Consider the following 57,378-nt stretch of genomic DNA (forward strand, 5'->3'; position numbering starts at 1 on the left):
CCATCAGCGCGAAGGAAGCAGGAGGGAAAGTATCAGGAAGGAATGACTTGGCGGAGCCAAGGCAGGAGGGACATGAAGGGAAAGGGTACCGGGCCGGCGCTTTCTGGCGCAGTGCGGCTGTCCCCAAGGGGCCTTGGTAGAGCGCTGATAGGGCCTTCACAGAGCCCCACAACAAAGCCCCCTAACGAATCCTCCAACGACGCCCGTTAACCCTTCAACGCCTTCAACATCTCATCCACCATCTTGTCCAGGTCAAACGCCAGCTCCCATCCCCAATCGCGCTGAGCGACCGAGTCATCGATCGCCTGCGGCCAGCTCGCCGCGATCTGCTGCCGGAAGTCTGGCGCGTAGTCGATGGTGAAATCCGGGATGTGCCGCCGAATCGACGCCGCAATCTGTTCCGGCGTGAAGCTGACGCCCGCGAGGTTGTAGCTCCCCCACTCCGTGATCCGCTCAGCTGGCGCCTCCATCAACTCCAGCGTGGCCCGCAGCGCATCGGGCATGTACATCATCGGCAGGGCCTGGTCTTCCCGCAGGAAGCAGGTGTAGCGGCCATGCTTGAGTGCCTCGTGGAAGATCTCCACCGCGTAGTCGGTCGTTCCGCCGCCGGGCGGGGTCTTCCAGCTGATCAGCCCCGGATACCGCACGCTGCGCACATCCACGCCATGGTTGGCGTGGTACCACCGGCACCACCCCTCACCGGCCAGCTTCGACACCCCGTACACCGTCGTCGGGTCCATCACCGTCGTCTGTGGGGTACCCACCTTCGGTGTCTGCGGACCAAACGCCGCGATCGAACTGGGCCAGAACACACGTTCCAGCTTCACCGTGCGCGCCAGCTCCAGCACGTTCAGGAGACCCTTCATGTTCAGGTCCCACGCCCACATCGGATGCTTCTCACCTGTGGCCGACAAGGCGGCGGCCAGATGGTAGATCTGGGTGATGCCGTGGCGCTTCACCACGCCAGCCAGCGCGGCCCCATCCGTCACGTCCAGCATCTCGTGCGTCAGGTAAGGCACGCGCCCCTGCGGCGCCACGTCGCTCGTGATCACGCTGGCGTTGCCATGGCGATGCGCCAGCTCCACCGCCAGTTCGGAACCGATCTGGCCATTGGCCCCGATCAACAAAATCTTGGTCATTGCTGCTCTGTACTGCTCGGGCCGACGCGCTCGGCCCTGCGATGGACGGCCGATGCGCTCGGCCCTGCGACTCAAGGCCGACACGCTCGACCCTGCCACGGAAGGCCTTCGCCCCCCGCCTTGATTACTTCACCAAGCCCAGTTCACGGCCCGCCTGCGCAAACGCAGCCACAGCACGCTCCAGATGTTCCCGCTCATGCACGGCGGAAATCTGCACCCGCACCCGCGCCTGCTCCTTCGGCACCACCGGATAGAAGAAGCCCACGGCATATACACCTAGCTCCAGCAGGCGCGCGCTGAGCTGCTGCGCCTTCACTGCGTCGAACACCATGATCGGCACGATCGGATGGGTGCCCGGCTTGATCTGGAAACCGGCCTGCTGGATGGCTTCCCGGAAATACGTGGTGTTGAGTTCCAGCTTATCCCGCAGGGCCGTGCTGGCTTCCAGCAGGTCCAGCACCGCCAGCGACGCCCCCACGATGCTGGGCGCCACCGTGTTGGAGAACAGATAGGGCCGTGAACGCTGGCGCAGCAGCTCGATCACTTCCTTGCGCCCAGTGGTGAAGCCACCGGAGGCGCCGCCAAGGGCCTTGCCCAGCGTGCCCGTGATGATGTCGACCTTGCCATACACCCCGCGGTGCTCATGCGTGCCCCGGCCGGTCTTGCCCATGAAGCCACTGGCATGGCATTCATCAATGCCCAGCAGCGCGCCATGCCGGTCCGTGATCTCACGAATCTGGTCCAGTTGTGCAATGGTGCCGTCCATGGAGAACACACCGTCGGTGAACACCAGCACATGGCGAGCACCCGCATGGCGGGCCTCGGTCAGCTGACGGTCCAGGTCCGCCATGTCGTTGTGCTTGTAGCGGTAGCGCTTGGCCTTGCACAGGCGGATGCCGTCGATGATGGAAGCGTGGTTCAGCTCATCGCTCACGATGGCGTCCTGCTCCCCCAGCAGCGGCTCGAACAGGCCGCCATTGGCGTCGAACGCGGCGGCGTAGAGGATGGTGTCCTCGGTGCCCAGGAAGCGGGCCAGCCGTTGCTCCAGTTCCTTGTGGATGTCCTGCGTGCCACAGATGAACCGCACGGACGACAAGCCATAGCCATGGGTGCGCAGCGCCTCGTGGGCCGCCTCCAGCACCTGCGGATGGGCGGACAGGCCCAGGTAGTTGTTGGCGCACAGGTTGATGACTTCACGGCCATCCTGCGTCTTCACCAGCGCGCCTTGCGGGCTGGTAATGATGCGCTCGCTCTTGAACAGGCCAGCCTCACGGATGCCTTGCAGCTCGGTCTGCAGATGGCGATAGAAGTGCTCGGTGGTCGCTTCAGGGGACTTGGTCGAGCGGGTCTGAGGGGCCTGGGTGGTCATGCGGGGAGCTCCTGCGGCACAATCCGTTAAATCGAACGCGTTCGTTATATCGAACAGCCGTGCAGTATCAAGGATTCATTTCGGCGGGTCAAGACGGTGGTGGCAGGCTCGGGCCGTGCGCCACGTTGCTGTTGTAAGCCGTCCTGCTGCTTCAGTTTCAGCTTCTGTTGGTCATCATGTCCGCCATTCCCTCCGAAAAACTGGAACCACCCCGCGTAGGCGCCACCTTGCAGGCCCTGCGGCAGGCCCAGGGCCTGTCCCTGGACGAACTGTCTCGCCGTGCGGGGGTGTCCAAGTCCATGCTCTCGCAAATCGAGAGAAACCAGGCCAATCCCACGGTGGCAGTAGTGTGGCGGCTGGCCAATGCCTTGCGGGTGGAGTTGTCCGAACTGCTGGGCGGCGAGCGGCCGGCCGCACCGCCGATCGAGCTGGTGGCGGCCCACGGCACGCCTGGGCTCGCCAGTCCGGACGGCCTGTGCCGGCTGCGCATCCTGGGGCCGATCGAGCTGGCTGGGCAGTTTGAGTGGTATGAGTTGACGGTGCAGCCGGGCGGCGCGCTGGAGTCCGAAGCGCATGAGCCGGGTTCCCGGGAACACCTGAGCGTGCTAAGTGGCGAGCTGGAAGTCTCTGCGGGCGGGAGCCGACAGATGGTCAAGCCTGGCGAGACCGCCCGCTACGCCGTGGACGGCGCGCATGCCATCCGCAACCTGGGCAAGAAGGCGGCGACGGCGATGCTGGTGGTGCTGCACGCGTGAAGCCATCTTGGCGCAGCCGACAGGTTGAGGCGAATAGGCCCGCCAATCGACTCAGAATTTGAGGCGATTAGGCTTGTCGAGCAGCGGTGAGGCGAATAGACTTCATAATCGACTCAAAATATGAGGCGATTCCGTCTACTATTCGCCTCAAAGATGTCATGGATGCTGAATTGCGCTACGTCTGGCAGCAAGCCGGATGGCCCCAACTTCACTACGACCGGGAAAAGGTCGGGGACAGCCTGAGCAAGGCGCGGCGGGCCCAAGGCATGGTGGAAGGGCAGTTGGCGGTCCTTGGATTCGAGCAACGTCTCGAACTCGCGGCGGAAGCGTGGAGCCAAGAGGCCTTGGCCACTGCTGCCATCGAGGGTGAGCGGCTCGACCTTGCGGCTGTTCGCAGCTCGGTGGCGAGGCGGCTCGGCGTCGGCCAGCAGGACGGCCCCAATGCGCCACGCAACGTGGAAGGCCTGCTCGACATCATGGACGACGCAGTCACTCATTGCCGGAGCGCCCTTACCCACGAGCGGCTCCACGGCTGGCAGGCGGCACTCTTTCCTACCGGCTACTCCGGCATGGTCAAGATCCGGGTCGGGGGATATCGGGAACACGCAGAACCAATGCAAATCGTCAGTGGCCGACAGGGACGCGAGCTGGTGCATTACGAGGCGCCAGCATCGGCGCAAGTGCCGGCGGAAATGACGCAGTTGCTGAACTGGTTCAACACTGCGGCAGAGCCCGACGCTTTGGTGTGCGCCGCACTACTGCATTTGTGGTTTGAAACCATCCATCCCTTTGAAGATGGCAACGGCCGCGTCGGACGCGCACTGGTGGACCTGGTTCTCGCCCGGGACAGCGGCGAAACGAGCCGGCTCTTTCAAACATCCCAGCGGCTGCTGGACCGCCGGAATGACTACTACCACCAGCTTGAACGGGCTCAGCATGGCGGGCTGGATGTCACCGACTGGGTGTGCTGGTTTGTTGATCAGATGCAGGCAGCGTGCAATGCCGCGTCCAAGATCATCGACGACACCTTGGTCAAGGCCCGCTTTTGGCTGGAGCACCGAGACACCGTCCTGAACGAGCGTCAGCGCAAGGTGATGAATCTGCTGCTCAATGCAGGGCCCGGTGGATTTGAGGGCGGCATGAGCACCAAAAAGTACGAGAGCATCGCTGGCACTTCACGGGCCACCGCCTCGCGTGAGTTGATCGAACTGGAGCAGCTGGGGATGGTGGAGCAGATGGGGGCGGGACGATCAACCCGCTACTACGTCAGGTTGCCTGGGTGGCAACCTTGAAGCACCGCTTCCATGACCTCAATGATCCGCGTCGAACCCGACACCGCTCGAAGGATTTGCTCAGTCGCTAAACCGTTCTGTCGCTGGACGTCTTGTTGCTGTGCCATGTTCTGCACGCTGCTGCAAAGCGACCTTGGTGGACAAAGGTCACTGACCGGGGGCCGCTTCCCAGCGGCCCCGCAGCACCTCAAGGCGACACAAATCCCGTCTTGCCCGCCTTGCTGTCTTCCTCGGCCATCTTGACGTCGGTGTCGTCCACCACGCCATCCTGGTTGCGGTCATGCAGCTTGAACATGCGCAGGCCGGCGGCCTGGAACTCCTCCAGGGTGATGCGACCATCCTTGTCGGTATCGAGCACGCCGAAACGGACCTTGGCCTGACGCATCTGCCGCTGCAACTCCTCGCGGCGCTTCTCCGGATCCGCGATCTTGCCGATGCGCAGCATCAGCCGCCCCTCGAATTCACCGAGGTACTCGGCTTCGCTCAACACGCCATCCGCATCAAAGTCGATGCGCATAAACTCGACCTGACGGCCAAGCTTGAATTCCGACAGCAACACCTTGCCATCCCCATTGAGATCCTGCTCGGCGATGAAGGTCGTGCTCGAGTGCGAGGCGGCCAACACGGGCAGTGAGGACAGACCCAGCAGGGTCGCGAACAGGGTGTGCCTGAGAGTTTGAACGGTCTTCATGGCTGGGGCTGGACTTCGATGGTGAGGGTCGCGGTGTTGCTGAGCCACAGCGCGGGATTGTCGGGCGCGGCGCGGCGCACACGCACCTGCAGCAGGTAGAGTCCGGCGGTCTTGGGCTTGAAGCTCACTTCGCCCGCAGCATTGGTGCGGTAGTCCTGCTCCGCCTGCTTCTGGCTCACATAGTTCTGGCCATCGGCGATGACGGTCAGCGTCTCGCCGGCCAGCGGCTTGCGGTTCTCGCGCACACGGACGGTGACCATCTCGCCTGCGTAGAGGTCATAGGGCTGCGTCACCGGGTGAATTTCCACGCCTTCGGTCTCGAAGTCCACCGGCGTGGGGCGACCGCGACTGACGTAGACATCGGCGCGGGTCATGCTCTGCACCTCGATCGGCGTGTCGCCAGCCTGCTTGTCTTCGGGTCGCTCGGCAAACACCACCTTGCCCTGGCGGAGGAAGCCCTTGGCCAGGCGCCCCTTGCGCACGCCAGATGACACAAGATACGTGCCGCTCCCGGCGCCCAGCGGCACCTCCAGGTAGCTCGCGTCCTTCAGCACGGCGGCGGGTGTCAGCGGTGTCCTCTTGCCATCAGGGCCGATCACGAGGAAGCCGTCGGACTTCATCGCCACATCGGGCCGCAGGTCGCCTTCGGCGAACGAGGCCTCGACGGTCACATGCTTGCGCTGCTCGTCAGCGGAGAACGTATTGGGTTTGAGATAGGGGGAATGAGCCTGGGCACCCGCGCTCAACAGCAGCGGGGTCAGCCACAAGCCCAGACGTTGGAGCCTGGTTGGGGTCATCGCGGTGGGTCGAAGTGGAGACGAACGGCGATCCGGGCGGCGGCTGGGTATCTGCGAACGGCACTATAGATGAGAATTGGTCGCAAATGAGCGAGGCTCTCAAAGTGGCTTGGCGTGAGGCGTCATGTTGACGCTCAGTGATGAATGCTCAGTGAAGCTTGCGTCGACGCCAGAGCTTGCGACTGACCCCTATCACCAGCCCGATAACAAGCGCCCAGGGAAGCAGGTAGGCCAAGCCGGTGATCGTCGAAGAAATGCCCTGCGAAAGGCTGCCGCCAAAATTCGACATGGCGAGCGCGATGGGCCGCCAGAACGACTTGCTGCGGTCGGACTGGATGGAGATGTTGAGGATCTCTGTCTCCACCCGCTGCACCCGTTGGGCTTGTTTGCCATTCGCCTCTTCCAGCTCGCTTTGAACGGCTGCAAGCTCATGGGTCACCTTGATCAAGGCATCAACATCATTCCCGGGACGCTTGCGTAACGCCTCTAGTTCTGCGCGATAGGCCGTCAGCATGGCGAGCTTCTTCTCACCTTCGCGGATGGGGCCCGCCAGATCTTCCGCCTGCGTGGACCGACTGGTGGCTGCTGTCGTTGATCGGAGCCGTGGCACGACACCCACCTTGCGAAGCCGCTCCAACTAAAAATCGTCCCGGATGCGACCCGTTACCGTTTTCCCCTCGGCAACCAGTCACAATCGTCACCAAGAGAGAGGGAGCGTTTCAGGTAGTTCTATTGTGCACCAACGCTCACCCCAGCAAGTCAAAGATCCCCAGGCCCCGTCCGGGTCCCCGATGAACATCCGGCCCGCTCCGGAAGACCAGTTGCAACGCCTGTCGATGCTTGAAGGCTCCGCGCGCCTGCGCGTGGCGGAGCAGCGCGTGCGGGATGGCCTTGATGTTCCTTACATCGACGTGCAGCGGCCGTCCGAGACCTCGCCTTTGCGTGCACACGGAAAGCCACGTGGCGTCGCGCGTATCAGCTCTGGCGCTCCCACCAGTTCGTTCCGCGTCCGGTGGGTCCGGATGATGCTGGTGCTGGTGGCGCTGGCCCTGCTGGGCAGCGCCCTGGCGCTGAAGCTGTTCAAGTGATGGCTGCTGCATGGCGCGTCTAACTGGTGGCCGTCTGCACGACGCGTCTGACGGCGTCATGCGGGCCCATCAACGCAGGCCCTGATCACTGCTGAAGACGTTATCGCTTGCGAAGGCGCTCATCCCTGGGTCGGGCCATCTCACTTCACCATCACGGCGCGCAACATCAACCGGTCCCACCCTGCCCCGGCCCACAACGCCCCCAGGCTCTCGTTGTGAGGCAACAGCAGCGTGCGCACCAACGGCTCGGCACGTGTGGCCGACGGGTCGCACAGCAGTACCAGCCGCTGGGCCCCGTCCTCCTCCAGCCGCCCCAGCCAGTCCAGGTCCTGCAACTGGTCGACGACCGGCTCCAGCTGCAACGGGTCCACACATAAGCGCTGGGACAAGGCGAGCATGGTCAGCCCAGGTTCACCCGCTGCCCGCGCACCATCCAGCTCCCGCAGGATGTCCAGAGCAAGCTCCAACTGCATGCCGGGCGTCGGGCGTCGCACGCTGACCCCACCTGCCAACGCCGGTGCATTGGCCGCCAGGATGGCGCCCAGCAGCACGATGGACCAGCCCACATAGATCCAGATCAGGAAGATGGGCACGGTCGCAAAGGCGCCATACAGCGTGGAATAGGTCGGCACCTGCTTCACATACCAGGCCAGTGCCTGCTTGGCCAGGTGGAAGGCGATCGCCACAAAACCTGCCCCCATCAAGGCATGGCGCCAACGCACATCGGTGTTGGGCACGTAATGGAACAGCGCCGCAATGGCCGCCCACAGCACCAGCAGGTCCAGGCTGGATAACAGCACCACAAACCCGCGTGGCATGGCATTGACCAGGTCCTTGCCGCTGGTGATGAGGTAGCTGGTCAAGGTCAGGCTGCCGCCCAGCAGCAACGGACCGAGCGTCAGGGCCGCCCAGTACACCAGCACCCGCTGTGCAATGGGCCGGGGCCGCTGCACCCGCCAGATCTGGTTGAGCGTGCGGTCGATGGTCAGCATCAGGGACAGCGCCGTGACCGCCAGCACCACCAGACCCACCGCGCCGAGCCGGTTGGCCTTGGCTGCAAACTGGGTCAGCGAGCCCAACACCGGCCGCGCAATATTGTCAGGCACCAGTGACTTGAGGAAATATTTCTCCAGCGCCCCCTGAAAGGCCGAGAACATGGGGAAGGCAGTGAACAGCGCCAGCGCCACCGTCAGCAGCGGCACCAGCGAGATCAGCGTGGTGAAGGTCAGGCTGCCAGCGGTCACGCCCAGACGCTCCTCCCGGTAGCGCTGGAAAAACACCCGCACCGTATCCAGCCAGGGCCAGCGCAGCAAACCCTGCCACACCTCCCGAAGCCCCTCTCGCCACCCCTGGTCCGCCACACGCATCCTGATGTTCATGCTGGCTATGATGCCAGCCATGTCAAGTTTGGAAGCGCCTCAGGTCACCAGCGGTTCGCTGCGCACCCAACCCACGGCGGCGGAACGCACCAGCCGATCCCTCGCATGGGCCAGCACCGTGGCCCTGGCACTGCTGTGTGCCGCCTGGGAACTGTGGCTGGTGCCGGTGGGCCGCGGCACGCTGGCCATCAAGGCCCTGCCGCTGCTGCTGGCGCTGCCCGGCCTGTGGCGGTATCGGCTCTACACCTTCCGGGCGCTCAGCCTGTTCGTGTGGCTGTATGCCACCGAAGGATTGGTGAGAGCCACGTCCGAGCCAGGCCTGGGGGCCGCACTGGCCTCGGCCGAGGTGCTGCTGTCCGTGGTCATCTTCGTGGCCTGCGCCCTGCACGTCCGGCAGCGCCTGGGCGACGCCAGAAGGAGTCTTCCTTGAGCAGCACCGTCATCGATTCCCTGCGTGAACTACTCGGCAGCGAGCATGTGCTGCTGCCCGGTGCCCTGCCGCCCCAGGACCTGGCCGGCTACCATCAGGACTGGCGCAAGCGCTACAACGGCCGGGCCCTGGCCATCCTGCGGCCCGCCGACACCGCCCAGGTGGCCGCCGTGGTGCGCCTGGCGCGTGAGCACCGCATTTCATTGGTACCCCAGGGCGGCAATACCGGACTGGTGGGCGGTGGGGTGCCGGACCCCTCCGGTACCCAGTTGCTGCTGAGCCTGCGGCGCCTGCAGCAAGTGCGCCGGCTGGACGCCGCCAACCACACCATCACGGTGGAGGCGGGCTGCATCCTGCAGCAGGTGCAGGAGGCGGCGCAGCAAGCCGGCCTGCTGTTTCCGCTGAGCCTGGCCGCCGAAGGCAGTTGCACCATCGGCGGCAACCTCTCGACCAATGCCGGCGGCACCCAGGTCCTGCGTTACGGCAACGCCCGCGAGTTGTGCCTGGGCCTGGAGGTGGTCACGGCCGAAGGCGAGATCTGGGACGGCCTTTCCGGCCTGCGCAAGGACAACACCGGCTACGACCTGCGCGACCTGTTCATCGGCGCCGAAGGCACGCTGGGCGTGATCACGGCAGCCACGCTGAAACTCTATCCGCAGCCGCGCGCCCGCATGACCGCACTAGCGGCCTGTGATTCGCTGCAGGACGCCGTGGATCTGCTCAACCTCACCCAGTCACGCTGCGGCGCGGCCCTGACCGGTTTCGAGGTGATGAATGCACTCTCGCTGGCACTGGTGGCGCGGCACTTCCCGCAGTTGCCCCAGCCACTGGGCCCGCGCCCCTGGACCGTTCTGCTGGAGCTGTCGGACAGCGAGGGCGAGGCCCATGCGCGTGAGCAGTTCGAAAGCGTCCTGGAACAGGCGCTGGAACGCGGCCTGATCAACGACGCGGCGGTAGCCGAGACGCTGGCCCAAAGCCAGGCGATGTGGCACCTGCGGGAGTCCATTCCACTGGCACAGAGCGAGCAAGGGCTGAACATCAAGCACGACATCGCCTTGCCGGTGTCGCGCATCCCCGGCTTCGTGGCCAGTTGCGACGCCTTGCTGGCCCGGCAGTTCCCGGGCGCCGGCCTGGTGAACTTCGGCCACCTGGGCGACGGCAACCTGCATTACAACCTGCAGGCGCCACCGGGCGTGGCGCCGGCGGAATTCCTGCGTGAGCACGAACATGCCGTCAATGCGCTGGTCTATGACCAGGTGGGCACCCATGGCGGCTCCATATCCGCGGAGCACGGCATCGGCCAGCTCAAGCGAGATGAACTGGCACAGCGCAAGAGCCCGGTGGCCTTGCAGCTGATGCGCCAGATCAAGCAGGCGCTGGACCCGCTGGGCCTGCTGAACCCGAACCGGGTGGTCTGAGGCGCCAAGGCCTCAGGGCCTCCCGCTCATTCAATCGTCGCCAGCGCCCGGCCGAGGCTGCCCCAGCGAGGCGGGGCCATCCTGCAAGACAGCGTCCGCCTTCGGGGCCCGCACCTTGCGCACCCGCCGGCCGGACTCGTCGAAGAACAGCTCGATGCTGTCGTAGAAGCAAGGCACCATCAGCAGCGTCAGGAAGGTGGACGTGATGGTTCCGCCAATGATGGCCACGGCCATCGGCCGATAGAACTCACCGCCCTCCCCCACGCCGATGGCCACCGGCAACATGCCGGCGATCAGCGCCAGGGTGGTCATCAGGATGGGGCGGAAGCGCTTGCGGCCCGCATGCATCAGCGCCTCCTCGCGCGGTACGCCCTGGGATTCCTCGTGGCGCGCAGCATCCAGCAGCAAAATGGCATTCTTGGCCACCAGGCCCGCCAGCATGATGATGCCAATGATGCTCATCAGGTTGAGCCCTCCCCCGGTCATCAGCAAGGCCACCACCACACCGATCAGTGACAGCGGCAGGGACAGCATCACGCCCAGCGGCGCCGTGAAACTGCCAAACTGCATCACCAGGATCAGATACATCAGGCCGATGCCGGAGAACAGCGCCACCACCATGGCCCCGAACACCTCCTGCTGGCTCTTGGCATCACCCGCAAGGGCGATGCCGTAACCCGGCGGGAAGTTGATCGACTTGGCCAGCTTGAGGGCGTCCGCGGTCACTTCGCCGGGGGAGCGGCCATGTGCATTGGCCGAGACCGCGATCATCCGCTTGCTGTCCGCATGCTGGATCTTGGACGGCCCCTTGCCCATGGTGACCTTGGCGATCTGCTCCAGCGGCACCATCACCCCGGTGCCTGTCACCGAGATCGGCAGACGTTCGATGTTGGAGGCATCCACGCGGTCTTCCGGTGCCAGGCGCACCGCCACGTCCCGCGTCTCCCCGCTGGGGTCGATCCAGTCGCCCACTTCCACGCCGGCAAAAGCCACCCGCAGCGCACTGGCCGCATCACCCACCGAGATACCCAGCGAATTGGCCAGGCCACGGTTGAGTTCGATCTGCAGTTCGTCCTGCGGGTCCTGCTCGGAGAGGCCAACATCCACCGCGCCCGGTACCTTGCGCAGTTTTTCCATGAAGTCGGTGGTCAGCTCCATCAGCTTGCGTGAATCCGCACCCGAGAAACGGATCTGCACTGGTTTCTGGGCCCCGTTGTTCAGGTCGTCCAGCACCACATACTCGGCCCCCACCAGCCGCGCGACCCGCGAGCGCAGGTCCGACGCGATCTCGGCCGCCGAGCGGTGACGCTCCGTGCTTTTGCCCAGATCGACATAGATGCGGCCACCACTGACATTCACCGTCTCATTGGTCGCCTTGGTCTCGGGAAGCTCCCGGGCCAGCGCGGCCGCCGCCGCCAGCTTGAGCCGCGAATACTCCAGGCTGGAACTGGCGGGGGTGCGCACGTCCACGGCAATGGTGCCGGAGTCGGTCTTGGGCAGGAAGCTGCTGCCGCCAAAGAACACCTGCAGCGCAATGGCCAGCACAAAGCTCAGCACCGCAAAGAAGGCCATCCAGCGACGGTGGTGCAAGGCCCAGGCGATGACATGGCCGTAGCGGTCCGCCTGCAGGTCAAACCAATGGTTGAAACGCTCCAGTTTCAGCGAGATGCCTGTCTTGGGCTTGTCGTGATAGCCGGGTGGGTCGCCCCAGAACGCCGACAGCATGGGGTCCAGCGTGAAGGAGATGAACAAGGACACCAGCACCGAGGCCACCACCGTCAGGCCGAAGGGCCGGAACCATTCACCGGACACGCCCGGCATGAAGGCCACAGGCACAAACACCGCCACGATGGAGAAGGTGGTGGCCGCCACGGCCAGGCCGATTTCTGCTGTGCCGTTGAGCGCCGCCGTGCGACGGTCCGCCCCCCGCTCCATGTGGCGCACGATGTTCTCCCGCACCACGATCGCGTCATCGATGAGCACGCCGATGGCCAGCGACAGGCCCAGCAGGCTCATGAAATTGAGCGTGAAGCCGCACAGCCACACCGCGATGAAGGCGGCAATGACCGAGGTGGGCAGCGACAGCGCGGTAATCAGCGTGGAGCGCCAGGAGTTCAGAAACACATACACCACCAGCACCGTCAGGCCCGCACCGAACACCAGTGCATGGATGACGTTGTTGAGGCTGTCCTGCGCGTCCTTGCCGCCGTCCTGCGTCACTTCCAGTTTGGTGCCGGGCTTGAGGGTCTTGTTGATCTCATCGACCAGCTTGCGGGTGTCGTTGGCCACGGAGACCGTCGATGCATCCCGCGAGCGCGACACCGCCAGCCCCACGTTGGGATGCCCATTGCGCACGGACAGGCCCGTCTGTTCGGCAAAACCGTCCTGCACGGTGGCCACCTGGCCCAGGCGGATCAGCTCCCCGCCGGTGCGCTTGACCACGATCTGGGTGAAGTCCGTCGGCGACTCGATACGCCCCAGCAGCCGAATGCTCTGGTCCTCCATCGACCCCTTCACCTTGCCCACCGGCGCCGTGGTGTTCTGCATGCGCAGCGCATCAACGACTTCGGTCACGGAGACATTGAACTCGCGCAGCTTCTGGGCGCTGAGCAGCACCGACAGCTCACGCTTGAGCGAGCCGGTGACAGTCACGGTGGACACACCGGGCAGCCCACGAAAGCGATCCGCGAGCTGGTCTTCCGCCAGGCGCGAGATCTCGGCGTGGGTCTCGGCGCTGGAGGACAGGGCCAGCTGCATCACCGGCTCGGCCGAGGGGTCGTAGCGCTGCAGCACCGGCTCGCGCATTTCGATGGGCAGCTTGTGGCGCACCGCCGCGATCGAGTTGCGGATCTCGTCCGCCGCCTCGGTCATGTTCTTGTTGAAGGCGTAGATCAGGATGAACTGCGCATAACCTTCACTGGCCGTGGCCCGCACCTCGGTCACGCCGGGGATGCTCTGCATCGATTTCTCGATGCGGTTGATCACCTCGCGCTCGACGGTTTCAGGCGACGCCCCGGGATAGGTGATGCCCACCACCATCACCGGTTCCTGCACATCCGGAATCTGGTTGACCCGCAGCTTGGACAGGGCCAGCAGGCCCATGCACATCAGCATGATGATCACCACGATCATGGCGATCGGCTTCTTGACCGAAAAATTGGAGAGGAACATGTCTGCCTCCGCTCGGGTCAGGCGGCCCGGAACATCGAATGCCGTGCAGGAGCGCCCATTCCGGCGCCATCCGCGTCGTCTTCAGTGGCCGCTGCACAAGCCGCCTCCGTTGGGGACGTGATGTCCATCCCGTCCGCCCGGTCCATCCTGTCCCGTGCCGACGAGGTCATGGTCGAGGGCTTGGGCGTGGACGCTGCCGGTGCCGGCTTGGGCGCACGGGTGAAGTCCACCTTCTGTCCGTTCTGCAGCGTGCTGTTGGGATGGCGCAGGATGCGGTCGTTCGGCTTCAGGCCGGCCGCCACCACATACAGGCCCTGGCGGTCATCCCGCGCACCCAGCCGGACCTCGATCTTGTTGATCGCGCCGCTGTCGATGCGCCAGACATAGCTGCGGTCGCCTTCCTTCACCAGGGCACCATCGGCCACCATCAGCGCCGAGACGCTGGTGGTCTGCACTCGGCCTTCGGCGTACAGGCCTGCCACGCCAGGCTGCTGGGCTCCGGCAAAGTCCACCAGTACTTCCACTTGGCGGGTGTTGGCGTTGGCGGCCTGGGCGATGCGGCGCACCTTGCCCTGGAAGTCCACCTGCGGGTAGCCGTTGACCTTGAAATACACGGTCTGGCCCAGCTTCAGTTCGGACATGCGGTCGGCAGAGACCAGGCCCTCGAAGCGCATGCTGCCGGGGTCCATGACCTTGATCAGTTCCTTGCCCAGTTGGGCGGAGTCGCCGGGCGAGGCCTTGCGGTCGCTCACCACACCGTCGAACGGGGCACGGATCTCCGTGCGTTGCTGCTGCTGGCGCGCGGTGGCCTGGCGGGCCTTGGCCGCCACCAGGTCACTCTGGGCGTTGTTGCGGCGAATCTCGGCATCTTCCATCGCCTGGATGGAACTCATGCCCTGCGCCTGCAGCGTCTTGAGCCGCTGGAACTGGCGCTCGGCTTGTTCGAAGCTCTGCGACGAGGCGCGCACCGCCTCATCGGCGGACTGCACGCTGTCGCGGATGGCGGTGTCGTCCAGACGGGCCAGCAGGTCACCGCGTTTCACCGACTCGCCGTTTTCCTTGTAGACCGCCAGCACCACGGCCTGCAGTTCGGCCCGCAGGTCAGCCCGGCGCTCCGGCTGGATGGAGCCGGTGACCACCGGGCCGCTGGCATATTCACCCACGCCCAGGGTCTGCACATCCTCGGGCGCCAGGATCAGGCTGGGCGCATGGGTCGCCGCCACGGCCTTGACGTCGGAACCCGCCTTGGCGCCGTTGGCGTCCGGTGCGGGTTTGCCGCACGCGGTCAGCAGGGCAAGAGTGGCAAGGGCAATCAGCGACAGACGCGACATGAAGCAGGCTCCGGCAAAAAAGCTGGCGGGGGGAAAAGCTGGCAGGTGAACAAGCAAACAGGGAGTGCCGCTGCGCACCAGCACACGCCCACCGACGGATGGACGTGCGAGCCTCGGTCTGAAATTCCGGGGCCGTGCGAAAGGCGCGCTAGCTTAACGCCAGTCTGGGCCCGTGATGATCGTCACACCCACAGGGGAGACGCGGGCCCCCTTTGGAGGGAAGCTGAACGGACAGTCCCACACGGACGCACGGGCGCGCACGGGCCCTCGAAAGGACCGGCGGACGATCGACGTGCGGCGGCGATGAGGCCCATGGTGCGGCCGGAATCGCTGAAGGAATCGCGGAACCAATCGCGGAAGGAGTTGCGACTGGCGTTGCGGCCGGAGGTGCCCAAGGAGTTGGGCCAGTGAAGCGGCAGACCGCCTATTGCAGAGGATCCTTGAGCCCGTCGGGCACGGGCAGCGCCACAACTTCAATGCCTTCTTCGGCCAGCGCACTGGCTTCATCCGGTGTGGCCTGGCCACGAATACCGCGGGCCTCGGTTTCACCGTAATGGATGCGGCGCGCCTCTTCGGCAAAGCGGTCGCCGACATCCTCGGTGTTGGCCATCAGGTGCCGCACGGCCTGCATCACCTGTCGTTGCAGCGCCACAGGCAAAGCGGCAGCACCGACGCCGCCGCTTCCCTCGCCCCCCGACATGGCGGGTGCAGGCGCAGCGGCTGGCGCCACCGGCTCCGCAGCCGCGGACAGGTTCAGGCGCGGGGCGCTCGGCATGCGCCGCACCTGTGCGCTGTTGCACAGCGGGCAGCTCAACAAGCCGCGCTGCTGTTGCGATTCAAAATCCGCGGCCGAGCCGAACCAGCCCTCAAAACCGTGCCCCGCCTCGCAGGCCAGATTCAGTACCAACATGGTGGAAATGCCAGCCCTTCCGGCTTCAGCCTGCGGTTGTCCAGGCCAACGGCCATGCACCGGCGCGCCAGCGAGCCAGCCAGAGCAGGCAGCTCAGTGTCTTGGCGTCGGTCAGTTCACCGTTGAGCACCATCTGGTCCAGTTCGTCCTGCGTGTGAGCCACGACATCCAGGAACTCACCGTCGTCCAGCTTTCGCTCGCCGGCCACCAGGCCGCGTGCAAAGAAGATCTCGATGCGTTCGGTGGAGTAGGCAATGGCGTTGTGCATCACACCCGCGTAAGCCCACTCCGTGGCACGGTAACCGGTCTCTTCCAGCAGTTCGCGCCGGGCACAGGTCAAGGGCGGTTCGTCCGGGTCTAGCTTGCCGGCCGGAAACTCCAGCATCACACGCCCCATCGGATACCGATACTGCCGCTCCAGCAGCAAACGGCCATCCTCCAGGATGGGGACGATCACGGCCGCACCGGGATGGGTGATGTATTCGCGGGTGGCCTCACGCCCGTTCGGCAATCGGACGTGATCGCGGCGGACCTGAAGAAAATTGCCGCGCAACACCCATTGGGAGTCGAGCGGCAATTCGCGGAGATGGGGGTCGGCATCCGCCGTGGGCGTGATGCCCTGGCTGGTGTCGGGGTGGGTGCCGGACGGATCGTCAGCTGTCGTCGTCATCGAACTCTCGTACGCGGGTCCGGGAGCGGCGCAGGTAACGCCACACAAAGCCCGGAAAGCCCAGGGTGATGAACAGCGCCAGGGCGGCAGCGTAGAACTCCCAGCCCTGGGGCGCGCGCTGGCCGAGCCGGTATTCCAGCAGGAAACCGATGGCCAGCGTCAGCAATGACAGCAAGAACAGTTCCAGCAGGGTCCAGCCCGCGGCCTTCGGCTCACGCCGAGGGCCTACCAGCAGGATGCGGGAACTGAGGTAAGGGAGGTTGGCCGCGACCAGCGCGACCAACAAGACGGTCCAGACCGAAGCGCTTTGCTCCATGCGGTAACTACCCTGCCCTATTTCAGTGCTGATTCAACAACGATGCCAGCGGCCGATCAGGCGTGTGCCAATGCGCGGGTAAGCGCCTGGTTGCACAGCGTCAGCAGGCCACCCGGCAGCAGGCCCAGCGCCAGCACCGCGATGCCGTTGAGCGACATCACCAGGCGCGCATCCGTCGGCGCGGTCAGGCCCGAGCGGTCGGTGGGTTCGTCGAAGAACATCACCTTCACCACGCGCAGGTAATAGAAGGCCCCCACCAGCGACAGCAGCACAGCGATCACCGCCAGCCAGATGTAGAGCTCGGAACCGGTCGACACCATGGCCTGCAGCACGGCCAGCTTGCCGTAGAAACCGGCGGTCGGCGGGATGCCGGCCAGCGAGAACATGTAGATGGCCATGACCAGCGCATACCAGGGGCTGCGCTTGTACAGGCCGGACAGGTCACTGATGTTCTCGGACTCGAAGCCCTGACGCGCCAGCAGCATCACCAGGCCGAAGCTGCCCAGCGTGGTCAGCACGTAGGTGATGGTGTAGAACATGGCCGAGCTGTAGGCATTCAGCGCATGGTCAGTGGAACCGTTCACCACGCCCGAGGCCAGGCCCAGGACCACAAAGCCCATCTGCGCAATGGTCGAGTAGGCCAGCATGCGCTTGAGGTTGGTCTGCGCAATGGCGGCCAGGTTGCCCACCACCAGCGAGGCCACGGCCATCACCAACAGCATCTGCTGCCAGTCAGTGGCCAGGCCCAGCATGCCGCCCACCAGCAGACGCAGCGTGATGCCGAAGGCGGCCAGCTTGGGCGCCGCGCCGATCATCAGCGTGGCGGCCGTGGGAGCGCCCTGGTACACGTCAGGCACCCACATGTGGAAGGGAGCCGCACCCAGCTTGAAGCCCAGGCCCGCAACGACGAACACCACACCCAGGATCAGCACCGCCTTGTTGGGGATGCCGGCACCCACCACCTCGAACACGCGGGGGATGGACAGCGAACCAGTGGCGCCATACATCATCGACAGACCGTAGAGCAGGAAGCCCGAGGCCAGCGCACCCAGCACGAAGTACTTCATCGCGGCTTCGGTGGAGACGGTGTGGTCGCGGCGCAGCGCGGTCAGCGCATACAGCGACAGGCTCATCAACTCCAGGCCCAGATAGACCATGAGGAAGTTGTTGGCGGCCACCATCACGCCCACGCCCAGCAGCGACAGCATGCTCAGGGTGAACAGCTCGCCCTTGAGCATGTCGCGCGACTCGGTGTAGGGACGGGCATAGACCAGCGTGACGATCAGCGCGATGGCCGAGACGCCAGAGAGCAGATGGCTCAGCGGGTCCACGATCATCATGCCCTGCATGGCCACGGCGGGCGAATCGCCCATGGCCGCAAAGTGCATGGCCGCGACCACCGCCAGGCTGAGCTGCGTCAGCCAGTAGGTGGGCGTGCGACGCGGATCGGTCACAAACAGATCCACCAGCGCGACCACGCAGGCCAGCACCAGCAGCAGGATTTCGGGGTAGGCAGCGACCCAGTTCATCTCATTCATTGTGGTGGGCCCTTATTGGATCTTGGACACCGCGACGTGCTTGAGCAGCTCGGTGACGGATTGGTGCATCACATCCGTGAAGGGCTTGGGATACACGCCCATCCACAGCACAGCCGCCGCCAGGATGGCCAGCATCAGGAACTCGCGGCCATTGATGTCGGTCAGCGACTTCACGTTGTCGTTGGCCACGGGGCCGAAGTACACGCGCTTGATCATCCACAGCGTGTAGGCGGCACCGAAGATCAGTGCGGTGGCCGCCAGCAGGCCGATCCAGAAGTTGAACTGCACGGCACCCAGGATGACCATCCACTCACCGACGAAACCGGCGGTCGCGGGCAGGCCGCAATTGGCCATGCCGAACAGCACCGCGAAGGCCGCGAACTTGGGCATGGTGTTGACCACGCCGCCGTAGTCGGCGATTTCACGCGAGTGCACACGGTCATACAGCACGCCGATGCACAGGAACATCGCGCCCGACACGAAGCCGTGGGCAATCATCTGCACGATGGCGCCGGAGACACCCAGCTCATTGAACATGAAGAAGCCCAGGGTCACGAAGCCCATGTGGGCGACCGACGAATAGGCCACCAGCTTCTTCATGTCGCGCTGGACCATGGCCACCAGGCCGATGTAGATCACCGCGATCAGCGACATGGCCACAATCACCCAGGCGTATTCACGCGCAGCATCCGGGGCGATGGGCATGGAGAAACGCAGGAAGCCGTAGGCACCCAGCTTCAGCATGATCGCCGCCAGCACCACGGAACCAGCCGTCGGCGCCTCCACGTGAGCATCCGGCAACCAGGTGTGCACCGGCCACATCGGCACCTTCACCGCGAAGGCCGCAAAGAAGGCGAAGAACAGCAAGGTCTGGGCCGACAGCGGCAGCGGCAGCTGGTGCCAGGTGAGGATGTCGAAGCTGCCCGACTTGTTGTACAGGTACAGCAGCGCAATCAGCATCAGCAGCGAACCGGCCAGTGTGTAGAGGAAGAACTTGAACGCGGCGTACACACGACGCGGACCGCCCCACACGCCGATGATGATGTACATCGGGATCAGCGTGGCCTCGAAGAACACGTAGAACAGCATGCCGTCCAGGGCGCTGAACACGCCGACCATCAGGCCGGACAGGATCAGGAAGGCGCCGTAGTACTGGTGCACGCGGGTCTCGATCACTTCCCAGGCCGACAGCACCACGATGATGGTGATGAAGGCGGTCAGCGGCACGAACCACATCGAGATGCCATCCACACCCAGGTGGTAGTGGATGTTGAAGCGTTCGATCCAGTCCGCCTTCTCGACGAATTGCATCGCGGCGGTGGCGTCATTGAAACCCGTGATCAGGGGCAGCGTGACGAGGAAGCAGATGATGGAGGCCACCAGCGCGAGCCAGCGCACCGCGCCCGCGTTCTCGTCGCGACCCATCACAAGCAGCAGGCCGCCGAAGACGACAGGCAGCCAAATGGCAAGACTTAGCAACATTCTTATTCTCCGCCGATCAGCGCCCGAACAGGTTCAAGAGCTGGTTGACCATGTGAGGCCACAGCTGCCAGGTCATCAGGCCGACCACGCCCAGGATCATGACCAACGCATACCAGTACAGGTGGCCGGTCTGGATCAGCCGCACCAGGCCGGCGATGCCGCCGATGGTACGGGCCGAGCCGTTGATCACCACGCCGTCGATCAGGCCTTGGTCGCCCACCTTCCACAGCCCGGTTCCGAGGGCACGGGCGGCGCGGGCCAGCACGTTCTCGTTGAACCAGTCCATGTAGTACTTGTTCTCCAGCAGGGTCACGATCGGGCGGAATACGCGGGCGATCGTGGCCGGGATCTGCGGGGCCACCATGTAGAACACATAGGACAACACCACACCGGCAATCGCCAACCACAGCGGCAGGGTCTGCACCGAATGCAGCGCCATCGCGGCGGCACCGTCAAACTCATGCGCCAGCTCGCTCATCGCGTGGTGGGCCTCATGGTTCACGAAGATCGCGTCCTTGAAGAACTCGCCATGCAGCATGGGCTGGATGGTGAGGTAACCGATCACCACCGACGGGATGGCCAGCAGGATCAGCGGCGCGGTCACGACCCAGGGGGATTCGTGCGGCGTGTGATCGTGGCCGTGGCCATGGTCGTCATGGTGGTCGTGTTCACCCGGGAACGGCTTGTGATGGAAGTGCTCCTTGCCGTGGAAGACCAGGAAGTACATCCGGAAGCTGTAGAACGCCGTGACAAACACACCGGCCAGCACGGCGAACGAGGCAAAGCCCGCAGCCGGCAGGTGGCTGGCATGCACCGCCTCGATGATGCTGTCCTTGGAGTAGAAGCCGGAGAACAGCGGCGTGCCGATCAGCGCCAGCGAACCCAGCAGCGAGGTGATCCAGGTGATGGGCATGTACTTGCGCAGGCCGCCCATGTTGCGGATGTCCTGGTCGTGGTGCATGCCGATGATCACCGAGCCCGCGCCCAGGAACAGCAGGGCCTTGAAGAAGGCGTGGGTCATCAGGTGGAACACCGCGACCGAGTAGGCCGAGGCGCCCAGCGCCACCGTCATGTAGCCGAGCTGCGACAGCGTGGAGTAGGCCACCACGCGCTTGATGTCGTTCTGGATGATGCCCAGGAAACCCATGAACAGCGCCGTGATGGCACCGATCACCATGATGAAGTTCAGCGCGGTGTCGCTCAGCTCGAACAGCGGGCTGAAGCGAGACACCATGAAGATGCCGGCGGTCACCATGGTGGCCGCGTGGATCAGCGCGGAGATGGGGGTCGGACCTTCCATCGAATCCGGCAGCCAGACGTGCAGCGGGAATTGCGCGCTCTTGCCCATCGCACCGATGAACAGGCAGATGCAGGCCACGGTCAGCATCATCCAGTCCTGGCCGGGGAACTTGATGGCGGCCAGCTCGGCGGACTTGGCGAAGGTCTCGGTGTAGTTCAGCGAACCACCGTAGGCCACCAGCAGGCCGATGCCCAGGATGAAGCCGAAGTCACCCACCCGGTTGACCAGGAAGGCCTTCATGTTGGCAAAGATGGCGGTCGGCTTGGTGTACCAGAAACCGATCAGCAGGTAGGACACCAGGCCCACCGCTTCCCAGCCGAAGAACAGCTGCAGCATGTTGTTGCTCATCACCAGCATCAGCATGCTGAAGGTGAACAGCGAGATGTAGCTGAAGAAGCGCTGGTAGCCGGGGTCTTCCTCCATGTAGCCGATGGTGTAGATGTGCACCATCAGCGAGACGAAGGTCACCACGCACATCATCATCGCGGACAAGCCGTCGATCATGAAGCCGACTTCCATCTTCAGATTGCCCAGCGTCATCCATTCATAGATGGTCTGGTTGAAGCGCGCACCGTCCTGGATGACGGACTGGAGCGTCAGGGCCGAGATGATCAGGGAGATCAGCACGCCTAGGATGGTCACGGTGTGGGCGCCACGGCGCCCCACCTGCTTGCCGAACAGGCCCGCCACGATGGCGCCGACCAGCGGCGCCAGTGGCACCGCCAGCAGCATGTTCTGTGAAAGTGTTGCAGACATTGTTTTTCTCGCTTCCTGCCGCCCGTCAGCCCTTCAGGGCATCCAGTTCTTCCACGTTGATGCTGCTGCGATTACGGAACAGCACCACCAGGATGGCCAGGCCGATGGCGGATTCAGCCGCCGCGACCGTGAGGATGAAGAACACGAACACCTGGCCGGCCATGTCGCCCAGGTAGTGGGAGAAGGCCACGAAGTTCAGGTTGACCGCCAGCAGCATCAGCTCGATGGCCATCAGCAGCACGATCAGGTTCTTGCGGTTCAGGAAGATGCCGATCACCGACAGCGCAAACAGGATGGCGCCCAGGGTCAGGAAGTGTCCCAGCGTGAGTACGCCCATCATCATGCGGCTCCTTCGTTCTTCTCGACCGGCACGGCCGGTTGTTCCACCGTCGGCGCCACCTTGATGATGCGCAGGCGGTCGCCCTTCTTCACACGGACCTGCTGCGACGGATCCTGGTGGCGCGAATCCTTGCGGCCGCGCAGGGTCAGTGCGATGGCGGCAATGATGGCCACCAGCAGCAGCACGGCCGCGATCTGCAGCGGTGCCAGGTAGTGCGTGTAGACGTTAATTCCCAGCAGCTTGGCGTTGGGAATGCTGGCCAGATCAGCCGGCAGTGCCTGGGCTTCGCTGACGCGGAAGCCCGGCATCAGGATCAGGGCCATTTCCAGCGCGATGAAGGCGCCGATCAGGCCGGCGATCGGCACGTGCTTCCAGAAGCCCTTGCGCACCGTGTCCGAATCGAAATCCAGCATCATCACGACGAACAGGAACAGCACCATGACGGCGCCGATGTAGACCAGCACCAGCGTGATGGCCAGGAACTCGGCCTTCAGCATCATCCAGATGCAGGCGGCGTTGAAGAACGCCAGGATCAGGAACAGGGCCGAATAGACGGTACTGCGGGCCGTGATCACGAGGACCGAGGAGCCCAGCAGAACGACGGCAAAGAAATAGAACAGCAAGGTGGTGATGTTCATGGGATTTCCTGCAAGCAGGCTGGAGCGCGCGGAAGAAGGCCCTCTCGGGGAGGGCCTGCCGCGCCGCTGTCAGCGGTACTTGGCGTCGGCCTCCTTGCTGGCTGCAATTTGCGGCTCATAACGGTCCCCGACAGCCAGGAGCATTTCCTTGGTGAAGTAGAGGTCGCCACGCTTTTCGCCGTGGTATTCGAAGATGTCGGTCTCGACGATCGAGTCCACCGGGCAGCTTTCCTCGCAGAAGCCGCAGAAGATGCACTTGGTCAGGTCGATGTCGTAGCGGGTGGTACGGCGCGAGCCGTCCGCACGCACGTCGGACTCGATGGTGATGGCCATGGCCGGGCACACCGCTTCGCACAGCTTGCAGGCGATGCAGCGCTCTTCACCGTTTTCATAACGGCGCAGCGCATGCAGGCCACGGAAGCGCGGCGACAGCGGCGTCTTCTCTTCCGGGAACTGCACGGTGATGTTGCGCGACAGGAAATGCCGGCCGGTCAGGGCCATGCCCTTGAACAGCTCGGTGAGCATGAAGCTCTTGAGTAGGTCCTTGATGGAGCTCACAGCGGACACCTCGGATTACTTCCAGATATTGAACGGGGACTGGATCCACAGACCCACGAACACCAGCCACACCAGGGTGACGGGGATGAAGATCTTCCAGCCCAGACGCATGATCTGGTCGTAGCGGAAACGGGGGAACGTGGCACGCACCCACAGGAAACCGGTCACGACCACGAAGGTCTTGAAGAACAGCCAGAACCAGTTCCAGAACGGCATCGTCTTCTCGATGAGAGACGGCGTGTCCATGCCCAGCAGGCTGAAGGAGATCGGCGCGGCCCAGCCACCCAGGAACATCACCGCGGCCAGGGCCGAGACGAGGATCATGTTGGCGTATTCGGCCAGGAAGAACATCGCGAACGACATGCCCGAGTACTCGATCATGTGGCCAGCCACGATTTCCGATTCACCTTCCACCACGTCGAACGGGTGGCGGTTGGTCTCGGCCAGGCCGGAGATGAAGTACACAACAAACACGGGCAGCAGCGGCAGCCAGTTCCAGGACAGGAAGCTCAGGCCCATGGAGGCGAAGCGGCCGGTGTCCTGGCTCACCACGATGTCGGTCATGTTCATCGAACCGGTGACCATCAGCACGATGACCAGCGCGAAGCCCATGGCGATTTCGTAGGACACCATCTGTGCCGAGGCGCGCAGCGCACCCAGGAAGGCGTACTTCGAGTTGGAAGCCCAGCCGGCGATGATCACGCCATAGACTTCCAGCGAGGTGATGGCCATCACGAACAGCAGGCCGGCATTCACGTCGGCCACGGCCGCGCCAGGCCCGAACGGCACCACCGCCCAGGCGGCCAGGGCCGGCATGATGGTCAGGATCGGACCCAGGAAGAACAGGGCCTTGTTGGCGGCCGAGGGGACGATGATCTCCTTGAAGATCAGCTTCACCGCGTCGGCGATGGGGGTCAGCAGGCCCAGCGGACCCACCCGGTTGGGGCCCGGGCGGATCTGGGACCAGCCGATGGCCTTGCGTTCCCACAGCGTCAGGTAGGCCACGCAGATCATCAGCGGTGCCACGACCACGATGATCTTGAGCAGGCTCCAGATCACGGCCCAGGTACCGGCCCACAGGGCGCCGTCCATCAGCGAGGCGCCGGCGTTGTACAGGTTATCCATCGTCTCGTCCTCAGGCCTTGGTCACGCTGATGGCGCCGAACATGGCACCCAGCGCGGCGGTTTCCGGCAGACCGGCGGGCACGCGCACCACGGTGGCGGGCAGGCGGGCATCCAGCTGGGCCGACAGCACGGCTTCACCGGCACCGGCTTGCGCCACACGCACCTGGGCGCCCTTCCCTTCCAGGCCCAGCTGGGTCCAGAGGGCTTGCGGCAGGAAGGCCACGGCGGCGTCACGGCCGTCGCGCGTCAGCTGCAGCGAGGTGGCGCGGCGCACCAGGGCGTCGGTCGCGTAGATGGGCACGGCGCTGAGGCGCTCGATGCCACCGGCCACGGCCGTCGAAGCTGCGGAAGCAGACGACGCGGTCACGGTGTTGCTCAGGCGGCCGGTCAGCTCGGTGCTCACACCCAGCGCCGCGTTGCGGACCTGCTCGGAGCTGTCGAACTCGAAGCCTTGCAGGCCCAGCAGGTTGCCCAGCACACGCAGGATCTTCCAGGCCGGGCGGGTTTCGCCACGGGCCTTGACGACACCGACAAAGCTCTGCAGGCGGCCTTCGGCATTAACGAAGCTGCCCGAGGTCTCGGTGAACGGGGCGGCGGGCAGCAGCACGTCGGCGTAGTCCAGACCGGTCTTGAACGGGCTCAGTACCACCACCATCTCGGCGGCAGCCAGGGCCTTGGCAGCCGCAGCGGGGTTGGCGCTGTCCAGCACCGGGTCGGTGTTCAGCAGCACCAGCGCCTTGGCGGGCTTGTCGCCCAGCAGTTCGGCGGCGGCACGGCCACCCTGGCCCGGACGGGCATTGACCAGCTGTGCACCCACGGTGTTGGCAGCGGCGCTCAGCACACCGACGCTGGCGCCGGTCTGTGCGCCGATCCAGTTGGCCAGGGCCAGCAGGGTCGAGGCTTGCGGATGCTGCACGGCGGCATTGCCCAGCAAGATGGCCTTGCGTTCGCCGGAGAGCAGCGCGTCAGCCACACGGCGCGAGGCTTCATTGGCCTCGCCCGCCACCGGGGCGCTGCCGCCCTTGACGCTGGCGATGGCCGCAGCCACACCGGCCAGTTCCTGCACCCAGGTGCTGGGTGCGGCGGTGATGCGGGCGGACACCGGCAGCAGCCAGTTTTCTTCCGAAGCCCCCAGGGCCACGACTTGCGCACCCTGGCGGGTGGCCTGGCGCAGGCGCTGTGCAAACAGCGGATGGTCCTTGCGCAGGAAGGAGCCAATGACAAAAGCGCGGTCCAGCTGCGTCAGCGACGCGACCGGGGTGCCCAGCCAGAAGGCCTTGCCGGCTTCGGCGCGGAAGGCCGGGTCAGCGGCACGCAGCGCGGTGTCGATATTTTCGCTGCCCAGGCCGCGCACCAGTTGCGCCAGCAGGTGCAGCTCTTCCACGGTGCTGTGCTCGGAACCAAGCGCGGCGATGGACGAGGCGCCCTTCTCCGTCTTGACCTGCTTCAGGCCATTGGCGACGTATTCCAGCGCGGTGGTCCAGTCGACCGACTTCCATTGACCGCCTTGCTTGAGCATGGGGGTGGTCAGGCGGTCGTCGCTGTTCAGCGATTCATACGAGAAACGGTCGCGGTCGGCGATCCAGCACTCGTTGACGGCTTCGTTTTCCAGCGGCACGACGCGCAGGACATCGTTGCCCTTGACCTGCACCACCAGGTTGGCACCGGTGGAGTCATGCGGGCTGACGCTCTTGCGGCGCGACAGCTCCCAGGTCCGGGCGCTGTAGCGGAAAGGCTTGCTGGTGAGCGCACCGACCGGGCAGATGTCGATCATGTTGCCCGACAGCTCGGAATCCACCGTGCGGCCGACGAAGGTCTGGATTTCGCTGTGCTCGCCGCGGTGCGCCATGCCCAGTTCCATCTGGCCGGCGATTTCCTGGCCAAAACGGACGCAACGGGTGCAGTGGATGCAGCGGCTCATTTCCTCCATGGAGATGAGCGGGCCCACGTTCTTGTGGAACACCACCCGCTTCTCTTCGGAGTAGCGCGACTTGCCGGCGCCGTAGCCCACGGCCAGATCCTGCAGCTGGCACTCACCGCCCTGGTCGCAGATGGGGCAATCCAGCGGGTGATTGATCAGCAGGAACTCCATCACGCCCTGCTGGGCCTTGATGGCTTTGTCGCTCTTGGTGCGCACGATCATGCCCTGCGTGACCGGCGTGGCGCAGGCAGGCAGCGGCTTGGGTGCCTTCTCCACTTCCACCAGGCACATGCGGCAGTTGGCGGCGATGGAGAGCTTCTTGTGATAGCAGAAGTGCGGGATGTAGGTGCCGGCCTTTTCGGCGGCATGCATCACCATGCTGCCTTCGGGCACTTCGACCTTCTGGCCGTCGAGTTCGATTTCAACCATAGCTTGTTCTCAGCGGCTCCGGGTCAGGCCACCGCGTGGGCGGCCTGCGCTTGATGCGTCGTGGAGGAGGTGGACTGGGCCTGCTCGATCATGGCGATGAACTCATGCTTGAAGTGCTTGATCATCGCGCGCACGGGCATCGCGGCGGCGTCGCCCAGGGCGCAGATGGTGCGGCCCTGGATGTTGTCGGCCACCGAGTTCAGCAGGTCGATGTCTTCGAGCCGACCCTTGCCATGGGCAATGCGCTCGATGACACGGTGCATCCAGCCCGTGCCTTCGCGGCAGGGGGTGCACTGGCCGCAGGACTCGTGGGCATAGAAATAGGACAGGCGCAGCAGGCTGTTGACCATGCAGCGCGAGTCGTCCATCACGATGACGGCGCCCGAGCCCAGCATGGAGCCGTTCTTGGCGATGGAGTCATAGTCCATCGTGCACTGCATCATGATGTCGGCCGGCAGCACCGGGGCGGACGATCCGCCCGGAATCACGGCCTTGAGCTTGCGGCCGGTGCGCACGCCACCGGCGAGCTCCAGCAGCTTCTCGAACGAGGTGCCCAGCGGGACCTCGTAGTTGCCGGGCTTGTTCACGTCGCCCGAGACCGAGAAGATCTTGGTGCCGCCGTTGTTGGGCTTGCCGATCTCCAGGTACTTCTGGCCACCGTTGCGGATGATCCAGGGCACCGCGGCGAAGGTCTCGGTGTTGTTGATGGTGGTGGGCTTGCCGTAGAGGCCGAAGCTGGCCGGGAACGGCGGCTTGAAGCGCGGTTGGCCCTTCTTGCCTTCCAGCGATTCCAGCAGCGCGGTTTCCTCGCCGCAGATGTAGGCGCCGAAGCCGTGGTGCGCATGCAGCTGGAAGCTGAAGTTGCTGCCCAGGATGTTGTCGCCCAGCAGGCCGGCCGCGCGCGCCTCTTCCAGCGCCGCTTCGAAGCGTTCGTACACCTCGAAGATTTCGCCGTGGATGTAGTTGTAGCCGGTGCGGATGCCCATGGCGTACGCCGCAATCGCCATGCCTTCGATGACGATGTGCGGGTTGAACATGAGGATGTCCCGGTCCTTGCAGGTACCCGGTTCACCTTCGTCCGAATTGCAGACGAGGTACTTGGCGCCCGGGAACTGGCGGGGCATGAAACTCCACTTCAGCCCCGTCGGGAAGCCGGCGCCGCCACGGCCGCGCAGGCCCGAGGCCTTCACCTCGGCAATGACCTGGTCGGGCGTGAGTCCTGCCACACCCGGCTCACCGGATTCGGTCACCGGCGCGGGCGCACCGTCCTTGCCCAGGATCTTGCGCAGGGCCTGGTAGCCGCCACGTGCCTGGTAGTCCTGGAGCGACCAGTTCTTGCCGTTCAGGTCGGCATAGATCTGGGGGCCGAGGTGACGGTCATGGAAGCAGGTCTCGACGCCCGTCGATTGCCACTTGGAGAGATCGATAGTCATCCGCGTTCCCTCAGTTCTTGGCGGCGTGCGCCTTCAGCGCATCCACCAGTTCGTCCACGCGTTGCGGGCTCATGAAGCTGCACATCTGGCGGTCGTTGACCAGCATCACCGGCGCATCGGCGCAGGCGCCCAGGCACTCGCTCTTCTGCACGGTGAAGAGGCCGTCGGCCGTGGTGCCGCCCTCGTCCACGCCGAGCTTGCTGCACAGCTGCTCCAGCGTCTTCTGGCCATCACGCAGCTGGCACGGCAGGTTGGTGCAGACATTCAACTTGAACTTGCCCAACTTGCGCTGGTTGTACATGTTGTAGAAGGTCGTGACCTCGTAGACGGCGATCGCGGGCATGCCCAGGTACAGGGCAATGGCGTCCTCCGCCTCACGCGAGACGTGGCCCTGCTCCTGCTGGACGATGGACAGGCAGGCCATCACGGCCGACTGCGCCTGCTCGGCCGGGTATTTGGCAACCTCGCGCGCGAAACGGGCCTGGGTGGACGCGCTCAGGACGAATCCCGCCGTGGCGATTCCGGTTTGGGTAACTTCAGTGCTGCTCATCGCGATCACCACTCAACGGTCAATTTCACCGAACACGATGTCCATCGTGCCGATCACGGCCACCGCGTCAGCGATCATGTGGCCACGCGCCATCTCGTCCAGTGCGGCCAGGTGCGAATAACCCGGTGCGCGGATCTTCAGGCGGTAAGGCTTGTTGGCACCGTCGCTGACGATGTAGATGCCGAACTCGCCCTTCGGGTGTTCCACGCTGGCATAGGCCTCGCCCTCGGGGACGCGGAAACCTTCCGTGAACAACTTGAAGTGGTGGATCAGCTCTTCCATGCTGGTCTTCATCGCCACGCGAGACGGGGGTGCGACCTTGTGGTTGTCGGTGATCACCGGACCCGGGTTGGCCTTGAGCCACTTCACGCACTGCTGGACGATGCGGTTGGACTGGCGCATTTCTTCGACGCGCACCAGGTAGCGGTCGTAGGTGTCGCCGTTGGTGCCCACCGGGATGTCGAAGTCCATCTTGCCGTAGACATCGTAGGGCTGGGTCTTGCGGGTGTCCCAGGCGATACCGGAGCCGCGCAGCATCGGGCCGGTCAGGCCCAGGTTCAGCGCGCGTTCGGGCGTCATGACACCGATGCCGACGGTCCGCTGCTTCCAGATCCGGTTGTCGGTCAGCAGGGTTTCGTAGTCGTCCACATTGGCCGGGAAGCGCGCGCAGAAGTCCTCGATGAAATCGAGCATCGAACCTTGGCGGTTCGCGTTCAGGCGGTCGATGGCCTTCTGGTTCTTGATCTTGCTGACCTTGTACTGCGGCATGGTGTCCGGCAGGTCGCGGTAGACACCGCCCGGACGGAAGTAGGCCGCATGCATGCGCGCGCCGGAGACGGCTTCGTACATGTCGAAGATGTCTTCACGTTCACGGAAGCAGTAGATCAGGATGTTCATCGCGCCGCAGTCGATGCCGTGCGCGCCCAACCACAGCAGGTGGTTCAGGATGCGGGTCAGCTCGGCGAACATCACGCGGATGTACTGGGCACGTTCGGGCACTTCCAGGCCCATCATCTTCTCGATGGCCAGGCAATAGGCGTGCTCGTTGGACATCATCGAGACGTAGTCCAGGCGGTCCATGTAGGGCAGCGACTGGATGAAGGTCTTGGTCTCGGCCAGCTTCTCGGTGGCACGGTGCAGCAGACCGATGTGCGGGTCGGCGCGCTGGATGACTTCGCCGTCCAGCTCCAGCACCAGACGCAGCACGCCGTGGGCGGCCGGGTGCTGCGGCCCGAAGTTCAGGGTGTAGTTCTTGATTTCGGCCATGATCAGGACTCCCGCCGGGCCGCCGCAAGGGGGGCCTGCGCCCCCGCGGGGGGCAGCGATGCGGCTACGCCGCGAGATTGGGGGTTAAACATTTCACAGTCCGCCGTAGTTGTCTTCGCGGATGACACGAGGTGTGATTTCGCGCGGCTCGATGCTCACCGGCTGGTAGATCACACGCTTTTGCTCGGGGTCGTAACGCATCTCGACGTGGCCCGTCACCGGGAAGTCCTTGCGCATCGGGTGGCCGATGAAACCGTAGTCCGTCAGGATGCGACGCAGGTCTTCATGGCCTTCGAAGATGATGCCGTACATGTCGAAGGCTTCGCGTTCGAACCAGTTGGCGGCATTCCAGATCGGGGTCACGGCGGCCACGACCGGGAAGTCGTCGTCCGTGGCGAAGACCTTCAGGCGCAGGCGCCAGTTCTTGTTGATCGACAGCAGGTGCGAGACGGCCGCGAAACGCGGGCCTTCATAGGCACCGTCCTTGTAGGCGCTGTAATCCACGCCGCAGAGGTCGATCAGCTGCTCGAAGCGCAGCTCGGAATGGTCGCGCAGCAGCTTGGCCACCTGGAGGTAGTCCTTGGCTGCAACGGTGATGGTGATCTCGCCGAGTTCGCGCTTCAACGCCACGATCTGGCCGCCCAGGACGGATTCGAGCGCCGCCTGCAAGGTATCGAGTTTGCTCATGTGCTTGGCTTGCGTAGGGCTTAGCGCGCGATGGTGTTCTCGCGGCGGATCTTGGCCTGCAGTTGCAGGATGCCGTAGAGCAGTGCCTCGGCGGTCGGCGGACAGCCCGGGACGTAGACGTCCACCGGCACGATCCGGTCACAGCCGCGCACCACCGAATAACTGTAGTGGTAATAGCCACCACCGTTGGCGCAGGAGCCCATGGACAGCACCCAGCGGGGCTCGGCCATCTGGTCATACACCTTGCGCAGGGCCGGGGCCATCTTGTTGCACAGCGTGCCCGCCACGATCATCAGGTCGGACTGGCGGGGGCTGGGACGGAACAACATGCCGAAGCGGTCGATGTCGTAGCGCGCGGCGCCGGCGTGCATCATCTCCACCGCACAGCACGCCAGACCGAAGGTCATCGGCCACAGGGAGCCGGTTTTGGACCAGTTCACCAGCACGTCGATGGACGTGGTGAGGAAACCTTCCTTCAAGAGGCCTTCGTTACCCATATCGAAATTCCAATCTTTCGAAAGCATGGGGTTGGGCGCCCTGCCCTTCCCCACCGCGCGTCAGGCCTGCGGGGCCTTTCGCACCTTTGGTGGCTCAGCAGCAGCCGGTCATTCCCAATCGAGGGCGCCCTTTTTCCACTCGTAGGCGAAACCCACGACCAGAATGCCCAGGAACACCATCATCGCCCAGAAACCGGCCGCGCCCACTTCGCGCAGGGACACGGCCCAGGGGAAGAGGAAGGCGATTTCCAGGTCGAAGAGGATGAAGAGAATGGCGACGAGGTAGTAGCGCACGTCGAATTTCATCCGCGCGTTCTCAAAGGCCTCGAAGCCGCACTCATAGGGGGAATTTTTGGCCTCGTCAGGACGACGCGGGCCGAGCAGGAAGCCCAGGAGCTGGGGTGCTATACCCACCACGGCGCCGACCAGAATGAAAAGGATGACGGGGAGGTATTGTTCCAGGCTCACGACTTTGCTCTTCGTTTGATGCCGGGATGGACGGTCGACAGCGGGCAATTCAAATGCCCGACAGACAGCCCCATTCCGAACAGGTTTCCAACGGGCCACCGAGATCAACCGTCCGCCGACACAAAGGTCAGCCAACGGTTCCCGGCAATCATTCGGCAAAAACAACGGGCGCGCCGTGAGCGGTGTATACACATCGCTTACGGACCGCGCCCGCCTGTCCTTTGAAATTCTTTCAGATCACCCGATCTTCAAAAAATTCAAAGGCCTCAACCTGCTTTAGTCTCACTACTGACCCGGCTTGTTGGGCTAGATCACAAGGACCATGGCAGGCCGATTTATTCTGGTGCCGACGGCGAGACTCGAACTCGCACAGCTTTCGCCACTACCCCCTCAAGATAGCGTGTCTACCAATTTCACCACGTCGGCTTGTGTCACCTCTCAGTGACTTTGTCTTGACGGCTCGCGTTTCAGACAGCCTCGCATTCTATAGCGGTTTCTGAAGCTCACTGGAAAACCGAAGCGAATTTCTCGAGGAGCTTACGCCAGCCGCCCACTTCTGTTAAGGAAGCTCTGCGAGGACTGATGCAGAGCTTTCTTCAAACAATATCAGCGCAGGCAACCCGTAGATTACTGCGAAGCGCCAGAAGCTGCAGGAGCGGCCGGGGACAACACAGCACCCGGGACCACGTCCGTGGCAGCGGAGGCGGCCGGCGCGGGCGCGGAGGCCGGTGCAGCGCCCTGCTCCAGCAGACGCTCAGCAGCCGAGCCCCCCACCAGCGACGCAGATTCCCGATGGCTGCTCATGTAGGCCAGGGCCAGCGTGCAGACAAAGAAGATGGTCGCCGCGATCGCGGTGCTGCGCGACAGGAAGTTGGCACTCCCGGTCGCACCGAACAGGCTGCCGGAGGCGCCGCTGCCGAAGGAGGCACCCATGTCGGCGCCCTTGCCGTGCTGCACCAGCACCAGACCGATCATTGCCAGGGCAGCCACCAGCTGCAGCACCAGCACCAGATTCATCAACACTTGCATTTGCTTCTTTCTCCGAAAACTCGTTCAGGGCGACCGCCGGGGTTCATCCGGTAGGTCAGCCCGCAGCGCGGCAGATCGCCGCAAAATCAGCAGCCTTCAAAGCGGCGCCTCCGATGAGGCCTCCGTCGATATCGGGCTGGGCAAACAATTGGGCGGCATTCTCAGGCTTGACACTGCCACCGTAGAGGATCTGCATCTGGTCCGCCTTTTGCGTGGCAGCCTTCAGTTGCTGACGCAGCAGGCCATGCACATGCTGCGCCTGCTCCGGCGTGGCGGTCAGGCCGGTACCGATGGCCCACACCGGCTCATAAGCCACCACCATTTCACCGGTGCAATGCGTGAGCGTATGGATGACCGCAGCGAGCTGGCGCTTGACCACCTCTTCGGTACGACCAGCCTCGCGCTCCGCCAGCGTCTCGCCCACACAGACGATGGGCGTGATGCCATGTGCCAGCGCAGCCTTGGCCTTGTCGGCCACCAGTTGGTCACCCTCCTGGTGGTAGGCCCGGCGTTCTGAGTGACCCACGATGACGTAGCGGCAACCCAGATCCGCGAGCATGGCAGAAGACACCTCGCCGGTGTAGGCGCCCTGCTCATGGGCCGAGCAATCCTGCGCACCAAAAGCCACCAGTTGCCCGGTCAATGCCAGCGCGGTTTCGGTGATGTAGGGAAAGGGCACGCAGACGGCGACCTGGGCGTTCCAGGGACCCGCCTCCTTGAGGCCAGCCAGCAGCACGGCATTGGACGCACGGGTGCCATGCATCTTCCAGTTGCCCACCACCAGCTTCTTGCGTGTCGATTTATCGTGCATCCATCGGTCTCCGTCTTGATTCGTGTCTCACCAGCTCAGCACGATCTTGCCGACATGCTCACCCGACTCCATCAGCGCATGGGCCGCCGAAGCCTGATCCGCCGGCAGTTGCCGGTACAGCACCGGGCGGATGAGCCGCCGCTCCAGCAAGGGCCAGACACGCTCACGCAGGGCGCGGGCAATGCCAGCCTTGAAATCCAGCGAGCGCGGACGCAGCGTGGAACCGGTGATCGTCAGACGACGACGCAGCACCTGGCCCGCATCGAATGACGCCTTCACCCCACCCTGCACCGCAATGATGACTGCGCGGCCGTCTTCGGCCAGGCAGTCCACGTTGCGGGCGACATAGTCACCCGCGACCATGTCCAGGATCACATCCACGCCCCGGCCTTGCGTGAAGGCCTTGGCCTCCGCCACGAAGTCCTGGTCGCGGTAGTTGATCGCCAGATCAGCACCCAGCGCGCGGCAGGCTTCAGCCTTCTGCGCATGGCCCACGGTGACCAGCACCGTCGAACCCAGCGCCTTGGCGATCTGGATGGCGGTGACACCGATGCCGCTGCTGCCGCCGTGCACCAGCAGGGTTTCGCCCGGCTGCAGACGAGCCCGCTCGAAGACATTGCTCCACACCGTGAAGAAGGTCTCCGGCAGGCTGGCCGCCTCCGCCAGGCTCCATCCCGCAGGGACAGGCAGGCATTGCGCCACCGGCGCCACGCAAAGCTCGGCATAACCACCACCAGCCACCAGCGCACAGACCGCATCGCCGACCCGCAGGCCGGCGGCGGCCAGCGCCGTGACGTCACCCGCTTCAATGGTGCCCGCCACCTCCAGGCCGGGGAGATCACTCGCCCCGGGTGGTGGTGGGTAGGCCCCCTCGCGCTGCAGCACGTCAGGCCGGTTGATGCCGTAGGCAGCCACACGGATCAGGCACTCCCCCACCCCGGCGACGGGGTCGGGACGCTCGACCAGTTGCAACACCTCCGGACCACCCGGCTGGCTGATGGCGATCGCCTTCATGACGACTTACTCGCCTGCGCCTTCCGACGGGGCGCTGAAGGGGGCCGGTGCATCGCGATCCAGCAGCGCCTTCATGGACAGCTTGATGCGGCCCTTTTCGTCGGTCTCGAGCACCTTGACCTTGACGACCTGGCCTTCGCTCAGGAAGTCGGTCACCTTTTCCACGCGCTGGTGGGCGATCTGGCTGATGTGCAGCAGGCCGTCCTTGCCGGGCAGGATGTTGACCAGGGCACCGAAGTCGAGGATCTTGGTGACCGCGCCTTCGTAGACCTTGCCAATTTCCGCTTCAGCGGTGATTTCCTGGATGCGCTTCTTGGCGATTTCGGCCTTGGCGCCATCGGTGGAGGCGATGGTGATGGTGCCGTCTTCAGCGATGTCGATCTGCGTACCGGTTTCTTCGGTCAGCGCGCGGATGGTGGCGCCGCCCTTGCCGATCACGTCACGGATCTTCTCCGGATTGATCTTCATCGTGTACAGGCGGGGTGCGAACTGCGAGATTTCGGTGTTGGCCGAACCCATCGCACCGACCATCTTGTCCAGGATGTGCAGGCGGGCTTCCTTGGCTTGCGCCAGGGCGACCTGCATGATTTCCTTGGTGATGCCCTGGATCTTGATGTCCATCTGCAGGGCGGTGATGCCAGCGGTCGTGCCGGCCACCTTGAAGTCCATGTCACCCAGGTGATCTTCATCACCCAGGATGTCGGTCAGCACGGCGAAGCGGTTGGCGTCCTTGATCAGACCCATAGCAATACCCGCCACGTGTGCCTTCAGCGGCACGCCGGCATCCAGCAGCGACAGGCAGCCGCCGCAGACCGAAGCCATGGACGAGGAGCCGTTGGACTCGGTGATTTCCGACACCACGCGGATGGCGTAGGGGAAGTCTTCCTTGGTCGGCAGCACGGCCACCAGGGCACGCTTGGCCAGACGGCCGTGGCCGATTTCGCGACGCTTGGGGCTGCCCACGCGACCGGTTTCGCCAGTGGCGAACGGGGGCATGTTGTAGTGCAGCATGAAGCGCTCGGAGTACTCACCGGCGAGCGCGTCGATGACTTGCGAGTCACGGTCGGTACCGAGCGTGGCGGCCACCAGGGCCTGGGTTTCGCCACGGGTGAACAGGGCGGAACCGTGGGCGCGCGGCAGCACGCTGTTGCGGATCTCGATGGGGCGCACGGTGCGGGTGTCGCGACCGTCGATGCGGGGCTCGCCGGCCAGGATCTGGCTGCGCACGATGCGCGCTTCGATCTCGAACAGCAGGCCTTCGACTTCCACGCCGTCGAAATCAACGCTTTCAGCAGCCAGGGCGTCCTTCACCTTGGCATAGGCCTCGCGGCAAGCCTGGGTGCGGGCCTGCTTGGAGCGGATCTGGTAGGCGGCGCGCAGCGGCTCTTCGGCCAGGGCGGTGACCTTGGCGATGAAAGGCTCGTCCTTGGCGGGCGCGGTCCAGTTCCAGGACGGCTTGCCGGCTTCACGCACCAGTTCGTTGATGGCGGCGATGGCGATCTTGCCTTGCTCATGGCCATAGACCACGGCGCCCAGCATGACGTCTTCAGTCAGCTGGTCAGCTTCGGACTCCACCATCAGCACAGCGGCTTCGGTACCGGCCACCACCAGGTCCAGCTTGGACTCGGTCAGCACGGTCTTGCCCGGGTTCAGCACGTATTCGCCGTTCACATAACCCACGCGGGCGGCACCGATCGGGCCATTGAACGGGATGCCGGAAATGGCCAGCGCAGCGCTGGTGGCAATCAGGGCGGCGATGTCAGCCTGGACTTCCGGATTCAGCGACAGCGTGTGGATGACCACCTGGACTTCGTTGAAGAAGCCTTCGGGGAACAGCGGGCGGATCGGACGGTCGATCAGGCGCGAGGTCAGGGTCTCCAGCTCGCTGGGGCGGCCTTCACGCTTGAAGAAGCTGCCCGGGATCTTGCCGGCGGCGTAGGTCTTCTCGAGGTAGTCGACGGTCAGCGGGAAGAAGTCCTGGCCAGCCTTGGCTTCGGTACGGGCCACCACGGTGGCCAGCACCACGGTGTCTTCGATGTTGACCAGCACGGCACCGGTGGATTGACGGGCGATCTCGCCCGTCTCCATCGTCACCTGGTGTTGGCCCCATTGGAAGCTCTTGACGACCTTGTTGAACATGCTCATTGCATCTCCTCAGTGATTCAGCCGCTTGCGGTGCGGCTTCAACCGGGAGTGAAGCTGGGTTTGGCGGGATGCCATTCCAGGGGGACTGCGATCAACGGCGCAAACCCCTTGGAATGACACAGCAGCGCCACGTCAGCCCGACTCCGTTCAGAAACAACAAAGAGCCTGTTGGCATACATCCAGACAGGCTCTTCGTTCACAGGCGATGATTACTTGCGCAGACCCAGCTTCTGGATCAGAGCGGTGTAACGGTCAGCGTCCTTCTTCTTCAGGTAGGACAGCAGGCTCTTGCGCTGGTTGACCATCTTCAGCAGACCGCGACGGCCGTGGTGGTCCTTGGCGTGCAGCTTGAAGTGGGGGGTCAGTTGGTTGATGCGTGCGGTCAGCAGGGCGACTTGCACTTCAGGAGAACCCGTATCGTTAGCGCTACGTGCGTTGTCCTTGACGATTTCAGCCTTGCTCAGATCGGCGATTGCCATGATGCGTTCCTTGTTCCGGAATGGGTTCGGAAAGGCCGCTGGCAACGTACGAACCGTGAATAAACACCGGTGCGATGCAAGCGGTTTCCGAGATTGACTTGCGGACACAGGTGAAACCGACCCGTGCCGTGCTCGAAGTTCTGTCAGGTTCAAGCGCCACACAGCCTGCGCGATTCACGAGGCGATTCACGAGGCGATTCACCAGGCAATTCGGCACGGACAGCATGGCTCAAACCGACAAAACGGGGCGAGTATAACGCAGTGTTTCCGTCCAACGAAGTGCGGGGCAGGCAGGGCTGATTGCTCACGGTGGCTCGGCGAGGCTTGGCGTGACGCCTGGGGTGGCTCAGCGTGACGCCAGGGCGGCTCAGGGCGGCTCAGGGCGGTTCATGGCGGTCATTCAGCACACTGGCGTTGCTGGGGCGGCGTCCGCCAGGGCGGTGCCGTCTTTGTGCTCCTCGTCCTCCTGGGGTGGCAGCAGCGCTACCAAGGACTCCCGGGAGCATAAGCGCCGGTACAGATCAAACACACGAGCTTCCAGTTCCATGGGCGTACGGCAGGCTCGCGCCCCGATAAGCCGCGCCCGGAAGTTGTACATCTGCTCCCGCACCGAGGTCGACCATATGCGGCCCCGCTCATGCGGGTCGAATGAACTGCCACGCAAAATGCGGAACCAGCCCGCCAGGACTCGATAGGGGATGGCCTCCATCAGGTCGGTGAGGGTGGCGGCCTGCATGGGCCCTTGCCCCTGTACATAACCCTGGACGTGACCCTGGACATGCTCGTGCGCAGGCCCGTGCCAATGCCCATGCATGTAGCCCGACATCCTTCCAAGCGCCTGACTATGCATCTGTCCAGGCATCTGTCCAGACATTGGCCCCGGCGTCTCGGCCTTCATTTGGTGGTAACCCCCATGAGTGGCCACACGCCCGAGCCCGGCGTGCGGCGGCGGGTAGCCCGGACCGTGGCCGGGGCTGTAGATTCGCTGCAGCATCAGCAGGCGGATGACCAGCGCCGGATCCGTGGCGGCGACCATGGCCAGCGTGTCCCGCCCCGCGCCCTGCTCCACCAGGCGGTTGAGTTTCTGCACCACCTGCGCATCACAGCACGGGAGGGCCCGGACCGTTTCTTCCTGCGGCGGATGAACAAGCGGCCCCTGAAAAAAGTGAACGCCCAGGCGGCGTAGACGCAGATAGTCCGCCGGCTCCGTCAACCCCTGCGCAATCACCTGCAGATTGGCGCAGTGGGCACGCGCCACGAAACCCGCCCAACTGGCGGACGGGGCCTGCGCCACCCCCAGCTTGCCGTAGGCAGCAAACGGCGCCCAGCTCCAGCGAGCCTCGTCCACACCACCCAGATCCGCCAGCGCAAACCGGTAGCCCCGGGCATGCAACTGCGCGATGCGACGGGTGACCGCCGCATCCACCACGATCTGGCCGGCCAACTGGATGACAAACTGCGGCGAACACAGGGCATCCGCCACCGGGCTGAGCAGCGCCGGCTGATCCAGCGTGACGAACAGCAGCCCACGGGAGCGGTGCCGCAGCCCGCCATCGAGCAAGGCGTGGCTGAGCGTCATGCTCACGGCCAGGGGGCTGGGCGGCTGCCCTTCACGCGGAGCATCATCGCCCCAGCGAAAGCTCAGCTCGTGCCCCATGGGCTCCACAGCGCCATCGGCGATCGACTGGCGCGCGAAACGCACCCAACGGATGTCATTGGCCCGGAACTGGCGCGCGGGAGGAAGTTCTGGGTGGACGGATCGGACAGACTGCGACATCAACAAGCTCCACCTGCGGATAGGCAGGCTTTTCAGCGGAAAAGCAATGGGAGAGACAGTATTGACGAGGCACCCTGCTAAGCGCGATGGCTCAACTCTGTGCGCAGAGGGCCGCGTCCGACTGGGACCGGTGGGCACCCTCACGTATTTCATGGACAGGACCCAAGGGCAGCCGCAGTTGGGTGCGAGCCCCTGCAGGGGTCAGCGTGAACTCGAAGACCCCGCCCATCTGGTGCGCACGCTCCCGCATGCCACCGAGCCCACGACCGCCTGAGAGCGCAGACGATGCGCCTGGCGCCGTCGAGGCGGGCAAGCCCTCTCGGCCATCCCCGCCGCCCCGGCCGCCCCGACCGTTATCCTCGATGTCCAGGCACAACACGTCCAAGTCATCCAGCCGCAGGCCGATCCGGATCCGGCTGGCCTCGGCATATTTCACCGTGTTGGCCACCGTCTCTTCGGCGATACGCCGGACAGAACGGGAGAGGTCCCCCAGCAGCACCACCTCCCGCCCTTCCGGCATGTCGATCTCGACGCTGAAGCTGTCGCTGCTCAAGGCCTCATCGAGGCTGGTGGCATAGCCGAACAGCACATCCTGAATGGTGCGCTCCTCCACCGGGGTGGTGGCGGAGATGATCTCCCGGATGTCCTTGAGGGCATCCAGCAGGCTGATTTCGAGCTGCCCATGGTTGATGTCCCGGTCGCGCACGCTGAAGAGCGTGGTGACCAGCCGGGAGCCAATCCCGTCGTGCAGTTCGCGATAGATGCGGTCTCGCTCAGACTGCGCCGCCGCTTCACTCTCCATGTCCCGCTGGCGCTGGTAGCTGACCAGCAGCTCGCGCTCGCGATGCAACAGCGTGTCGGTGAGCACCTGGTTGGCCTGCCGGATCCGCTCCACCTGGGACCGGATGCGTGCCAACAGGCGTTGGCCCGTCACCAGCAGAAGCAGCGGCATGGTCAGGTGGCTGAGCAGCATCGGCGCGGCCAGCAGATGGGCCAGAGTCCAGCCGGGGCCGGGCACATGCACCGGCAGCAGTTGAGCCACCACGTTGTGGTCATGCAGGGCAAAGACCTGCGTCAGGATGGTCAGCGCCAACAGCGAGAACGCAGGCCGGCTGCGCGTGCGCACCGCATGACGCGCCAGACGCACGGTGGCGTACAGATAAAACAGCATCAGCAGCGGCATCCAGTACTGCGCCAGCCAGGCCCGCAACCCCGGGCCGGCGAACGGATACAGCACGGGCGCCGTCAGCACCGCCACCGCCAGGGCATACCGCCCATGCCGGGGCATGCGTTCACCAATGAACGCAAACACAAAAAGCGTCAGCAGGCCCACGACCGCACCCAGACAGACGTACTGCGCCCAGGTCCATAGCTTGAGCAACCCGGCAGGCACGTAGGGCAGCAACACCAGCCAGAACAGCAGCGCCCAGACGGTGGTGAGGGCGCCGGCGCGGGCAAAGACCTTGCCTTCCTCCCGGTTCACGATACCTGCACCCATCAGAAAGAGCCCGGCGAGCAGGCACAGCAGGTTGGAGGCATTGGCCAGGGAAGACCCAATGAAGTTACTCAGTTCGAACACCAGATTCGTGCTGCCGATGCCACCGATGTACAGCGGTGGCAGCAGGGTGCGCGGGTCATGGCTGGAGAGCTCGAAGGTGAGGAGGTTGGGCTTGTCATGCCGCAGCAGGCGGCGCGCCAGCGGCGCCACCAGCGGCCGGTGCCATTTGTAGCGCGCAGTCTCGCTGGAACGCGGCAACCCGGCGATCCAGACACCGTTGAGGTAGATGTCCATGCCGTCGAGTGCCTGACTCACCAGCAGCGCCTTCCCGGGCGGGATGTGCTCGCCCGGCGCGGGAACCTCGGGCACCGTCAGATAGCGGTCGATCGGGATGGAGAAGCGAACACGGCGCAGACCCGTATCCACCTCGGTATCCAGTTGCGCGGGGAGTTCCATGTGCGGCCTGGAAAGCAGCAAGCGATCCGAGGCCTGATCCACCACCCTGACATCCACCGCCTGCGTCACCTCCGTGAGATCGTGCACCAGTTGGCTGGTACAGGCGAAGGGCAATACCAGCAGGGCCAGCGAGATCCACCACAACGGACGGAACCGCCTCAGCCCACGGGCTGAAGGGAGGATGGAGCGCAGGACCTCACTCATCGACCAGGCCAAGCGTCCGCGCCACATTGGCGGCACGGGCGCGCGAATTGACGCCCAACTTGCGGTAGATGGACCGCAGATGCTGGTTCACGGTGTGCGGGGAGATCGCCAGCCGGCGACCAATCTCGACGATGGGCAGCCCCTCCACCAGCAGGCGCAGCACCTCCCATTCACGCTCGCCCATGCCGAGGTCATGCAGCACCTTCTGGCGATCCACCTGCGGGCGGACGTTGTTCTCCAGCGCCTGCACCCGCTCCACGATCATCTGGGAGACGGCCGGGCTCAACGGCGCCTGGCCGTTGTGGGCACAGACCAGCTTCTCCACCAGCGCGGGATGGATTTCGTCCTTGAGCAGGTAGCCGCAGGCGCCGGCCCGAAGGCTGCGCATCACATGCTTGGTGTCCGCGAAGGTGCTGACCACCACGCTGCGCGCCTCGCGGCATTTCTCGGCGATAAGGCGGATCAGGTCCACGCCATCCACATCCGGCAGGCCGAGATCCACCACATACAGGTCGGCCCGGTTGGCCAGGATGGCCGCTACCGCTTCGGTACGGTTCTTTCCGACCGCCACCACCTCGCACAGGGTGCTGGAGGAGATGACGTCGATCAAGCGTTTCAGGATCATGGGGTCGTCTTCGATGATGGCCACTGCGATGCTCATGCTGGTTTTCCTTTGACTCGTCCTTGTCGGCCCGCCAAGCGAGCGCGAACCAGTGTGTCGGCCACAGGAAAACGAACAACTGCCCAAGCATGCAGACCCACAAGGGCAGTCGATCGCTCGGTAGCAAGGGGTTGGGGGCGGTGACGCCCCCTGTATCAGTCAGGCTCCTCCTTGGAATCGATAGATTCCCACCAGAAGGACAACCAAACAAACAGCACCACGACGAACAGCAGGCCACCTCCTGACAAAAGCAGGTAGCCGATCGGCGTTAGCGCATGGATGGCAGGCACATCCGATAGCTCACCCAGCACAGCACAGGCGCAGCCCGCCAAACCCAGTTCAACAGAAGCAGTCAACAACGTTTTCATCACGCTCAATCACGCAAGGCCTTGACCCCGCAAAGGAAACACTCTACCGGTCGAATTGATAAAAATGCTAGAAGCGATGATTTGCTTCCCTGCGATTTGTCAGTTGACGCACTGAGTGGAGGAAGCGTGGGGAAATCGACCCCGATCGAGCGATAGAGATGAGGTGACACCCTCGGAATTTGTCGAAGACCACCTGTTGGGGCCAACAGTCATGAGTTGAATGCCGCGGTTCGCGCAGTGGACGCAGAAACACCGCAGAAACACCGCCTTCGCAGACAATCTCGCCGCATTCCGCCCGTGCGCCCCACCCTGCCCTGGATTGATGATGTTTTGCGCTTTCCATTCCCGTCGAACACTGGCCGTGGCGATTGCCGCGGCCCTTGGCGCGGTGATGCTCACCGGTGTCACGGTGTTTGCTCATGACGGCGCCTCTCGCCCGCCACCACCGCCAGCCCTGCCCGTGGCACAGGTCGCCTCCGCCAGCACGCCGCTGACGCCTGTTGAACGACCTGTCGCAATGGCTGCCGCGCGGCCAGAGGCTGCTGCGCGAGCCATGCGAGCCACAGCGGACACAGCGGACACGGCGGCGGTCCTTCAACCGGCCATCGACCGGTCTGCACCGGCTTTCACCAACGAGACCCTGGTCAGGCTGCCGGTCAACGCCCGCCACATGATGGTGGTGGACGACACCGGGCACGTGCTGATGGCCAAGGACGCCGACGCGGTGGTGCCGATCGCCTCCCTTACCAAGCTGATGACCGCCATGGTGGTGCTGGATGCGCATCAGGCGCCGGAGGATGAACTGCGCATCGAGGACGAAGATGTGGACCACCTCAAACACAGCGCCTCCCGTGTGGCCGTGGGAGCCCGGCTGACCCGTGCAGCCGCTCTGGAAATGGCCTTGATGGCCTCGGAGAACCGGGCGGCTTCGGTGCTGGCACGGCACTATCCCGGCGGGTTGCCCGCCTTCGAGTCCGCCATGCAGGCCAAGATCCGCGCCCTGGGGCTCACCCACACCACCTTGAATGACCCGACCGGGCTTTCGCCGGAAAACCTGTCCACGGCGGCAGAAGTGGCGCGCATCGCGATGGCCGCCTCGCGTTATCCGGAGATCACCCGCATCACCAGCGGCAAGTCAGCCCGTGTGGCCGTCAACGGACGCCCGCGGGAACTGCACAACACCAACCATCTTGTGGGCGGCAAGGGCTGGGACATCCGTCTGTCCAAGACCGGATTCACCAATGAAGCGGGGCGTTGCCTGGCCATGCGCATGAAAAACGGCAGCCAGACGCTGACGGTGGTGCTGCTGGACACCGACGGCTCGGCGCAGCGCCTGCGGGACGCCGCCCTGATCCGCCGTTCCCTGGCGGGTGAGCCCCGGCACATCGGCCGCAAGCTCAAGCTCAGCTGAACGGACGCTGAAGCCGGACTGTAATGTTGGCTACCAGCTGCATGGAGTGTGACTCAAGGTAAGCAGGCTTGTAACAAAGTGGGGTGGCTTCTAGCATCACAGCCTCTCCTTCTTGAATGCCGCATCTATGAGCCGCACTACTTCCCGCCTTTCCCGCGTCATCGCGTCGTCGCTGATCGTTTCGTGCTCGCTCATGGCTGTTCCGATGCACGCATCGGCCCAGATCGTGCCGACCGACGCGCTGGTTCAGCCCGCCACGGCCGGCGCCGCTGCGGACAGCCGCGCCCGTGTGAACGCCTTCTTCGCCCGTGGCGATGTGCGCCAGGCCATGATGAACGAAGGTGTGGACGCTGCCAGCGCGCAGGCCCGCGTGGACGCCATGTCGGACGACGAAATCCGCGCCCTGGACGGCCGTATCGCCAAGGCCCCGGCCGGTGGTGAAGTGCTGGGCATCATCTTCACCGTGTTCGTGATCCTGCTGATCACCGACATCCTCGGGTTCACGAAGGTCTTCCCCTTCACCCGCTCGATCCGCTGAGCAACCTGCATCAGCCCGTGATTGAACGGGTTTGACCCGTTCAATCACCTTCCCAGAAGTCCCACGAATGCGTCGTCTGCTGCTCAAGGCTGCCCTGGGTGGCGCCATCGTTTCCCCGCTTTTGCTGGCCGGCTGTGCCAGCACACCGCCGCAGTTGAGCGCGCTGGAGTCGCAATGGCCCCCGCATCTGCCGGCACGGGTGGACCTGTCGTCCTCCACCCCCTTCATCGCACAGGAAGACTACGAATGCGGGCCCGCTGCGCTGGCCATGCTGCTGCAAAGCAGCGGCAAGCGCATCAACGTACAGACCCTGAAACCGCAGGTTTTCCTGCCTGGCCGCCAAGGCTCGCTGCAGACCGAGATGCTGGTCGCCACACGCCGCCAAGGCCTGCCGGCCTACCCGCTGCCGCCTCGTCTGGATGCACTGCTGGCCGAGCTGGCCGCCGGGCACCCGGTGGTGGTGTTCCAGAACCTGTCGCTGGAGATCTACCCGGTCTGGCATTACGCCGTGGCCGTGGGCTACGACCGCGAACGCCGCACCCTGCTGCTGCACAGCGGCAAGACACGGCGCCAGGAAGTCGAACTGTCCGTGTTCGAACGGACCTGGGCCCGGGGTGACTACTGGGCCATGACCACCCTGCCGCTGGACCAGGTGCCCGCCTCCCTGGACGGCGCCCAGACCGGCGCCGCCCTCAGCGCGCTGGAACGGCTGAACTCGCCCGCTGCCCGTCAGGGCTACGCCACCGCCCTCACCCGCTGGCCGGGTGAACCGCTGCTGCTGATGGGTGCCGGCAATACCGCCTACACCGCTGGCGACAAGGCGGCGGCCGCCAAGTACTACGGCCGCCTCACCGACGTGCGCCCCGACATCGCCGACGGCTGGAACAACCTGGCCCAGGTGATGCTGGACCAGGGCTACCGCTACAAGGCCTCGCTGGCCATCCAGCGCGCCGTGGACCTGGGAGGGCCGCGCGTGGACCAGTACAAGTCGCTGCAAAAGCGAATCACCGCCGGCATGTAAAGCGTGGCGTAGGGGGGGGTGAGGGGGGAACGTCACCCTGCCGCAACAGCCGCAAGGCTGGCCTGGCCTCACCGGCCGTCCCGGTGGCGCACCGCGTGATAGCCTCGCGCCCCATCATGCTTCACGAGAACGCCGCAACCGCGTCAACGCCGCTGGACGACGCCGAGGACACCGCCTCCCGGGCTTCCCTGCCCGAGGTTCTGCTGCTGGCCAGCGTGTTTGTCATCGCCGCCTGCGGCCTGGTGTACGAACTGGCGGCTGGCGCGCTGGCCAGCTACCTGCTGGGCGACTCCATCCTGCAGTTCTCCACCATCATCGGCAGCTACCTGTTCGCGATGGGGCTGGGCTCGTGGCTCTCCCGGTTCATCGACCGCCAACTGGTCGCGCATTTCCTGCGGCTGGAACTGCTGGTGGGCGTCATCGGCGGGCTGATGCCTGCGGCGCTGTTCACCGTGCACAGCCTGCTGCCGCCTGGCCAGGTCATGGCCTTCCGGCTGCTGCTGTATGTGCTGGTGCTGGTGGTGGGCACCCTGGTGGGGCTGGAGATTCCCTTGGTGATGCGCATCCTCAAGCGCCACTTCAAGCAGCGTTACGCCCTCAAGGAGCTGGTCTCCCAGGTGCTGACCTTTGACTACCTGGGCGCCCTGCTGGTAGCGCTGGCCTTCCCGCTGGTGCTGGTGCCGCAGCTGGGCCTGGTGCGCACGGGCCTGTTCTTCGGGTTGCTGAATGTGGCCGTAGCGGTCTGGGCGCTGTGGATCTTCCGCGCCCGGCTGCGGGCCTGGCGCTCGCATGCGGTGGCCTGCGCCGTCTCGCTGCTGGTGCTGGCACTGGCCATGGCGGGGGCGGACCGGCTCAGCACCTGGGCCGAAGACCGCTTCTATGGCGAGCAGATCCTGTTCAAGGAAAGCAGCGACTACCAACGCATCGTGGTGACCCAGGGCCAGGGGGGCACCCGGCTCTTCCTGAACGGCAACCTGCAATTTCACTCCCGCGACGAATACCGCTACCACGAGGCCCTGGTGCACCCCGCCATGGCCGCTCATGGCGCCCCGCGCCACGTGCTGGTGCTGGGCGGCGGCGACGGCATGGCTGTGCGCGAGATCCTGCGCTACCCCTCGGTGGAGCAGGTCACGCTGGTGGAACTGGACCCGCACATGACCACGCTGTTCTCCACCATGCCGCTGCTGCGCCAGCTCAACCAGGACTCGCTGCTGAGCCCCAAGCTGCGCATCGTGAATGCAGACGCGTTCGGCTGGCTGGAACAGCATCCGACGATGTATGACGTGATCGTCATCGACTTCCCGGACCCCAGCAACTTCGCATTGGGCAAGCTGTATTCGGCCAGCTTCTACAAGCTGATCGACCTCCATCTGAACGCCAGCGGCTATGCAGTGATCCAGTCCACCTCCCCGCTGGTGGCCCCGCGCAGCTTCTGGACGGTGGTGAACACGGTGGAGGCGGCGGGCCTCACCGCCACCCCGTATCACGCCCATGTGCCGAGCTTTGGTGAATGGGGTTATGTGCTGGCCAGCCGCAGGCCGTGGGTGGCGCCACGCGCCCTGCCCCCCGGTCTGCGCTTCATCAACCTGGAGGGCCTGCCGGTGCTGATGAACTTCCCGCCGGACATGGCGAGGCCGGAGAAGCTGGAGGTGAACCGACTTTCCAACCAGGTGCTGGTGCACGAGTTCGAGCGGGAATGGGGCAAGCTGCATTGAGCGCCAAGCCCTCACCCGCCCTGCCGCTCGCCGCAACGCTCTCGCAGGCAGCCACACCCGGCCTGCGCCGTCGCGAGCTCCTGGCGCTGGGCCTGTTGCCGATGCTGGCCGCCTGTGGCCGCGAAGCCGGCGACCTCGCTGAGCGCTTGGCCACCAAGGTGAGCGACCTGCCAGGCGGCTGGGTGGGCGCCTCCGTCGCGAGTGGCCACAGGCTGCGCGAAGCGCCGCCCGCCTGGGACAGCGTCTCCGACTCGCCCCGCCGCGCGCAGGTGCTGGTGCTGGGCGCCGGCATCGCCGGCCTGTCCTGCGCCCGCCGCCTGCGTGCACGCGGGGTGGAGGTGGCCCTGCTGGACCTGGAACCTCGCCCGGGCGGCAACAGCCGTGGCCACCTCATGGGAGGCCTGCCGTGCCCACTGGGCGCGCATTACCTGCCAGTGCCCGGACCGGAGGCACCGGAGGTCCAGGCCCTGCTGGAGGAATTGGGGCTGGCGCGCCTGGAGGCCGGCCGCTGGCAATACGACGAACGCCATCTCTGCCACAGCCCGCAGGAACGCCTGTGGTTTCAGGACCAATGGGTAGACGGCCTGCTGCCACCGGCCGAATCCCCCGAGGTGCTGGCCCAGTACCGGCGCTTTGCCGCGTTGGTGGAAGCGGCGCGCCGCGACATCGGCTTTGCCATGCCCAGCACCCACCACCGCTGGACGGCCGGGCACGACGTGCTGGACCGGCAGACCTTCGCGGCCTGGCTCGACACCCACGGCCTGAACGCCCCGCCGCTGCGCTGGTATCTGGACTACTGCTGCCGCGACGACTACGGCGCCCCGGCAGCCGAGGTCTCCGCCTGGGCCGGCCTGCATTACTTCGGCAGCCGCCACGGCTTCATGAGCCTGGAAGAACGCGAGGCGGTACTGACATGGCCGCAGGGCAACGGCTGGCTGAGCGAGCGGCTCGCCGCGCCCCTGGCCGAATCCTTTCATGCCGGGCAGACGGTGCTGCGCGTGCGGGAAGAGCGCCATGGCGTTCAGGTGCTGAGCTGGGATCATCAGGCCGACCGCCCGCAGCGATGGGCGGCAGAACAGGTGGTCCTGGCGTTGCCGCTGTTCATCGCCGGCCGGGTGGTGGAGCAGCCCTCCTCGGCCCTGGCGGCGATGACCCCGCGCCTGTGCTACGCCCCTTGGCTGGTGGCCAACCTGCGGCTGGATGACCCGCCGCTGGAGCGGCTCGGCGCGCCACTGTCCTGGGACAACGTGGTCTACGGTTCGGACAACCTGGGCTACGTGAACGCCAACCACCAGTCACTCGACCCTCGCCCCGGCCCCTGTGTGTTGACGGCCTACCGGGCGTTGCCGCAGCCGGAGCGACGCGCGCTGCTGACGGACGACTGGCGTGGCTGGGCCGCCAAGGTCCTGGCGGACCTGGCGCCGCTGCATCCCGATCTGCTGGAACGGCTGCAGGCCGTAGACCTGATGCGCTACGGCCATGCGATGAGCATCCCCGTACCCGGTCTGCGCGGCGCCCCCGCGCTGGCGGCCTTGCGTGAGAGTGGCCAAGGCCGTATCCATCACGCACACGCAGACCTGGCGGGCTACTCGGTCCTTGAGGAAGCGTTCACGCAGGGCGAGAAGGTCGCGCAGCGGCTGCTCGGGGCCAAGAGGCCCTAGCCGGGACGGCGGCCGTTCGGCCGTTCGCCTGTTCGCCTGTTCTTCTACGGGTGTCCGGGAAAGCGCTACGGAGGTTCCCTATAGCGCTTCCCACCGGGATCAATGCTGTTGCTCGATCAGCTTGTCCCGCACCTTCGCCACGTCACGTTCGGAGACCGGCGCAGCACGGTTGCTCCACCCCTGGCGCAGGAAGGTGGCCAGGGTGGCGGCTTCGCTGTCGCTGAGGCGGTGGCCGAAGCCTGGCATCACCAGCACCGACGGCGCCTTCTCGGTAGACGGCGTCCGCGCCCCTTGCAAGATCACATGGATCAGCGCGTTGGGGTTGTCGGCATTGATCACCGTCGCGCCGTCCAGCACCGGGAAGACGCGCGTGGCGCCCTTGCCATCCACGAAGTGGCAGGCCGCGCAGTTGTCCAGGTACAGGCGTTCACCCAGCGTCAGGTTCTCGGCATTGGTCAGCTTGGCGGCGGTTTCCTTCGCGCCCTGGGGCTTCACGTCCGCAGCACGGTCCGGCACCGGGGTCAGGCCCTTCAGGTAGGTGGCGATCGAGTGCAGATCGTCGTTCTGCAGGTAGGCCGTGCTGTGACGCACCACCTCGGTCATTTCACCCGCCACGGCGGAGGTCTGGTTACGGCCCGTTTGCAGGTAATCCACGATGTCCTGCTCGGTCCAGCGGGGCAGGCCGCGCAGCGAGGGCACACCCCAGCCACCGAGCTCACCACCCGACAGGAAGGCCAACTCACCGCTGTTGCTGGCCTTCTCGTTCATCGCGAAACCGCGCGGCGTGTGGCAGCTGCCGCAGTGGCCCAGGCCTTCCACCAGGTAGGCGCCCCGGGTCACCTGCGCGTTCCAGCCGCTGACCGGCTTGAACGGATCGGTAGTCGCGAAGAACCAGTTCCACACCCCCATGCCGAAGCGCAGGTTGAACGGGAAGCTCATGCTGGTTTCCGGCGGCGTGGTGGCCACCGGCTTCACACCCTCCATGAAGAAGGTGTAGAGGGCATGCATGTCCTCATCGGTCACCTTCACGTAGCTGGTGTAGGGCATGGCCGGATACAGGTGGCTGCCATCGGCGCGCACGCCCTTGCGCACGGCCTCGGCGAACTGTTGCTCGGAGTAGTTGCCGATGCCGTGCTGCTTGTCCGGCGTGATGTTGGTGGAATAGATGATGCCGTGGCCGCTGTCGATCGGCAGGCCGCCCGCGAAGGCGGGCTTGCCCTGCGTGCTGTGACAGGCGATGCAGTCACCCGCGCGGGCCAGGTACTCGCCGCGCGAGATCAGCGCTGCATTGGGCGACGAGGCCACTGCCGCCGGCGTGGCCGCCACCACGGGAGCGGCCGCCACGTCCGAAGCGGAAGGTGTGGGGGCGGGAACCGCCATGCCGCTGACGGCATACAGGGTCACGGCCGCCAGCGCGGCGGTCGCGAGAAGGGGCTTCAACAGTTTCATTGTCTTGGTCCTACCCGCGTTCATGCCTGCACCAGGGGGCCGGGGTTCTTCAGGTACTGCTTCTTGATGGCCTCAGCCGCGAACAGCGTGATGGCGCCGATCGTGGCAGTCGGGTTGGCCTGGAAGTTCTGCGGGAAGGCGTTCCCCCCCGGCACAAAGACGTTGTGCACGTCCCAGGACTGCAGATAGCGATTGAGCGCGGAGTCGTGGGGCGAGGTGCCCATGATGGCGCCGCCCACGTTGTGGGTGGAGACGTACTTGGTGATGTCCCAGTTCGAATCCATCTTGAGGAAGTTCTCGGAGATGGCGTCCGGGCCCAGCTCCTTGGAGATCTTCAGCACGATGTCGCGCAGGTAGCGCTGCAGCTTCAGCTCGTTTTCGCGCCAGTTGAAGGTCATGCGCAGCAGCGGCTGGCCCCACGGGTCCTTGTAGTTCGGGTCCAGGTCCAGGAAGTGGCCGCGGTAGGACATGCAGGTCGTGGTGATGCTCACGCCCATCGAATGGCCATACCAGTCCACCATGCCTTCCTTCCAGCCCTTGCCCCATTGCGGCGTGCCCGGGGGCAGCGCAGCGCCGATGGGCGTGCCGGTGGCCTGCGAGCTGTGGATCTTGGCGCCGCCGATGAAGCCCAGCTTGGGGCCGTCCTCGAAGTTGCCCGGCGAGATGTCGTTGAACATCTCGCCAGTGGCGCCGGCCGTGGCGAAGGGATTGAAGTTCTTGTCCTTGAAGAACAGGGTCGCGCCGCCGTTGGACAGGAAGGCGTAGTTGCGGCCGATGGTGCCCGTCTCGGAGATCGGGTCATACGGCTTGCCGATGCCCGACAGCAGCATCAGGCGCACATTGGCGAACTGGAAGCTGCTCAGGATGACGATCTTGGCGGGCTGGAAGACCTCGCGCTTGTTCTCGTCAATGTAGGTAACACCCTTGGCCGTCTTCTTGTCCGCATGCAGATCGACGCGGATGACGTTGGCGTTGACCTTGTAGTCGAAGTTGGGCATGCGCTTGACCACATCCAGGATGGTGGTCTGGGGCGATGCCTTCGAGTAGTTGAGACACGGATACTTGCTGCAGTAGCCGCAGTAGTTGCAAGGCGCCAGTTGCGCGCCGTAGGGGTTGGTCCAGGCCTTCGACACATTGGCCGAAGGGTTGGGGAACGGGTGATAGCCCAGCTTGGTGGCCACGTCCTTGAACATGGAGCTGTTCAGGGTGTCATGCAGCGCAGGCAGCGGGTACGGGCTGGAACGCGGACCTTCGTAGGGGTCGCCACCCGGCTGCAGTTCACCGCGCAGGTTGCCGGTATTGCCGGAGAGGCCACAGACCTTGTCGAAGAAGTCGAAGTGCGGCTCAATTTCCTCCCAGGTGAAGGGGAAGTCCTTGATGCGCATGTCGGCATCGAGCTGGCCCTTCTTGTAGGCCTTGTCCGCGTAGGTCTTGAGCTTGATGTCGGTGGGCGTCGGGCGGATGAGCACGCCGGTCCAGTGCAGGCCGGAGCCGCCGACACCGGTGCCGGGGGCAAAGGCGCCCCACTTGCGGGTGGGCAGCGCGGTTTCCTCACGGGTATAGCGCACGGTCAACGCGGCTTCGCGCGGGGTGGCGAAGACCTTGTTGCGGGTGTTGTAGGCGTACTGGTCAGCGGGCTTCGGATAGGCGAAGTCTTCCGGCGGACGGTCCGGGCCACGCTCCAGCGCGCGGACCTTCAGGCCTTCCTTGGCCAGTTCGATGGCCATGATCGAGCCGGCCCAGCCGAGGCCGACGATGACGACATCCACCTCGTCGTTGGTGATGTTTGGCATGACGTGTTTCCTGCAATGGCCCTTGGCACCGCGCGAGGCGCGCCAGGGCTGAAGCCTCTCAGGGTCGGTACCGGGGTACCGTTGCGGTTTCGAGGCAGATAAGACGGAGAGAAGGCACCGGCTCGCGCACCGGGGACTTGACTGAATGGCGGGGGTGATCGGTGCTGGATCAGGCTCTGGCGCCCTTGCGTTCGCTTGAGCGGGGCTCGAGCCCGGCCCAGCACCCGCTCAGGCGCGCTTGCCGCTGAGGCTGACAGGGCCCAGGGGGTACTTGCGGTTGTGCTGGTCCACCCACTCGGTGTAGGCCGCACGCGCACCGGGGAAGCCGATGGCAACCCAGGCCTTCATGTCCTTGTTGCCGCCGTACTTGGGGTCGGCGAGGTAACCGTTCTTGGTGTCGCCCAGGAACTGGCCGAAGAACTGCGAGGCCTTCAGCGTGGGCTCACCCATGGCGGCGAAGTCCACGGTGTTCTTTTGCAGGGCGGTCAGGAAGGCATCCTTGTCCTTCTCCGACAGTTGCTCGAACGGCTTGCTGAACTGCTTCTGGCAGGCCTGCTGCGCCAGCTTGATGCCGATGCGGTAGGTGTCCTGCGGGGCATACGGCAGCTGGAAGCCCAGCGTGGCCGGTGCGTCCGTCTTGTGCGGGCCCTGCAGGTAGATGTCGTTGCCCAGGCCTTCACCCAACTGCTGGTCGATGAAGACCGGCACATTGGTTTCCAGCGCGCCGGGGCCGCGGCCTTCGGCGGGGATGAAGCGGTCACAGGCCGCCATCACAAAGGCCCACTCGGCCGGGGAGAAGAACACCGGCTTGTAGCGCTGCAGTTCCACCCCTTCAAGCCCTTCGGCTTTGGGCTGGCCCAGCGGCATGGCAACGATAGGCACCGCTGCTGCGGACGCCAGCAGCAGCGTGCGGCGCGAGGAAGTGAACTTGGAAGACATGGACGGCTTGCTCCGATGAATGGGCTGGCATGCGTGGTGGCCAGACGAGCCCGGCACCGTACTTGGTAGCGGTACCAATCTCGTGTCCGCGCATTATCAAAGAGGCATCCCCCACATTGGTACCGGTATCATTCACGAATCGCACCGGGAGTGGGAAATTCCTCAAACGGGCGGGCGCGGTTCGCCCGTATGTCACCGATCCGTGCATGGTGCCGCGCTTTTATTCGCCCGACGAACCCACGATGTGGGAGACGCAGCTCTTGCTGAAGAGCTACGTGCAGCCCCGCTCAGCGATGGATCAGGTTGGCAAACCCCAGCACCATGACGGTCAGCGCCACGTTGGCCAGCTCGGCCGGCGGGCGTCGACCACTCCGTGCGGTCAGTCGATCAGCCACCAGTGACCGGCGGAAAAAACGCCACCTCCGCGCCATCGGGCACCAACGCGTCCTCACGGCTCATCACCTGGTTCAAGGCGCAGCGCACCGCTCGGCCGCGAGCCAACACCTCCGCATGTGCGCCGCCGGTCGCGATCAGGGCCTCCCGCAGCGCCCCCACCGTCAGCCCCGGCTGGAAGGCCACCTGCTCCTGTGGGCCCAGGGCCTCACGCAGGGAGGCGAAGTAACGCACGGTGATGGTCATGGCAGCGGCTTGGGAATCGGTGTGAGGACGGGTGTCAAACAGCGGGAGGATCGGGGAAGGAACTGGGGAAGAAATGGGGAGGAAATGGGGAGGAATGGGGATCGGAAACCGCGAGTTCAGAACAGATCGTTGAACGGCAGGAAGCGCAGCGGCTGCCCGAGTTCCACCGTGCTGCCAGGCGGCAGTTCGATCAGTCCGTCTGCCCATGCGGCTGAGCTCATCACGCCGGAGCTCTGGTTGCCGAACAGCGCCAGCCCCCCCTGGTCCGTCACACGGGCCCGCAGGAACTCGCGGCGCTTGTCGGCCTTCGCCCAGGTGAACTCAGCCGGCAGCTGATAGGCGCGGGGCGCCACGCGGGTGGCGCCTTGTAGCCGCATCAGCACCGGCCGTACGAACAGCAGGAAGGTGACGAAGCTGGACACCGGATTGCCGGGCAATCCGATGTACCAGGTCTTGCCCACTGGGCCGTTCGGGTCGTCCTGGCGGTGCACCTCGCCAAAGGCCAGCGGCTTGCCCGGCTTGATGGCGATCTGCCAGAGGTCCAGCCGCCCTTCCCGCTCCAACGCGGGCTTGAGGTGGTCCTCCTCGCCGACGGACACCCCGCCGGAGCTCAGGATCAGGTCGCTGTCCCGTGCGGCCTCACGCAGAGCGGCCCGGGTGGCGTCCAGCGAATCGGGCACGATGCCCAGGTCCCGCACCTCGCAACCCAGCGTCAACAGCAGCGCATGCAGGGTCGTGCGGTTGGAGTTGTAGATCTGGCCCGGGCCCAGCGGCTCGCCCGGCAGCACCAGCTCATCACCGGTGGAGAACAGCGCCACCCGTGGGCGCCGCGCCACCGACAGTTCAGCGGCGCCGGCCGTGGCGGCCAAACCGAGCGCGGCGGGATTCAGGCGGACACCAGCACGCAGAACGGTCTCGCCGAGCCGCAGGTCTTCACCCCGGCGACGGATGTGCTGGCCCAGCGGCACGTCCCCCGGCACCCGCACCTGCCCCAGCCCGCCTGCCGCATCGGCCACGGCCTCGCACTGCTCCTGCATCAGCACCGTATCCGCACCTTCCGGCACGGTGGCACCGGTGAAGATGCGGGCAGCGGTACCGGCCTGCAGCACCACCGGGACCGAGCCGGCCGGCACACGCTGGGACAGGGGAAGCTGAACCGCTGGCGCACCCGCCAGATCGGCGAGGCGCACGGCATAACCGTCCATCGCGCTGTTGTCGTACGGCGGAACATCCAGCGGCGACACCAGGTCAGCCGCCAGGATGCGCCCCAGCGCCAGCGGCGTGCTCACCCGCTCGGTCTCGCCCAGGGGCTGGACCTGCGACAGCAGGCGCTCAATCGCCTCCTCCATTGGCAGCATGGGCGACCGCTGGGGTGCGCTGGCTGCGGCGCTGGCGGGCGATGAGGACTTGGCGGAATCAGACATGGGCGATGACGAACTGCTTGACCTGCTCCACCGAGACCGGCATCACCTGCACCCGTTTGGGCCGGCTTTCCAGATCAGCCAGCGCAGCAGGCCGGGGCGGCACCAGGCCCAGCGCTTCCTGGATGGTGGCAGCAAACTTGGCGGGCAACGCCGTTTCCAGCACCAGCATGGGCACGCCCGGCTGGCGCTGTTCCAGCGCCACCTTCAGGCCATCGGCCGTATGGGTGTCGATCACCTGGCCATAACGCTGGTGGCAGCGCTGGATGGTGGCGACGCGGTCCGCATGGCTGCTGCGGCCCGAGCTGAAGCCAAAGCGTTCAGCCATGCGGGCTCGCTCGACCTCATTCAGTGCGAAAAAGCCCTGCGTCGTCAGTTCCTCACCGAAGAGCTGGCGCACGCGTGCGGCATCCCGGTCCAGCAGGTCGAACACAAAGCGCTCGAAGTTGCTGGCCTTGGAGATGTCCATCGACGGGCTGGAGGTCTCCAGCGTGTGGGCAGCGCCCCGCGGACGGTACACGCCGGTGCGGAAGAATTCGTCCAGCACGTCGTTCTCGTTGGTGGCCACCACCAGGCGCTCGATGGGCAGGCCCATCATGCGAGCCACATGGCCCGCACAGACGTTGCCGAAGTTGCCCGACGGCACGGTGAAGCTCACACGTTGGTCGTCACGCGTCGTCGCCTGGAACCAGGCGGCGAAGTAATACACCACCTGGGCCAACAGGCGGGCCCAGTTGATGGAGTTGACGGTACCGATGCGGTAGCGGCGCTTGAAGTCCAGGTCGTTGGAGACGGCCTTGACGATGTCCTGGCAGTCGTCAAACACCCCGGTGAGCGCCAGGTTGTGGATGTTGGCGTCCTGCAGGCTGAACATCTGGGCCTGCTGGAACGGGCTCATGCGCCCGTGCGGGCTGAGCATGAACACCTGGATGCCGGCCTTGCCACGCATGGCGTATTCCGCGGCACTGCCGGTGTCGCCGGAGGTGGCGCCAAGGATGTTGAGCGTTTCTCCGCGTCGGCCGAGTTCGTACTCGAACAGCTGGCCGAGCAGTTGCATGGCCATGTCCTTGAAGGCCAGGGTCGGCCCGTTGGACAGGGCCACCAGCGCCAGCCCCTCTTCCAGCGGCTTCAGCGGCGTGATCTGCGGCGTGCCGAAGACAGCTTCGGTGTACGTGCGCTTGACCAGCGCCTTCAGGTCATCGGCGGGGATGTCGTCAATGTAGAGCGAGAGGATTTCCACCGCCAGGTCGGCGTAGGAGAGACCTCGCCAGCGGGCCAGCGTGGCGGCGTCCACCTGGGGGTATTGCGTGGGCAGGTACAGCCCGCCATCGGGGGCCAGGCCCTCGAGCAGGATGTCGCAGAAGTGGCGTTCGGCGCGGTCGCCGCGCGTGCTGATGTACTTCATCAGGCCAACTCTTCCTTGCGCAGTTTCACGATCGGTGCCAGCACCGTCTCCAGCGCCTGCATCTGCGCCAGCGCCTTGGTCATGCGGCCTTCCTGGGTGTCGTGGGTCAGGATGATCAGGTCGGTCTGGCTCTCGCCCTCGGCGGACTCGCGCTGCAGCACCGCATCGATGCTGATCTGGTGCTCGGCCAGGATGGTGGTGATGCGCGACAGCACACCCGCCTGGTCCGCCACGCGCAGGCGCAGGTAGAACGCGGTCTGCACCTGGTCCATGGGCAGGATGGGCGTGTTGTTCATGGCCTCTGGCTGGAAGGCCAGGTGCGGCACGCGGTGGTCGGGGGCGGCGGTGGCCAGCCGGGTGATGTCCACCAGGTCGGCGATGACCGCGGAGGCAGTGGGCTCAGCACCCGCGCCCTTGCCGTAATACAGCGTCGTACCGACCGCGTCGGCCTGCACCAGCACCGCATTCATGGCGCCTTCCACATTGGCGATCAGGCGGTTGGCCGGGATCAGCGTGGGGTGCACACGCAACTCGATGCCGCCCACATCCTGGCGGCGGCGGGCCATACCCAGCAGCTTGATGCGGTAGCCCAGTTGCTCGGCGTACTTGATGTCGGTGGCCTGCAGCTGGGTGATGCCTTCCACATGGGCGCGCTCGAACTGCACCGGAATGCCAAAGGCGATCGCGCTCATGATGGTGGCCTTGTGGGCCGCGTCCACCCCTTCGATGTCGAAGGTCGGGTCGGCCTCGGCATAGCCCAGGCGCTGAGCCTCCTTCAATACGGTGGCGAAGTCCAGGCCCTTGCCACGCATCTCGGAGAGGATGAAGTTGGTGGTGCCGTTGATGATGCCGGCAATCCACTCGATGCGGTTGGCCGTCAGGCCTTCGCGCAGCGCCTTGATGATGGGGATGCCACCGGCCACGGCCGCCTCGAAGGCCACCATCACGCCCTTTTCACGGGCGGCGGCGAAGATCTCGCTGCCATGCACGGCCAGCAGCGCCTTGTTGGCGGTGACCACATGCTTGCCAGCGGCAATCGCCTCCAGCACCAGTGTGCGGGCCACGCCATAGCCACCGATCAGTTCGACCACGATGTCGATCTCGGGGTTGGCAATCACCTCGCGGGCGTCCGACACCACGGTGCAGGCATCGCCCACGACGCTGCGGGCACGTTCCACGTCCAGGTCAGCCACCATGGCG

51 protein-coding genes and 1 tRNA gene (1 of these 52 only partly in view) are annotated in these 57,378 nt (G+C 65.0%); 10 read left to right on the forward strand and 42 right to left on the reverse strand.

Features of this window, described 5'->3' with window-relative positions; all coding sequences use genetic code 11:
* Positions 1-206 precede the first annotated feature (206 nt).
* Both BMY53_RS00005 and kbl read right to left on the reverse strand, forming a co-directional pair.
* Complete coding sequence (locus BMY53_RS00005; protein WP_092942136.1) at positions 207-1,139, reverse strand: NAD-dependent epimerase/dehydratase family protein; 933 nt, start codon at positions 1,137-1,139, stop codon at positions 207-209.
* A gap of 124 nt (positions 1,140-1,263) precedes the next feature.
* A complete protein-coding gene (gene kbl, locus BMY53_RS00010; protein ID WP_092942139.1) occupies positions 1,264-2,508 on the reverse strand; it encodes a glycine C-acetyltransferase in 1,245 nt (414 codons plus the stop codon).
* Between the two features lie 176 nt (positions 2,509-2,684).
* On the opposite strand from kbl, the gene BMY53_RS00015 reads away from it, so the two are divergent.
* Positions 2,685-3,263: a helix-turn-helix domain-containing protein gene (locus BMY53_RS00015; protein ID WP_092943659.1), complete on the forward strand. Its 579-nt coding sequence runs from the start codon at positions 2,685-2,687 to the stop codon at positions 3,261-3,263.
* A gap of 158 nt (positions 3,264-3,421) precedes the next feature.
* Positions 3,422-4,555, forward strand: a complete 1,134-nt coding sequence (locus BMY53_RS00020) for a Fic family protein (RefSeq protein WP_092942142.1) — start codon at positions 3,422-3,424, stop codon at positions 4,553-4,555.
* A 187-nt stretch (positions 4,556-4,742) separates the two neighbouring features.
* Here BMY53_RS00020 and BMY53_RS00025 read toward each other — a convergent pair whose 3' ends face one another.
* The 3 genes from BMY53_RS00025 to BMY53_RS00035 form a co-directional block, all read right to left on the reverse strand.
* Positions 4,743-5,246 (reverse strand): EF-hand domain-containing protein, encoded by a 504-nt coding sequence (locus BMY53_RS00025; protein WP_092942145.1) that lies wholly within the window; start codon positions 5,244-5,246, stop codon positions 4,743-4,745.
* A complete protein-coding gene (locus BMY53_RS00030; protein WP_092942148.1) occupies positions 5,243-6,043 on the reverse strand; it encodes a DUF4198 domain-containing protein in 801 nt (266 codons plus the stop codon). Before BMY53_RS00030 ends, BMY53_RS00025 begins: the two co-directional genes overlap by 4 nt.
* Positions 6,044-6,191: 148 nt before the next feature.
* Positions 6,192-6,662 (reverse strand): DUF4349 domain-containing protein, encoded by a 471-nt coding sequence (locus BMY53_RS00035; protein WP_310732098.1) that lies wholly within the window; start codon positions 6,660-6,662, stop codon positions 6,192-6,194.
* A 172-nt stretch (positions 6,663-6,834) separates the two neighbouring features.
* Between BMY53_RS00035 and BMY53_RS00040 the strand changes: the two genes are divergently transcribed.
* On the forward strand, positions 6,835-7,131 hold the full coding sequence (locus BMY53_RS00040; protein WP_092942154.1) for a hypothetical protein: 297 nt from the start codon (positions 6,835-6,837) through the stop codon (positions 7,129-7,131).
* Between the two features lie 140 nt (positions 7,132-7,271).
* Here the strand turns inward: BMY53_RS00040 and BMY53_RS00045 are convergent, their stop codons facing one another.
* A complete protein-coding gene (locus tag BMY53_RS00045) occupies positions 7,272-8,510 on the reverse strand; it encodes a YihY family inner membrane protein (protein WP_255369959.1) in 1,239 nt (412 codons plus the stop codon).
* Positions 8,511-8,529: 19 nt separating this feature from the next.
* Here BMY53_RS00045 and BMY53_RS00050 point away from each other — a divergent pair, with 19 nt between their 5' ends.
* Positions 8,530-8,940 (forward strand): DUF2069 domain-containing protein, encoded by a 411-nt coding sequence (locus BMY53_RS00050; RefSeq protein ID WP_404947838.1) that lies wholly within the window; start codon positions 8,530-8,532, stop codon positions 8,938-8,940.
* Entirely contained in the window at positions 8,937-10,358 is a 1,422-nt protein-coding gene (locus BMY53_RS00055; RefSeq protein WP_092942159.1) for an FAD-binding oxidoreductase, read from the forward strand. The genes BMY53_RS00050 and BMY53_RS00055 overlap by 4 nt, the downstream gene beginning before the upstream one ends.
* A 30-nt stretch (positions 10,359-10,388) precedes the next feature.
* Here the strand turns inward: BMY53_RS00055 and BMY53_RS00060 are convergent, their stop codons facing one another.
* The 29 genes from BMY53_RS00060 to BMY53_RS00200 all read right to left on the reverse strand — a co-directional run bounded on the left by BMY53_RS00060 (position 10,389) and on the right by BMY53_RS00200 (position 42,186).
* Positions 10,389-13,529 (reverse strand): efflux RND transporter permease subunit, encoded by a 3,141-nt coding sequence (locus tag BMY53_RS00060; protein WP_092942162.1) that lies wholly within the window; start codon positions 13,527-13,529, stop codon positions 10,389-10,391.
* Between the two features lie 17 nt (positions 13,530-13,546).
* Entirely contained in the window at positions 13,547-14,860 is a 1,314-nt protein-coding gene (locus tag BMY53_RS00065; RefSeq protein ID WP_092942165.1) for an efflux RND transporter periplasmic adaptor subunit, read from the reverse strand.
* 424 nt (positions 14,861-15,284) lie between these two features.
* A complete protein-coding gene (locus tag BMY53_RS00070; RefSeq protein ID WP_092942168.1) occupies positions 15,285-15,770 on the reverse strand; it encodes a DUF1178 family protein in 486 nt (161 codons plus the stop codon).
* Between the two features lie 25 nt (positions 15,771-15,795).
* Positions 15,796-16,440, reverse strand: a complete 645-nt coding sequence (locus tag BMY53_RS00075) for an NUDIX domain-containing protein (RefSeq protein WP_092942171.1) — start codon at positions 16,438-16,440, stop codon at positions 15,796-15,798.
* Complete coding sequence (locus tag BMY53_RS00080; RefSeq protein ID WP_092942174.1) at positions 16,424-16,756, reverse strand: DUF2818 family protein; 333 nt, start codon at positions 16,754-16,756, stop codon at positions 16,424-16,426. The genes BMY53_RS00075 and BMY53_RS00080 overlap by 17 nt, the downstream gene beginning before the upstream one ends.
* Positions 16,757-16,812: 56 nt before the next feature.
* Positions 16,813-18,294, reverse strand: coding sequence for an NADH-quinone oxidoreductase subunit NuoN (nuoN, locus tag BMY53_RS00085; protein ID WP_092942177.1), 1,482 nt, complete (start codon positions 18,292-18,294; stop codon positions 16,813-16,815).
* A gap of 12 nt (positions 18,295-18,306) precedes the next feature.
* Entirely contained in the window at positions 18,307-19,776 is a 1,470-nt protein-coding gene (locus BMY53_RS00090; protein ID WP_092942180.1) for an NADH-quinone oxidoreductase subunit M, read from the reverse strand.
* A gap of 16 nt (positions 19,777-19,792) precedes the next feature.
* Entirely contained in the window at positions 19,793-21,832 is a 2,040-nt protein-coding gene (gene nuoL, locus BMY53_RS00095; RefSeq protein ID WP_092942183.1) for an NADH-quinone oxidoreductase subunit L, read from the reverse strand.
* Between the two features lie 25 nt (positions 21,833-21,857).
* The gene (gene nuoK, locus BMY53_RS00100; RefSeq protein ID WP_058935569.1) at positions 21,858-22,169 is read right to left on the reverse strand and encodes an NADH-quinone oxidoreductase subunit NuoK; all 312 of its coding nucleotides are present in this window, start codon (positions 22,167-22,169) and stop codon (positions 21,858-21,860) included.
* Between the two features lie 2 nt (positions 22,170-22,171).
* Positions 22,172-22,810: an NADH-quinone oxidoreductase subunit J gene (locus tag BMY53_RS00105; protein WP_092942186.1), complete on the reverse strand. Its 639-nt coding sequence runs from the start codon at positions 22,808-22,810 to the stop codon at positions 22,172-22,174.
* Between the two features lie 69 nt (positions 22,811-22,879).
* Entirely contained in the window at positions 22,880-23,377 is a 498-nt protein-coding gene (gene nuoI, locus BMY53_RS00110) for an NADH-quinone oxidoreductase subunit NuoI (protein WP_058935571.1), read from the reverse strand.
* 6 nt (positions 23,378-23,383) lie between these two features.
* Positions 23,384-24,493: an NADH-quinone oxidoreductase subunit NuoH gene (nuoH, locus tag BMY53_RS00115; RefSeq protein WP_092942189.1), complete on the reverse strand. Its 1,110-nt coding sequence runs from the start codon at positions 24,491-24,493 to the stop codon at positions 23,384-23,386.
* Positions 24,494-24,503: 10 nt separating this feature from the next.
* On the reverse strand, positions 24,504-26,843 hold the full coding sequence (gene nuoG / locus BMY53_RS00120) for an NADH-quinone oxidoreductase subunit NuoG (protein WP_092942192.1): 2,340 nt from the start codon (positions 26,841-26,843) through the stop codon (positions 24,504-24,506).
* Positions 26,844-26,866: 23 nt separating this feature from the next.
* The gene (nuoF, locus tag BMY53_RS00125) at positions 26,867-28,276 is read right to left on the reverse strand and encodes an NADH-quinone oxidoreductase subunit NuoF (protein ID WP_092942195.1); all 1,410 of its coding nucleotides are present in this window, start codon (positions 28,274-28,276) and stop codon (positions 26,867-26,869) included.
* Between the two features lie 10 nt (positions 28,277-28,286).
* Positions 28,287-28,826, reverse strand: coding sequence for an NADH-quinone oxidoreductase subunit NuoE family protein (nuoE, locus tag BMY53_RS00130; RefSeq protein WP_092942198.1), 540 nt, complete (start codon positions 28,824-28,826; stop codon positions 28,287-28,289).
* A gap of 12 nt (positions 28,827-28,838) precedes the next feature.
* Positions 28,839-30,092, reverse strand: a complete 1,254-nt coding sequence (locus tag BMY53_RS00135) for an NADH-quinone oxidoreductase subunit D (protein WP_092942201.1) — start codon at positions 30,090-30,092, stop codon at positions 28,839-28,841.
* 93 nt (positions 30,093-30,185) lie between these two features.
* Complete coding sequence (locus BMY53_RS00140; protein ID WP_092942204.1) at positions 30,186-30,779, reverse strand: NADH-quinone oxidoreductase subunit C; 594 nt, start codon at positions 30,777-30,779, stop codon at positions 30,186-30,188.
* 20 nt (positions 30,780-30,799) lie between these two features.
* Positions 30,800-31,276 (reverse strand): NuoB/complex I 20 kDa subunit family protein, encoded by a 477-nt coding sequence (locus BMY53_RS00145; protein ID WP_092942207.1) that lies wholly within the window; start codon positions 31,274-31,276, stop codon positions 30,800-30,802.
* Positions 31,277-31,384: 108 nt separating this feature from the next.
* On the reverse strand, positions 31,385-31,744 hold the full coding sequence (locus BMY53_RS00150; RefSeq protein WP_092942211.1) for an NADH-quinone oxidoreductase subunit A: 360 nt from the start codon (positions 31,742-31,744) through the stop codon (positions 31,385-31,387).
* A 341-nt stretch (positions 31,745-32,085) separates the two neighbouring features.
* Positions 32,086-32,170 (reverse strand) — tRNA-Leu (locus BMY53_RS00155).
* 201 nt (positions 32,171-32,371) lie between these two features.
* Entirely contained in the window at positions 32,372-32,773 is a 402-nt protein-coding gene (secG, locus tag BMY53_RS00160) for a preprotein translocase subunit SecG (protein WP_092942214.1), read from the reverse strand.
* A 55-nt stretch (positions 32,774-32,828) separates the two neighbouring features.
* On the reverse strand, positions 32,829-33,584 hold the full coding sequence (gene tpiA / locus BMY53_RS00165) for a triose-phosphate isomerase (RefSeq protein WP_092942217.1): 756 nt from the start codon (positions 33,582-33,584) through the stop codon (positions 32,829-32,831).
* A gap of 27 nt (positions 33,585-33,611) precedes the next feature.
* On the reverse strand, positions 33,612-34,598 hold the full coding sequence (locus BMY53_RS00170; RefSeq protein WP_092942219.1) for an NAD(P)H-quinone oxidoreductase: 987 nt from the start codon (positions 34,596-34,598) through the stop codon (positions 33,612-33,614).
* Positions 34,599-34,604: 6 nt separating this feature from the next.
* Positions 34,605-36,743 carry a polyribonucleotide nucleotidyltransferase gene (gene pnp / locus BMY53_RS00175; RefSeq protein WP_092942222.1) on the reverse strand — a complete coding sequence of 713 codons (2,139 nt, stop codon included), beginning with the start codon at positions 36,741-36,743 and terminating at the stop codon, positions 34,605-34,607.
* 209 nt (positions 36,744-36,952) lie between these two features.
* Positions 36,953-37,222 carry a 30S ribosomal protein S15 gene (rpsO, locus tag BMY53_RS00180; protein ID WP_092943663.1) on the reverse strand — a complete coding sequence of 90 codons (270 nt, stop codon included), beginning with the start codon at positions 37,220-37,222 and terminating at the stop codon, positions 36,953-36,955.
* Positions 37,223-37,622: 400 nt separating this feature from the next.
* Complete coding sequence (locus tag BMY53_RS00185; RefSeq protein ID WP_092942225.1) at positions 37,623-38,999, reverse strand: YuxH family protein; 1,377 nt, start codon at positions 38,997-38,999, stop codon at positions 37,623-37,625.
* Between the two features lie 91 nt (positions 39,000-39,090).
* A complete protein-coding gene (locus BMY53_RS00190; RefSeq protein WP_143073852.1) occupies positions 39,091-41,157 on the reverse strand; it encodes a sensor histidine kinase in 2,067 nt (688 codons plus the stop codon).
* Positions 41,150-41,818 carry a response regulator gene (locus BMY53_RS00195; RefSeq protein WP_092942229.1) on the reverse strand — a complete coding sequence of 223 codons (669 nt, stop codon included), beginning with the start codon at positions 41,816-41,818 and terminating at the stop codon, positions 41,150-41,152. The genes BMY53_RS00190 and BMY53_RS00195 overlap by 8 nt, the downstream gene beginning before the upstream one ends.
* Positions 41,819-41,973: 155 nt before the next feature.
* Positions 41,974-42,186 carry a hypothetical protein gene (locus BMY53_RS00200; RefSeq protein WP_092942232.1) on the reverse strand — a complete coding sequence of 71 codons (213 nt, stop codon included), beginning with the start codon at positions 42,184-42,186 and terminating at the stop codon, positions 41,974-41,976.
* 361 nt (positions 42,187-42,547) lie between these two features.
* Here BMY53_RS00200 and BMY53_RS00205 point away from each other — a divergent pair, with 361 nt between their 5' ends.
* The 5 genes from BMY53_RS00205 to BMY53_RS00225 all read left to right on the forward strand — a co-directional run bounded on the left by BMY53_RS00205 (position 42,548) and on the right by BMY53_RS00225 (position 48,532).
* Entirely contained in the window at positions 42,548-43,597 is a 1,050-nt protein-coding gene (locus BMY53_RS00205) for a serine hydrolase (protein ID WP_177200642.1), read from the forward strand.
* A 127-nt stretch (positions 43,598-43,724) separates the two neighbouring features.
* Positions 43,725-44,135 carry a PA2779 family protein gene (locus BMY53_RS00210; RefSeq protein ID WP_092942238.1) on the forward strand — a complete coding sequence of 137 codons (411 nt, stop codon included), beginning with the start codon at positions 43,725-43,727 and terminating at the stop codon, positions 44,133-44,135.
* 67 nt (positions 44,136-44,202) lie between these two features.
* Positions 44,203-45,156 (forward strand): PA2778 family cysteine peptidase, encoded by a 954-nt coding sequence (locus BMY53_RS00215; RefSeq protein ID WP_092942240.1) that lies wholly within the window; start codon positions 44,203-44,205, stop codon positions 45,154-45,156.
* A 116-nt stretch (positions 45,157-45,272) separates the two neighbouring features.
* On the forward strand, positions 45,273-46,871 hold the full coding sequence (locus tag BMY53_RS00220) for a polyamine aminopropyltransferase (protein WP_092942243.1): 1,599 nt from the start codon (positions 45,273-45,275) through the stop codon (positions 46,869-46,871).
* A complete protein-coding gene (locus tag BMY53_RS00225; protein WP_092942246.1) occupies positions 46,853-48,532 on the forward strand; it encodes a flavin monoamine oxidase family protein in 1,680 nt (559 codons plus the stop codon). The genes BMY53_RS00220 and BMY53_RS00225 overlap by 19 nt, the downstream gene beginning before the upstream one ends.
* Before the next feature lie 99 nt (positions 48,533-48,631).
* Here BMY53_RS00225 and BMY53_RS00230 read toward each other — a convergent pair whose 3' ends face one another.
* From BMY53_RS00230 to BMY53_RS00260, 7 genes are all read right to left on the reverse strand, one after another.
* Positions 48,632-49,981: a c-type cytochrome gene (locus tag BMY53_RS00230; protein ID WP_255369960.1), complete on the reverse strand. Its 1,350-nt coding sequence runs from the start codon at positions 49,979-49,981 to the stop codon at positions 48,632-48,634.
* Positions 49,982-50,001: 20 nt separating this feature from the next.
* The gene (locus BMY53_RS00235) at positions 50,002-51,774 is read right to left on the reverse strand and encodes a GMC family oxidoreductase (RefSeq protein ID WP_092942249.1); all 1,773 of its coding nucleotides are present in this window, start codon (positions 51,772-51,774) and stop codon (positions 50,002-50,004) included.
* A gap of 228 nt (positions 51,775-52,002) precedes the next feature.
* Entirely contained in the window at positions 52,003-52,713 is a 711-nt protein-coding gene (locus BMY53_RS00240; RefSeq protein WP_092942252.1) for a gluconate 2-dehydrogenase subunit 3 family protein, read from the reverse strand.
* Positions 52,714-53,100: 387 nt separating this feature from the next.
* Positions 53,101-53,352 carry a MoaD/ThiS family protein gene (locus tag BMY53_RS00245; RefSeq protein WP_092942255.1) on the reverse strand — a complete coding sequence of 84 codons (252 nt, stop codon included), beginning with the start codon at positions 53,350-53,352 and terminating at the stop codon, positions 53,101-53,103.
* 116 nt (positions 53,353-53,468) lie between these two features.
* On the reverse strand, positions 53,469-54,776 hold the full coding sequence (gene glp, locus BMY53_RS00250; RefSeq protein ID WP_404947839.1) for a molybdopterin molybdotransferase MoeA: 1,308 nt from the start codon (positions 54,774-54,776) through the stop codon (positions 53,469-53,471).
* Positions 54,769-56,178: a threonine synthase gene (thrC, locus tag BMY53_RS00255; RefSeq protein ID WP_092942259.1), complete on the reverse strand. Its 1,410-nt coding sequence runs from the start codon at positions 56,176-56,178 to the stop codon at positions 54,769-54,771. Before thrC ends, glp begins: the two co-directional genes overlap by 8 nt.
* A protein-coding gene (locus BMY53_RS00260) for a homoserine dehydrogenase (protein ID WP_092942262.1) crosses the window boundary here: on the reverse strand, positions 56,178-57,378 show its 3' portion. The gene runs 116 nt beyond the window's last position; only the last 1,201 of its 1,317 coding nucleotides appear in the window; its start codon lies off the right edge, out of view; the stop codon is at positions 56,178-56,180. Before BMY53_RS00260 ends, thrC begins: the two co-directional genes overlap by 1 nt.

Source organism: Roseateles sp. YR242, from assembly GCF_900109745.1.
Classification (GTDB): domain Bacteria; phylum Pseudomonadota; class Gammaproteobacteria; order Burkholderiales; family Burkholderiaceae_C; genus Roseateles.

Coding starts and splice junctions, on each gene's coding strand:
- BMY53_RS00005 (WP_092942136.1), bottom strand. CDS start 1,139: ATGACCAAGATTTTGTTGATCGGGGCCAATGGCCAGATCGGTTCCGAA.
- kbl (WP_092942139.1), bottom strand. CDS start 2,508: ATGACCACCCAGGCCCCTCAGACCCGCTCGACCAAGTCCCCTGAAGCG.
- BMY53_RS00015 (WP_092943659.1), top strand. CDS start 2,685: ATGTCCGCCATTCCCTCCGAAAAACTGGAACCACCCCGCGTAGGCGCC.
- BMY53_RS00020 (WP_092942142.1), top strand. CDS start 3,422: ATGGATGCTGAATTGCGCTACGTCTGGCAGCAAGCCGGATGGCCCCAA.
- BMY53_RS00025 (WP_092942145.1), bottom strand. CDS start 5,246: ATGAAGACCGTTCAAACTCTCAGGCACACCCTGTTCGCGACCCTGCTG.
- BMY53_RS00030 (WP_092942148.1), bottom strand. CDS start 6,043: ATGACCCCAACCAGGCTCCAACGTCTGGGCTTGTGGCTGACCCCGCTG.
- BMY53_RS00040 (WP_092942154.1), top strand. CDS start 6,835: ATGAACATCCGGCCCGCTCCGGAAGACCAGTTGCAACGCCTGTCGATG.
- BMY53_RS00045 (WP_255369959.1), bottom strand. CDS start 8,510: ATGAACATCAGGATGCGTGTGGCGGACCAGGGGTGGCGAGAGGGGCTT.
- BMY53_RS00050 (WP_404947838.1), top strand. CDS start 8,530: ATGTCAAGTTTGGAAGCGCCTCAGGTCACCAGCGGTTCGCTGCGCACC.
- BMY53_RS00060 (WP_092942162.1), bottom strand. CDS start 13,529: ATGTTCCTCTCCAATTTTTCGGTCAAGAAGCCGATCGCCATGATCGTG.
- BMY53_RS00065 (WP_092942165.1), bottom strand. CDS start 14,860: ATGTCGCGTCTGTCGCTGATTGCCCTTGCCACTCTTGCCCTGCTGACC.
- BMY53_RS00070 (WP_092942168.1), bottom strand. CDS start 15,770: ATGTTGGTACTGAATCTGGCCTGCGAGGCGGGGCACGGTTTTGAGGGC.
- BMY53_RS00075 (WP_092942171.1), bottom strand. CDS start 16,440: ATGACGACGACAGCTGACGATCCGTCCGGCACCCACCCCGACACCAGC.
- BMY53_RS00080 (WP_092942174.1), bottom strand. CDS start 16,756: ATGGAGCAAAGCGCTTCGGTCTGGACCGTCTTGTTGGTCGCGCTGGTC.
- nuoN (WP_092942177.1), bottom strand. CDS start 18,294: ATGAATGAGATGAACTGGGTCGCTGCCTACCCCGAAATCCTGCTGCTG.
- BMY53_RS00090 (WP_092942180.1), bottom strand. CDS start 19,776: ATGTTGCTAAGTCTTGCCATTTGGCTGCCTGTCGTCTTCGGCGGCCTG.
- nuoL (WP_092942183.1), bottom strand. CDS start 21,832: ATGTCTGCAACACTTTCACAGAACATGCTGCTGGCGGTGCCACTGGCG.
- nuoK (WP_058935569.1), bottom strand. CDS start 22,169: ATGGGCGTACTCACGCTGGGACACTTCCTGACCCTGGGCGCCATCCTG.
- BMY53_RS00105 (WP_092942186.1), bottom strand. CDS start 22,810: ATGAACATCACCACCTTGCTGTTCTATTTCTTTGCCGTCGTTCTGCTG.
- nuoH (WP_092942189.1), bottom strand. CDS start 24,493: ATGGATAACCTGTACAACGCCGGCGCCTCGCTGATGGACGGCGCCCTG.
- nuoG (WP_092942192.1), bottom strand. CDS start 26,843: ATGGTTGAAATCGAACTCGACGGCCAGAAGGTCGAAGTGCCCGAAGGC.
- nuoF (WP_092942195.1), bottom strand. CDS start 28,276: ATGACTATCGATCTCTCCAAGTGGCAATCGACGGGCGTCGAGACCTGC.
- nuoE (WP_092942198.1), bottom strand. CDS start 28,826: ATGAGCAGCACTGAAGTTACCCAAACCGGAATCGCCACGGCGGGATTC.
- BMY53_RS00135 (WP_092942201.1), bottom strand. CDS start 30,092: ATGGCCGAAATCAAGAACTACACCCTGAACTTCGGGCCGCAGCACCCG.
- BMY53_RS00140 (WP_092942204.1), bottom strand. CDS start 30,779: ATGAGCAAACTCGATACCTTGCAGGCGGCGCTCGAATCCGTCCTGGGC.
- BMY53_RS00145 (WP_092942207.1), bottom strand. CDS start 31,276: ATGGGTAACGAAGGCCTCTTGAAGGAAGGTTTCCTCACCACGTCCATC.
- secG (WP_092942214.1), bottom strand. CDS start 32,773: ATGCAAGTGTTGATGAATCTGGTGCTGGTGCTGCAGCTGGTGGCTGCC.
- tpiA (WP_092942217.1), bottom strand. CDS start 33,584: ATGCACGATAAATCGACACGCAAGAAGCTGGTGGTGGGCAACTGGAAG.
- BMY53_RS00170 (WP_092942219.1), bottom strand. CDS start 34,598: ATGAAGGCGATCGCCATCAGCCAGCCGGGTGGTCCGGAGGTGTTGCAA.
- pnp (WP_092942222.1), bottom strand. CDS start 36,743: ATGAGCATGTTCAACAAGGTCGTCAAGAGCTTCCAATGGGGCCAACAC.
- rpsO (WP_092943663.1), bottom strand. CDS start 37,222: ATGGCAATCGCCGATCTGAGCAAGGCTGAAATCGTCAAGGACAACGCA.
- BMY53_RS00185 (WP_092942225.1), bottom strand. CDS start 38,999: ATGTCGCAGTCTGTCCGATCCGTCCACCCAGAACTTCCTCCCGCGCGC.
- BMY53_RS00190 (WP_143073852.1), bottom strand. CDS start 41,157: ATGAGTGAGGTCCTGCGCTCCATCCTCCCTTCAGCCCGTGGGCTGAGG.
- BMY53_RS00195 (WP_092942229.1), bottom strand. CDS start 41,818: ATGAGCATCGCAGTGGCCATCATCGAAGACGACCCCATGATCCTGAAA.
- BMY53_RS00200 (WP_092942232.1), bottom strand. CDS start 42,186: ATGAAAACGTTGTTGACTGCTTCTGTTGAACTGGGTTTGGCGGGCTGC.
- BMY53_RS00210 (WP_092942238.1), top strand. CDS start 43,725: ATGAGCCGCACTACTTCCCGCCTTTCCCGCGTCATCGCGTCGTCGCTG.
- BMY53_RS00215 (WP_092942240.1), top strand. CDS start 44,203: ATGCGTCGTCTGCTGCTCAAGGCTGCCCTGGGTGGCGCCATCGTTTCC.
- BMY53_RS00220 (WP_092942243.1), top strand. CDS start 45,273: ATGCTTCACGAGAACGCCGCAACCGCGTCAACGCCGCTGGACGACGCC.
- BMY53_RS00225 (WP_092942246.1), top strand. CDS start 46,853: ATGGGGCAAGCTGCATTGAGCGCCAAGCCCTCACCCGCCCTGCCGCTC.
- BMY53_RS00230 (WP_255369960.1), bottom strand. CDS start 49,981: ATGAAACTGTTGAAGCCCCTTCTCGCGACCGCCGCGCTGGCGGCCGTG.
- BMY53_RS00235 (WP_092942249.1), bottom strand. CDS start 51,774: ATGCCAAACATCACCAACGACGAGGTGGATGTCGTCATCGTCGGCCTC.
- BMY53_RS00240 (WP_092942252.1), bottom strand. CDS start 52,713: ATGTCTTCCAAGTTCACTTCCTCGCGCCGCACGCTGCTGCTGGCGTCC.
- BMY53_RS00245 (WP_092942255.1), bottom strand. CDS start 53,352: ATGACCATCACCGTGCGTTACTTCGCCTCCCTGCGTGAGGCCCTGGGC.
- glp (WP_404947839.1), bottom strand. CDS start 54,776: ATGTCTGATTCCGCCAAGTCCTCATCGCCCGCCAGCGCCGCAGCCAGC.
- thrC (WP_092942259.1), bottom strand. CDS start 56,178: ATGAAGTACATCAGCACGCGCGGCGACCGCGCCGAACGCCACTTCTGC.